The organism is Streptomyces sp. NPDC058880, assembly GCF_042742535.1.
Classification (GTDB): domain Bacteria; phylum Actinomycetota; class Actinomycetes; order Streptomycetales; family Streptomycetaceae; genus Streptomyces.
Window position 1 is genome coordinate 1 of record NZ_JBHYMC010000066.1, and the last position, 40,384, is coordinate 40,384.

Sequence of the window (40,384 nt, forward strand, 5' to 3'; positions counted from 1 at the left end):
ACAGCCTGTCGGGGGCGAAGGCCGCGGACGACGGAGTCGGGAACGACTCCGCCGTCCGCGGCCGGAGCCGCTGGACTGACAGCGGGAACACCGGGACCCCCCGGAGCACAGGTGGCCTGAGGCGCGCCCTCGCCACCCACTGGTACGCCTGGGCCATGGTCGCCCCGGTGGTGCTCGTCCTCGGCGTGATCATCGGGTGGCCGCTGGTGCGCGGCATCTACCTGTCGCTGACCGACGCCAACGAGCGCAATGTCGCCCGTGACATCGGCGCCCGCCACATCGACGCCACGTACGAGTTCATCGGACTCGACAACTACACGGCGGTGCTCGGCGACCCGGTGTTCCTGCAGCGGCTGGTGTGGACGGTGGTCTGGACCGTCGCGTGCGTGTCCATCACGTTCGTGCTCGGACTGACCCTCGCCAACATGCTGAACCGGCAGTTCCGGGGCCGCGCCGCCTACCGGATGGCGCTCATCCTGCCCTGGGCCGTGCCCGGCTTCGTCTCCGTCTTCGCCTGGCGGTTCCTCTTCAACCGCGACAACGGCATCCTCAACAAGGTCCTCGACGGCGGCGGCATCGCCGCCGTGCCGTGGCTCGACGACCCGACCTGGGCCAAGTTCTCGGTCATCGCCGTCAACGTCTGGCTGGGCATCCCCTTCATGATGGTCGCCCTCCTCGGCGGCCTGCAGTCCATCCCCGGCGAGCTCTACGAGGCCGCCGAGATGGACGGCGCCAGCGCCTGGCAGCGCTTCCGCCACATCACCCTGCCCGGACTGCGCACGGTCAGCATGACCGTGATCCTGCTCTCCACCATCTGGACCTTCAACATGTTCCCGGTGATCTTCCTGCTCACCCGGGGCGGACCGGGAGACTCCACCGAGATCCTGGTGACCCAGGCCTTCCGGGAGGCCTTCATCACGAGCCCGCGCGACTTCGCCGTCTCCGCGACGTGGGGCGTACTGATCCTCCTGCTGCTCATGATCTTCGCGCTGGTCTACCGGCGCTCGCTGCGCAAGCAGGGAGAGGTGTGGTGACCATGACCAGCACGCGTACCCGGGGCAGCCGCTCCCCCCTGGCCTCCGTCGGCCTGCACGCGACCCTCGCCGTCGCGTCCGTCATCGCCGTCTTCCCCGTCCTGTGGATCCTGCTGACCTCGCTCAAGCCCGCGCAGCACGCCATCACCACGGACTTCGTCAAGGAACCCACCCTCAGCAACTACACGTACCTGCTGGAGTCGAGCCACTTCCTCGACTGGTTCCTCAACTCCGTCCTGGTCGCCGGCGTCACCACCGTCCTCGGTGTCTTCATCGCCGCCACCACCGGATACGCGGTCAGCCGCTTCAAGTTCCCCGGCATGAAGCCACTGATGTGGACCCTGCTCATCACACAGATGTTCCCGATGGCCATCCTGATCGTCCCGCTCTACAACCTGATGGGGCAGCTCGGGCTGCTCAACCAGCCCGTCGGCCTGATCATCACCTACCTGACCATCGCCGTGCCGTTCTGCGCATGGATGATGAAGGGCTTCTTCGACACCATCCCGGTCGAGATCGACGAATCGGGCCGCGTCGACGGACTGAACCCCTTCGGCACCTTCTGGCGGCTGATCCTCCCGCTCGCCAAGCCCGGCCTCGCCGTCACCGGCTTCTACGCCTTCATCACCGCCTGGGGCGAGGTCGCCTACGCCTCCGCCTTCATGGTCGGCGAGGAGAACCTCACCCTGGCCGGCGGACTGCAGACCTTCGTCACCCAGTACACCTCCAACTGGGGTGCGATGAGCGCCGCCTCGGTCCTCATCGCCATCCCCGCGGCGATCTTCTTCGTATTCGCCCAGCGTCACCTCGTCGCCGGGATGACGGCAGGCGCCACCAAGGGCTGACCACCCGAGCCTGCCCGTTCGCCTTCCCGGCCCGATCTCTCCAAGGACGACATGACCCAGCACCTCGCCGACGCACTTCCCACCACCACCGGCACCACGCCCGGCTGGTGGAGAGACGCGGTGATCTACCAGGTCTATCCGCGCAGCTTCGCCGACTCCAACGGGGACGGCATGGGGGACCTCGAAGGCATCCGCAGCCGCCTGCCCTACCTCAAGGAGCTGGGCGTCGACGCCGTCTGGCTCAGCCCCTTCTACGCCTCCCCGCAGGCCGATGCCGGCTACGACGTCGCCGACTACCGGGCCATCGACCCCATGTTCGGCACCCTGCACGACGCCGACGCCGTGATCCGCGAGGCCCACGGACTGGGACTGCGCATCATCGTCGACCTCGTCCCGAACCACTGCTCCGACCAGCACGAATGGTTCAAGCAGGCGCTGCGCGAAGGCCCCGGGTCCCGGCTGCGGGAGCGGTTCCACTTCCGTCCCGGCCAGGGCGAGGACGGCGAACTGCCCCCCAACGACTGGGAGTCGATCTTCGGCGGGCCCGCCTGGACCCGGGTCGCGGACGGCGAGTGGTACCTGCACCTCTTCGCACCCGAGCAGCCCGACTTCAACTGGGAGCACCCTGCCGTCCAGGACGAGTTCCGCTCCATCCTGCGCTTCTGGCTCGACCTCGGCGCCGACGGCTTCCGCGTCGACGTGGCCCACGGCCTGGTCAAGGCCCCCGGCCTGCCCGACCTCGGCGCCAGGGACCAGCTGAAGCTGCTCGGCAACGACGTCATGCCCTTCTTCGACCAGGACGGCGTCCACGAGATATACCGCTCCTGGCGCCGGATCCTCGACGAGTACGAGGGCGACCGCGTCCTGGTCGCCGAGGCGTGGACCCCCACCGTCGAGCGCACGGCCCGCTACGTCCGCCCCGACGAGATGCAGCAGGCGTTCAACTTCCAGTACCTGACCACCGACTGGGAGGCGACGGCGCTCCGCGAGGTCATCGACGGCTCGCTGGCCGCGATGCGCCCCGTGGGCGCCCCCACCACCTGGGTGCTGTCCAACCACGACGTCACCCGGCACGCCACCCGCTTCGCCAACCCCGCCGGCCTCGGCACCCAGCTGCGCGAGCCCGGGGACCGCGAGCTCGGCCTGCGGCGCGCCCGCGCGGCGAGCCTGCTGATGCTGGCGCTGCCCGGCTCGGCGTACGTCTACCAGGGCGAGGAACTCGGCCTGCCCGACGTCACCGACCTGCCGGACGAGGTCCGCCAGGACCCGTCCTTCTTCCGCGCGGCCGGACAGGACGGTTTCCGGGACGGCTGCCGGGTCCCCCTCCCGTGGTCGGGCACCGAGGCCCCGTACGGCTTCGGCACCGGCGGCAGCTGGCTCCCGCAGCCCGACTCCTGGGCCGGGCTGAGCGTGGAGGCGCAGACCGGCGACCCGTCCTCCACCCTGGAGCTGTACCGAACGGCCCTGCGGCTGCGCCGCGAGCGCCCCGACCTGGGCGCGGGTGACTCGGTGGACTGGCAGGACGCCCCCGAGGGCGTCCTGGCCTTCCGCCGCGGGGACTTCCTCTGCACCGCCAACACCACCGGCACGGCCGTACGCCTCCCCGTCGCCGGCGAGGCCCTGCTGTCCAGCGGCGCGACGGTCGAGGACGGCGTGCTGCCGGCCGACACCACGGTGTGGTGGCAGGTGACGTCGGGGTGACCTCCCCCCTCCGGCTGACGGACATCGCCGCGCAGGCCCAGGTCAGCGAGGCGACGGTCAGCCGTGTGCTCAACGGCAAGGCAGGCGTCGCGGCCGGCACCCGGCACAAGGTGCTGGCCGCGATGGACCTGCTCGGCTACGAGCGGCCCGTGCGGCTCAAGCGGCGCAGTAACGGCCTGGTCGGACTGCTGATCCCGGAGCTCACCAACCCGATCTTCCCGGCGTTCGCGCAGGTGATCGAACAGGCCCTGGCCGGGCACGGGTACACGCCGGTGCTGTGCACGCAGACGCCCGGCGGGGCCACCGAGGACGAGCTGGTGGAGCAGCTGGAGGAGCGGGGGGTCACCGGCATCGTCTTCCTTTCCGGCCTGCACGCCGACTCCCACGCAGATCCCGCCCGCTACCAGCGGCTCGCCTCCCGGGGGCTGCCGTTCGTGATGATCAACGGCTTCAACGAGCACGTGAACGCCCCCTTCATCTCCCCGGACGACCGGGCGGCCGCCGAGATGGCCGTACGGCACCTGCAGGACCTCGGACACGAACGCATCGGGCTGGCCATCGGGCCGACCCGGTACGTGCCCTCGGCCCGCAAGGAGCAGGGTTTCCGGTCCGTCGTACCGGACGCGGAGGCCGAGGGGCGGATCCAGCGCACCCTGTTCACGGTCGAGGGCGGGCACGCCGCCGGCGGCGCCCTCCTCGACCGCGGTTGCACGGGCATCGTCTGCGGCAGCGACCCGATGGCACTCGGGGTGATAAGGGCCGTGCGCGAGCGGGGCCTGCGGGTGCCGCAGGACGTCTCCGTGGTCGGCTTCGACGACTCGCCCCTGATCGCCTTCACGGACCCGCCGCTCACGACGGTCCGCCAGCCGGTACGGGCGATGGCGACGGCGGCGGTCGGCGCCCTCCTGGAGGCGGTGTCCGGGACCCCGGTCCAGCGCACGGAGTACGTCTTCCAGCCCGAACTGGTGGTCCGCGGCTCGACGGGCCAGTCGCCGGAGTAGCGGTACGGGCGCCTGCGGCTGGGCCGGGACCGGCCTGGGCCCGTGCGCGGGGCGGCCGGACGCCGGCGCAAGCCGGTGGGGCGGGGCGGCCGGTCAGGGATGGCCGTTCAGGGGCGGCCGAAGGTCGTCGCGCAGCGGCGCCACGACAAGGCCCCTCGCCGACGGCGCGTGCAGGCCCGAGCGGGCGCGCTTGCGCAACCGGAATCGGTGAGGTCGGCCCTGGCGCCACCGTGCGTGGTCGGTGGTGGGCCACCCGGCCGGGCAACTGGCCATGGAGAGCAGTGGCGGGTGCTCCCGGACCTTGCCGGTCACCTCTTCTGCTTGACCTCCTGCTGGCCGCTCTCCCCGCAGCGGCCCTCCTGCGCTCGAATCCGGACCAGCGCCACGCCGTAGCCGGTGAGCGCGAGAAGGCGGAGCGCCTCCCACCAGACCGGAAGCTCGCCCGGGCTGTTGGAATTGGTCCAGTTGCTCACAGCATGCAGAAGTGCCAGCGGCCAGATCGAGACGGTGTGGAGGCGAAGCGCGGCCAGCACGAATCCGAAGACGGACGCGTGCAGGACCTGGAACACCATGTACTCCGGCGACCGGCCGAAGACAAGTCCGGATATGACGTGTCCCAGACCGAACAGCAGAGCGACCCAGAGGGTGAGCCGCCACGGTGACAGTGCACGCAGAAGTTCCTGCATGACACCGCGTGCGTACAGCTCCTCGCTGATCCCGACCGACAGCATCAGCAGCGCACTCGCCGCCAGGGCGCTTGCCGGGCCGACGACGCCCCGCGTCAGCTCCAGGCAAACCACGAGGTACGCCGGTACCAGTAGCCACGGGCGGCGTGGCCGCAGAGTCGCCAACCACGGGGACCGCCACCATCGAAACAGCGCCACCACCGCCAACGGGACGACGCAGGCGGCCAGATTGACAAGAACCGGCCCGGCGAAACCGATCGAAGGGAGTGCGAACGCGGCGGCGAACAGTGCCAGATGCCATCCGACGTTCACGCCCATGGCGGCCAGAAGAGGAAACCGTACGGGAGAGGCGCTTGACGAGGTCACGATCAGCCAGTGTGCCCCAGCGGTGCGGGGGCCGAGTGAAACCGGAAACCCCAAAGCCGGTTGGCCGGGTGCCCGGTGGTGACCGTTGCGGCCCACGAGCCGGGGCTGCGGACCGGACGGAACAGCCGGCGGGCACCCCGGGGTGCCGTTGACGAGCGGCGAACCAGAGGGCAAGTAGCCCCTCTGTGGGCCTGGTGGGCCCAACCAGGGAGCAACCGGAAGGAATGGGGCGCGAGTTGGGGTGCCGGTGAGGGAGGGGGGACACGCGTCGGAAACAATCCTGCAATCTCTTGCGCAAACTCTTGCAGCGCTTCCACCTGGCACCTACGGTCGCTCCAATCCCCACGTCTTCCGCCAGGAGGCCCCCGCATGCCTGCCAGAGCTGTCAGAGCTGCAACTCTTTTCACCGCCACCGCACTTGCCGCCGCCACGCTCACCGCCACTGCGCCGCAGGCCGCCGCCGCGCCCCCCGGCGAGAAGGACGTGACCGCCGTCCTCTTCGAGTGGCGATTCGACTCCGTCGCCAAGGCCTGCACCGACTCCCTCGGCCCCGCCGGCTACGGGTACGTGCAGGTCTCGCCCCCGCAGGAGCACGTCCAGGGCAGCCAGTGGTGGACCTCGTACCAGCCCGTCAGCTACAAGATCGCCGGGCGGCTCGGCGACCGGGCCGCCTTCCAGGCGATGGTCGGCTCCTGCCACGCCGCGGGCGTGAAGGTCGTCGTCGACTCCGTCATCAACCACATGGCCGGCCCGGCGGACGCGGGCGCGACGCTGACCGGGACGGGCGGTTCTTCGTACACGAAGTACACCTACCCGGGGATCTACTCGGGCGCCGACATGGACGACTGCCGGGCGACGATCTCCACCTACCAGGACCGCGGCAACGTGCAGAACTGCGAGCTCGTCCAGCTCGCGGACCTCGACACGGGCGAGGACTACGTACGGGGCCGGATCGCCGGCTACCTCAACGACCTGCTCTCGCTGGGCGTCGACGGCTTCCGCATCGACGCCGCCAAGCACATGCCGGCAGCCGACCTCGCCGCCATCAAGTCCCGGCTGACGAACCCCTCGGTCTACTGGAAGCAGGAGGCGATCTTCGGGGCCGGGGAGGCCGTCCTGCCGAGCGAGTACCTCGGCAACGGCGACGTCCAGGAGTTCCGGTACGCCCGGGACCTCAAGCGCGTCTTCCAGAACGAGAACCTGGCCTACCTGAAGAACTTCGGCGAGGCGTGGAGCTACATGCCCTCCGGTCAGAGCGGCGTCTTCGTCGACAACCACGACACCGAGCGCGTCGGTGACACGCTCACCTACAAGGACGGGTCCACCTACACCCTGGCCAGTGTGTTCGCCCTGGCCTGGCCGTACGGATCCCCGGACGTGCACTCCGGATACGAGTGGACCGACAAGGACGCCGGCCCGCCGAACGGCGGCACGGTCAACGCCTGTTACTCGGACGGGTGGAAGTGCCAGCACGCCTGGCGGGAGATCTCCTCCATGGTCGGTTTCCGCAACGCGGCCCGCGGCCAGGGCGTCGTGAACTGGTGGGACAACGGCGGCGACCGGATCGCCTTCGGGCGCGGCACCAAGGCCTACGTCGCGATCAACCACGAGGCTTCGGCCCTGACCCGGACATTCCAGACCTCGCTCCCCGCCGGCGACTACTGCGACGTGCAGAGCGGGCGCACCGTCACCGTCGACTCCGGCGGCCGGTTCACCGCGACGCTCGGCGCCGGTACCGCACTCGCCCTGCACGTCAACGCCCGTACCTGCTCGGGCACCCCGGCAGGCTCCGGCGGGGCCGCCTTCGCCGTCAACGCCACCACCGTGCCGGGACAGAACATCTACGTCACCGGTGACCGTGCCGAGCTCGGCAACTGGAACACCGGCGCCGCGCTGAAGCTGGACCCGGCGGCCTATCCCGTCTGGAAGCTCGACGTCACCCTCCCGGCGGGCGCGTCCTTCGCCTACAAGTACATCCGCAAGGACGCCGACGGGAACGTGACCTGGGAAAGCGGCGCCAACCGCACGGCCACCGTACCCGCGAGCGGCAAGGTCACGCTGACCGACACCTGGCGCAGCTGAGCCGCCGCCCCACAGACCAGGGCCGCCCGGCGCTTCCTGCCCCGTCCCCCGGACCCCGTCCGGGGGACCCCAGGCCGGGCGGCCCTCATCCATGCGACACGTACACAAGGAGACCCGCCTTGATACGCCCTGCCGCAGGAGCGCTCGCCGCCGCGCTGGCCGTGACGCTCCTGCCCGCCCTCCCCGCCGCGGCCGCCGAGGCCAAGGCGCCCGCCCCGCCCTCCGACGCGAAACTGGCCGCCGAGCCGGCCCGCCACGACCTGACCCGCGAGCAGTTCTACTTCGTGCTCCCGGACCGGTTCGCGAACGGTGATCCGTCCAACGACCGGGGCGGACTGACCGGCTCCCGCCTGGAGACCGGACTGGACCCCACCGACAAGGGCTTCTACCAGGGCGGCGACCTCAAGGGGCTCACCGACCGGCTCGACTACATCAAGGGGCTCGGCACCACGGCCATCTGGATGGCGCCGATCTTCAAGAACCAGCCGGTGCAGGGCAAGGGGAACGACGTCTCCGCCGGCTACCACGGTTACTGGATCACCGACTTCACCCAGGTCGACCCGCACTTCGGCACCAACGCCGACCTGGAACGGCTGATCGACAAGGCGCACGCGAAGGGGATGAAGGTCTTCTTCGACGTCATCACCAACCACACGGCCGACGTGGTCGACTACCGGGAGGCGTCCTACTCCTACCTGTCGAAGGGGGCGTTTCCGTACCTGACGAAGGACGGTGTGCCGTTCGACGACCAGGACTACGCCGACCGGAAGGGGAAGTTCCCGAAGGTGGACGGGGAGTCCTTCCCGAGGACCCCGTTCGTGCCGGACGCCAAGAAGCACCTCAAGGTCCCGGCCTGGCTCAACGACCCGACGATGTACCACAACCGGGGCGACTCCACCTTCGCCGGAGAGTCCTCCGAGCAGGGGGACTTCTTCGGCCTGGACGACCTGTGGACCGAGCGCCCCGAGGTCGTCAGCGGCATGGAGAAGATCTACGAGAAGTGGGTCAGGGACTTCAAGATCGACGGCTTCCGCATCGACACGGTCAAGCACGTCAACACGGAGTTCTGGACGCAGTGGGCGACCGCCCTCGACGCGTACGCGGCCAAGCACGGACGCGAGGACTTCTTCATGTTCGGCGAGGTCTACTCCGCCGACACCGCCGTCACCTCACCGTACGTGACGCGCGGGCGCCTCGACGCCACCCTCGACTTCCCGCTCCAGGACGCGATCCGCGCGTACGCCTCCCAGGGCGCGGCGGCCTCCCGGCTGGGCTCCGTCCTCGCCGACGACTACCGCTACACCTCGGGCACGGCCAACGCCTACGAGCAGGTGACCTTCCTCGGCAACCACGACATGGGCCGCTTCGGGACCTTCCTCAAGCAGGACCGGCCGGGCGCGACCGAGCAGGAGCTGCTGGGCCGCTACCGGCTCGCCAACGAGCTGATGTTCTTCTCCCGGGGCAATCCGGTGATCTACTCCGGTGACGAGCAGGGCTACACCGGCGCGGGCGGCGACAAGGACGCACGCCAGCCCCTGTTCGCGTCGAAGACCGCCGACTACCTCGACGACGACCAGCTGGGAACGGCGCGCACGCACGCGAGCGACGCCTACGACCCGGAGCACCCTCTCTACCAGGAGATCAGTGCTCTGTCGAAGCTGACCAAGGCCCACCCGGCCCTACGCGACGGCATCCAGAGCGAACGGCTCTCCGACGGCTCCGTGTACGCCTTCGCCCGCACCGACGCCCGCAGCGGCACCGAGTACCTGGTCGCCGCCAACAACGCCGCCGAGTCCCGCACCGTCGAGATCGACGCCCCGGCCGGCAGCCAGTACCGCACCCTGTACGGCGGCTCCGCGCTGATCCGCGCCTCCGCCACGGGCAAGCTGACCGTCGTCGTCCCCGCCCTCGGCTCGGTGGTCCTGCGGGCCGTCGCCCCGCTCGCCGCCCCCACCGCCAAGCCCGCCCTGACGTTGAAGGCCCCGGCCCCCGGCGCCACCGGCACCGTCGAGCTGTCCGCCGACGTCAGCGGCGGCGGCCTCAACCGGGTCGTCTTCGCCGCGCAGACCGGCACCGGCAGGTGGCAGGTACTCGGCTCCGCCGACCACGCCCCCTACAAGGTCACCCAGCACATCGACGCCAAGACCCCCGCCGGGACCGCCCTGCGGTACAAGGCCGTCGTCGTGGACTCCGCCGGCCGCACGGCGAGCGCCCTCGCCGGGTCCGTCACCGGGCAGGCCCCACCCCCCGATGTGCCCACCGCCACCCAGCGCGACTACGCGGTCGTCCACTACAACCGCCCCGACGGCGACTACACCGACTGGCGGCTCTACGCCTGGGGCGACATCGCCGAGGGCGAGGCCACCCCGTGGCCGGCCGGCCACGCCTTCACCGGCCGCGACGCCTACGGCGCCTTCGCCCATGTGAGGCTCAAGCCCGGCGCCTCCTCGGTCGGTTACCTCGTCATCGACAAGGACGGCACCAAGGACGTCGCCGCCGACCGCAGCATCGACGTGACGAAGACCGGCGAGATCTGGCTGGAGCAGGGCAAGGAGCCCGCCCGGACCGACCGCCCCGCGTACCCGCCGCAGGACCAGGGCAAGGCCGTCCTGCACTACCAGCGCCCCGACGGCGCCTACGACGGCTGGGGCCTGCACGTGTGGACCGGGGCCGCGACCCCGACCGACTGGTCCAAGCCGCTGCCGGCAACCCGTACCGACTCCTATGGAGCCGTCTACGAGGTCCCGCTCGTCGCCGGAGCCACCAGCCTCAGCTACATCCTCCACAAGGGCGACGAGAAGGACCTCCCCACCGACCAGTCCCTGGACCTGAAGGCCACCGGCCACGAGGTGTGGATGCTCGGCGGCCGGGAGCAGTACCTCCTGCCGCAGCCCGCCGGCTCTTCGGCCGCCCTGGACCTCACCACGTCCCGGGCGGTGTGGATCGACCGCGACACGGTCGCCTGGAACGCCCCCGCGGCGGCCGCCTCCGTCCAGCTCCTCGCCTCCCGGGAAGGCTCCGTCAAGGCCGAGGACGGCACCCTGACCGGCGCGGCCCGGTGGCTGCGGCTCAGCCGCTCCGAGCTGACCGCCGCCCAGCAGCAGAAGTTCCCGCACCTGGCCGCCTCCAGTGCCTTCACCGTCGACCCGCGCGACCGGGACCGCGTCCGCGAGGCCCTGCGCGGCCAGCTCGTCGCGAGCGCCCGCGCCGCGAACGGGGCCGTCCTCGCCGCCACCGGCGTCCAGCTGGCCGGCGTCCTCGACGACCTGTACGCGACGACCGCCGCCCTGGGCCCGGTCTTCAAGGACGGCCGTCCCACCCTCTCCGTCTGGGCACCCACCGCCCAGCGGGTGGCCCTCGAACTCGACGGCCGCACCGTCGCCATGCGCCGCGACGACGCCACCGGCATCTGGTCGGTGCGCGGCGAGCGCTCCTGGACCGGCAAGCGGTACCGCTACGCGGTGACCGTCTGGGCCCCCAGCACCCGCGAGGTGGTCCGCAACCTCGTCACCGACCCCTACTCCACCGCCCTGACGGCCGACTCCACCCACAGCCTGGTCGTGGACCTGGCCGATCCGAAGCTGGCGCCGCCCGGCTGGAAGCAGCTGCGCAAGCCCGCGGCCGTCCCCTTCACCTCCGCGCAGATCCAGGAGCTGCACATCCGCGACTTCTCCGTCGCGGACCGCACCAGCGGCCACCCCGGCCAGTACCTGGCCTTCACCGACACCGGCTCGGCGGGCATGCGCCACCTGCGCGACCTGGCCGACGCCGGCACCTCCTACGTCCACCTCCTGCCCGCCTTCGACATCGGCACCATCCCGGAGAAGGCGGCGGACCGCACCGAGCCCGCCTGCGACCTCACGGTGTACGCGCCGGACTCGCAGGAGCAGCAGGCGTGCGTGGCGGCGGCCGCCGCGAAGGACTCCTACAACTGGGGCTACGACCCGCTGCACTACACCGTCCCCGAGGGCAGCTACGCCAGCGACCCCAACGGCACCGCCCGCACCGTCGAGTTCCGCAGGATGGTCCAGTCCCTGAACGGGGCCGGGCTGCGCACGGTGATGGACGTCGTCTACAACCACACGGTCGCCGCCGGGCAGGCCGACAAGTCCGTCCTCGACCGCATCGTTCCCGGCTACTACCAGCGTCTGTTGGCCGACGGCAGCGTCGCCACCTCCACCTGCTGCGCCAACACCGCACCCGAGAACGCCATGATGGGCCGCCTCGTCGTGGACTCGGTCGTCACCTGGGCGAAGGAGTACAAGGTCGACGGTTTCCGCTTCGACCTGATGGGCCACCACCCGAAGGCCAACATCCTGGCCGTCAGGGCCGCGCTGGACGCCCTGACGCCCGCCAGGGACGGGGTGGACGGCAAGAAGATCGTCCTGTACGGGGAGGGATGGAACTTCGGCGAGATCGCCGACGACGCCCGCTTCGTCCAGGCCACGCAGAAGAACATGGCCGGGACCGGGATCGCCACCTTCTCCGACCGGGCCCGCGACGCGGTGCGCGGCGGCGGCCCCTTCGACGAGGACCCGCGCGTGCAGGGCTTCGCGTCGGGCCTGTTCACCGAGCCCAACGGGGCGCCCGCCAACGGCACCCCGGCCGAGCAGCGGGCTCGCCTCCTGCACGCCCAGGACCTGATCAAGATCGGCCTCTCCGGCAACCTCGCCTCGTACACCTTCACCGACACCTCCGGCCGCCGCGTCAAGGGCTCCGAAGTGGACTACAACGGCGCCCCGGCCGGTTATGCGGCCGCCCCCGGCGACGCCCTCGCGTACGCGGACGCCCACGACAACGAGACCCTCGCCGACGCCCTGACCTACAAGCTCCCGCCCGCCACCGCCAACCGCGACAAGGCCCGCATGCAGGTCCTGGCCATGGCGACGGCCACCCTGTCCCAGGGCCCGGCCCTCTCCCAGGCCGGCTCCGACCTGCTGCGCTCCAAGTCCCTGGACCGCAACTCCTACGACAGCGGCGACTGGTTCAACGCCATCCAGTGGGACTGTCGCGCGGGCAACGGCTTCGGGCGGGGCCTGCCCCCGGCCGCCGACAATGCCCCGAAGTGGCCCTATGCGAAGCCCCTCCTGACCGGACCGGCGCCCACCTGCACCGACATCAACGCCACCGCGGCGGCCCACCGCGACCTGCTGAAGATCCGCACCACCGAGCCGGACTTCGCCCTCACCACGGCCGGGGCGGTCCAGTCCCGGCTGGGCTTCCCGCTCTCGGGCCGGGAGGAGACCCCGGGCGTGATCACCATGACCCTGGGCGACCTGGTGGTGGTCTTCAACGCCACCCCCACCGCCCAGCGCCAGCGCGTCACCGCCCTCGCGGGCACCGCCTACCGCCTGCACCCGGTGCAGGCGGCCGGATCCGACGCCACGGTCAAGCAGTCCGCCTACGAGGCACGAACAGGAGAGTTCACCGTCCCCGCCCGCACCGTCTCCGTCTTCACACGACGGTGAGCCGGTCGAGCCGCTTCTCCAGCAGGACCACCCCGTAGGTCCTGCCGTCCTGCCCCCGCTTGTCGGGGAGCTCCCCGACCACCCGGTAGCCCGCGTCCAGGTAGTACGCGAGCAGCCGGGGGTTGGTGGAGACGCAGTCCAGCCGAGCCCGCTCCCGCCCGGTCCTGGCCGTCCGCCGCTCGGCGTGTTCGAGCAGGCGGCGTCCGGCCCCGGCGGGGGCGGTCTCGCGCGACACCATCAGCCGGTGCACGTAGCCCGCCACGGGCGGCTGGATCCCCCAGGCCTCCTCGTCGGACCACCACAGCTCGTAGGCACCGCACACCCGGCCGTCCGCGTCGCCGGCGAGCCACACCTCCCCGCCGTGCATCTTCGACCGGAAGTGCGCGGCATCCTTGTCGCCGGGCTTCCACTGTTCGATCCCATGCTTCTGCATCCAGCGGGCGGCCTCGTCGTACAACCGCACCAGCGTGCCGGCGTCCTTCTCCACGGCCGGCCGGAACAGAATCCCCTCGTCAATGATCACGCGGGCATTATCGGTGATCACCGCCGGTCGTGATCACGGGAGGGCGGGGTCGGCGCCCGGTCGGCCGCCGGGAGCCGCCGCGCCGCCCGGGACGAGCCCGACCAGCCGCCCCACCAGCTCTCCGAAGGGCCCGTCGGCCGGTTCGTCGGCCAGGATCCGGACGAGGATGCCCGCCATCTCCGCGTCGTACGCGGCGCTCACCGCGGCCAGCGCCGCGAAGTCGTGGACCAGTTGCAGCTCCAGCTCGCTCCGCGGGATCCTGCGGCCGTCCAGCCAGATCAGGGCCGTGGACTCGGCGAGCGAGACCCAGGAGCGCACCACGAGCTCCAGCCGGGCCGGCACCTCGTCGAGTCCGATCCCCAAGTGCGTGAGGATCTGTTCGTACGCCGCCTGCCGGACCTCGTCGATCATCGCGCTGGCCCGGCTGCTGCCGGCCGCGGGACCCCCGCGCATCAGGGCAGAGAAGCCCGGCCCGTGGTCCTCGACGAAGGCGAAGAAGCGCCCCATCACCCGCAGCAGGCGCGCCCCCAGGGGACCTTCCCGAGGCTCGACGAACCGCTGGGCCAGCTCGTCGGCAGCCCGCCGCAGCGCCGCCTCGTACAGGCTGAGCTTGCCGGGGAAGTAGTGGTAGACCAGGGGCCGGGATATCCCCGCCGCCGCCGCTATCTCGTCGATCGACACGTCGTCGGGGGACCGGTGGCTGAACAGCTCCAGGGCAACCCCGATCAGCTGCTGCCGCCGCTCCTCGACACCCATCCTGCGCCGCACTCCGGTCGTCATGCGGACACCCTACTGGGGAGGGTTCACAGGTCCAGGGCGAGGCGGTCCCCCTTCGCGCGCGAGACGCACAGCAGCATCGACTCCGCGCGCTCCTGGTCGGTGAGCAGGTCGTCGCGGTGGTCCACCTCGCCCGCGAGGACCCGGTGTTGGCAGGTCCCGCAGAAGCCCTGCTCGCACGAGTAAGGGGTGTCGGGCAGCTCCCTGCGCACCGCGGCGAGGGTGCTCTCCTGCGCGCCGACCTCGACGACCCGTCCCGAGCGGCGCAGTTCGACCGTGAAGGCCCGTTCCGGGCCGGGTGCCACGGCGGGCGTGAAGCGCTCCAGGTGCACGGCCGTGGGGTCCTCGGCCGCCGCCGTGACGGCCTGCATCAGGGGTTCCGGGCCGCAGCAGTAGACCAGGGTGCCGGGCGCCGCGGTGGCCAGCCGGGACAGGTCGGGCAGGCCCTCCTCGTCCTCGGGATGGACCGTGACCCGGTCGCCGTAGGCCGCGAGGTCGTCGAGGAAGGGCATCGAGTCGAGGGAGCGGCCCCCGTACAGGAGCGTCCAGTCGGCGCCCGCCGCGGTGGCGGCGCGGAGCATCGGCAGGATGGGGGTGATGCCGATGCCGCCCGCGACGAACGCGTACGAGGGGGCCGGGATCAGCTCGAAGCGGTTGCGCGGCGGACGCAGTTCCAGCTCGGTGCCCTCGACGAGTTGGGCGTGCGCCTCGCGGGAGCCGCCTCGGCCGTCACCGACCAGCCGGATCGCGATCCGGTAGCGGCCCTCGTCCGCCGGGTCGCCGCACAGCGAGTACTGGCGGACCAGCCCGGAGGGCAGGGTGACGTCCACGTGCGCCCCCGGCGTCCACGCGGGCAGCTCCGGGGATTCCAGGACCAGTTCCACAACGTCCTGCGCCGGCTGGATGCGGGAGGTGATCAGCGCGCGCAGCGCTCGGCGCGGGGAGTGGCCGGAGACCGGCACCTCCAGGGCGGGCAGCGGCCACAGCGGGGAGGTCCCGATCCGGCGGTCCAGGGCCCGCCGGGCCGCCCAGGCAACACCCGCGACCGCGGCGGCCGTCGTGACGGCCAGGGCGCGCCTCATGCCCGTACCCCGCCGCCCGCGCCGGGGGAGGAGGCCAGGTAGGCCACCGCCTGGGCCGTCGAGCCCTCCTGCGAGGGGTGGTACGTACGGGAGAGGTACTTCGGTACGGACTTCAGCATGGAGCCGGTGGACGGGAGCACGCCCTGCCGCCCGGCCAGGAAGAACTGTCCGAAGGAGGCCTTGCCGTCCACGAGGTGGGGGTCGTTCTCCATGAAGAAGCGGACCCCTCGCTGCCACAGGAAGACCAGGGCGGTGAAGGCCGTGGCCCACGTCCGGGCCCTGCGGCGGTAGCCGCCGTCGACGTGCATGAAGAGGTCGAAGGCCACGGAGCGGTGCTCGACCTCCTCCGCCCCGTGCCAGCGCAGCAGGTCCAGCATGGTGGGATCGGCGCCGCGCCGGTCGAGTTCGTCGGCGTTCAGCACCCAGTCGCCGAGGAACGCCGTGTAGTGCTCGATGGCCGCGATCATCGCGATGCGCTCCATCAGCCACCAGTGCCGGGCGCGGCCCGGGGGCAGGGTGCGGTCGCCGAGCAGCTTCTCGAACAGCCAGTCCACCTGGGCGGTGTAGGGGGTCGGGTCCAGCCCCAGGCGCTTCAGGTGCGGGAGGACGTCGTCGTGGGCGGCGGCGTGCATGGCCTCCTGGCCGATGAACCCGACGACGTCCTCCCGCAGCCGCTCGTCCTCGATGTGGGGGAGCGCCTGCTTGTAGACGTGCACGAACCAGCGCTCCCCGGCGGGCAGCAGCAGGTGCAGCACATTGATCATGTGTCCGGCGAAAGGTTCGCCGGGCAGCCAGTGGAGCGGGGTGTCCTCCCAGCCGAAGGACACGTTCCGGGGCCTGAGACCCACGTGTTCCGACGCCACGGGGGCGGGCGCGAGCGGCGTATTAGACATGGCGTCAATGTACTGGTGGGTAAACGGGGTGAGAAGACCCCTGCACCGACTTCTCGCGCCCGTGCCCACCCCGTGACGGACGGCCCGGGGGCCGGTCCGGCGGATCGGGGTCTAGCGTGCGGTGTCGCCGCTCGCCAGTGCCCACTCGCGGTTCAGGGTGCCCAGCGGGATTCCGCGCTCGAAGGCGGGCGTGCCGAACAGCGACAACTGCAGCTGGAGCTGCCCGCTCAGGTCGAACCCGCCGTACAGGGCCCACGCGCCGCTGACGGAGGCCTTGCCGTCGCTGGACGCGGTCGCCTTGGCGTCCGCCTCGCCGCGCAGGTACGGGGCGAAGTCGCCGGTGACACCGACGGCGCCGTAGAGGCCGACGGACGCCTCGGCACCGAGCGCGCCCTTGACCTTGCCGGCGGCGGTGACGGTCGCCCGGACCGGCGTGCTCTTCACGTTCGAGGTGCTGACCGGGGTCCAGCCCCGGCCGAAGGCGTAGCTGCCGCCGACCTTGAAGTCGCCCTTGACGTCCTGCTGGACGTCGAGGGTGACCTTGCCGTCGGCCTCCACCTGGATGTAGCAGGTCAGGTCGAGGTTGACGACGACCGGCACCGGGCCGACCTGGATGACGGGGGAGCTGTGCAGCGTGGCGAAGGGGATCCGCTTGGGCGCTCCCGTGCTCGCCGCGGCCCGGCCCTGGAGCTTCCACTGCGAGGACCAGTCGCCGCTCATCCCGAGGAAGGCGCCGCGCGGGCCGGAGCCGCCGCCCCGGGTGCCGTCGTACTGGAACTCCACCTGCGGGGCGAGCTGGACGAAGCCGGAGACGGAGGCGCCGGCCGAGGCGGGGGCGTCCGGGGCGGTGTCGACGGAGGAGTTCACGTCGAGCCGGAGGTTCCCGAGCGGCAGCTTGGCGCCCTCGGGACCGAACTTCAGGCCGTCGCCCTTGGCCCAGGAGAAGGTCACGCCCTTCATCAGTGGCTCGACGACGACCGTCGAGGGGTCCACCGGCACCTTGCCGTCGGCCTTGTCGTCGTTGAGGACGGCGGCCAGTGTCGTGGAGGCGGTCTTGACCTCGGTGCCGCGGTCGGTCGTGCCGACGACCTCGGTGACCTTGGCGAGCAGGCCGTTGGGGGCGCCGGGTGCCGGGGCGCTGGCGATGACGTCACCCGCCGCGACGGGCTTGTCGGCTTCGGCCGGCCGGCCCGGGGAGGGCGCCCGAGAGGGTCCCTCGGGCGGGGCCTTGGCTATGACGGCCCGTCCGGTCGCGGCGTCGTACGAGGCGACCTTCAGCGCGGACTTCTCGGTCCGGCCCTTCGAGCCGCCCCGGGCGACGGCCGCCGGGGTGGGTTCACCCTGGGGGGCGGCGGCCACGTCCAGCTGCTGCGAGCCGCTGTCGGCGGACGGGGAGAGGGGGGCGGGGGCCGCCGGTTCGGCGGCACGGTCGTGGGATGTCGAGGCGCAGCCGGTGGCGGTGAGCGCGAGGGCGGTCAGGCCGGGGAGGAGGAGGCTGCGGGCAAGCGTGCGCACGTGGTGAACCTTCAAGGGGGCAAGGGGTGTGGGGGATTACCGATCGGTAACCGGAATCCGATCATGCCATGTGCCCACTGCGTCCGTCATGCCCGGATCCCGCCAACTCCCTTCAGCCGTCCGGTCGTTGAATTTTCATCCGGCCTCGTGTGCGCCCCACCCGGCCCCGCGGTCAGCGCAGCACCCCGGCCTTCGTGCCGTCCGTCAGCTTCCCCGACAGGTCGACCTGTGCACCGGCCGGCGCCTTGACCGCCAACCGGTTGCCGTTCGCCGAGCCGTTCACCCCACCGCCCGACACCGACAGGGAGGCGAACTGCGCGCTGCCCGCCGCCAGGACGTACCACTGGCCCGCCCGCGACTTCCACAACACGCCCGCCAGCACCCGCGGTTCCCGGGGCCCGCACGCCGCGACCCCCTCCGCGGCCGCCGCCTGCGCCGCAGTGCCCGAGCCCGGCGCCAGGAACTGCGCCTGCACCCGGTCCGCCGCACCCTGCCAGGTCTCGGCCCGCGTGCAGAGCCAGGCCGCCGTCCCGTCGCCCTCCGGCAGCGGCTGCTTCGCGTAGGTCCATGCGTTGACCGTACGGACCCCGTGCGAGCGCACCGAGGGCAGCAGGCAGGCGATCCGCGACCAGTCCGCGAGTTCCGCCGCCTCCGTCACGTTCCGCTCGGCCCCCGGCGCCCCCGAGGTCAGCCGGGCCGGGGTCAGCTCGCCCAGGTCGGTGATCAGGCGGGTGGCTCCGTCGCCGGTCAGGGCCAGGGCGTTCCAGCTCGTGCAGTCGCCCGCCGGAGCCGGGCCCGGCACCGGCGGGGTCACCCCGTCCTGCGTCGCCTTCAGCGCCGTCGGCGGGTCGCCGGGCCCCAGCAGGTCCCGCAGGGCCACCCCCGTCACCCAGGGCGCCGTGAGGTAGCGGACGTTGCCGTCGACCCGGCTGACGACCAGCGCGGTCGCCGTGTCCGCCGAGGCGCCGTCGGTCCGGGCGAAGTCCAGCGCCGCGCCCGCCGACCCGGAGCGCGGCTCGGCGTAGCGGACCACGCGCAGGCCGTCGTGCAGCAGGACCACCACGGCCTGGTCGACGGCGCCGGCGAACAGCAACTGGGCCGGCCCCATCGGCGGCCCCGACGGAGTTCCGGGGGTGGCCGAGACGACCACGGACGAGCCGGGCCGCGCCCACACCGCCAGCGCCCGACGCAGCAGCGCGGTGTCGTCCGTGCGGTCCCCGCGAGCCGGCCAGGTGGAGAAGTCCGTACGGGAGGAGGTGTGCCAGAGCGCGGGCGAGACCCGGACCAGCCTGGCCGGATCCAGAGCCTGTTCCGCCGCGGCGTTGCGCGCGTACGGCGGTGCGGCGGCCCCGTCCGAGCCCCAGCCCCCGCCGGGAAGCGCGAGCAGCGCCCCGCACACGGCGAGCGCGGCCCCGGCGGCCAGCGCGGCCCGCGTGAGGCGGCGGCGGCGCAGCAGGTCGGTGGGCCGTGCCTGGAGCACGCACGGGTCGAACTCGGGGGAGGCGAACAGTGCGTCGTTCGCCGGATCACCGGACTCCCGGGCCGCGGCGGCCGGGTCCGGGACACCGGCCTCGTCCAGCACCCGGAGCACCTCCGGCTCGGGCAGCCGCTCCAGGGCGCGCAGGACGCAGGCGGCCCGGCCGGGGCCGTCCAGGGTGGCCAGCCACTGGTCGAGGGCGAGCTCCTCGGCCCCGCCCGAGCGGGGGAACAGCCGCAGACCCCACACCTGGGGCAGTGCCGGAGGGAGCTGTGCACGCCGCGGCAGGCCCCGGAAGGTCAGCGGCAGACCCGCCTCCAGTGCCGCGCGGAGCACCCGCAGCCGGACGTACGCGTAACCGGAGTCGTCCGGGCCGCCGCGCTGCCCCGGGACCCCGCCCTGTACGGCGCCTCCCGCCTCCCGCCTCCCGCGCGGCAGGGCGCGCTGCACCAGCGAGTGCGCGGTGAGGACCCGCCTGTTGCGCCCGAGCGTGGGGGGCAGCACCAGATAGGCGAGCCGCACCAGCCGCGGGTAGTGCTCGACGATGGCGGCCTCGGCCTGCTCGACGTCGGGCGGCACGGGAGCCACGGGAGGCAGGGGGCGGGTGGCGGTGTCCGGCGCAGTCACGTTCAGCAGAACGAGCGATTCGTCGGATGGTCACCCGTCCGCCCCCGGGCAGGGGCCTCAGCCCACCAGGCGGGCGCGGAGCGACTCGACCGTCTCGTCCGCGACGCCGAGGCCTTCGCGCACGTACTTCTCCATGGAGCCGTAGCGGGTCTCGACCTCGTCCAGCGCCGCCTCCAGGTAGGAGGGGAAGACGCCGATCAGCGCGAGCGCGATGTCGGGATCGCCGCCGGCTGCCGTGAAGCCCTCGATCATCGGGGCGAAGGCCTGCTTCACCGCCGGGTTCACGGAGAGGTATTCGGCCATCAGGGTGTCGCCGTCCGCGCCGAGCAGCGCCAGGATGACGGTCGCGCCCCAGCCGGTGCGGTCCTTGCCCGCGGTGCAGTGGAACAGCAGCGGGCCCGCCTCCGGGGCGGCGGCCTCGGTCAGCAGCAGGCGGTAGGCCGCCTGCGCGGAGCCGGAGTGCACGAAGGACCGGTAGGTGTCGGCGAAGAGGGCCTGCGCCCGGCCGCCGCCCAGGTGCTCCTCGGCCACCGCGGGGTCGGACAGCAGGTCCTTGAGCTGCGCGGCGGCCGGCTTCTTGACGGTCTCCCGCAGCTTGTCCGCGAGGACGTCGGCGACCAGGAGCCGGGCCCCCGCCGGTATCCGGTCGGGGTGGTCGGCGCGCTCCGCGTCGGTGCGGAAGTCGATGACGGTACGCAGGCCCAGTGCCGCCACCACCGGGTCGGCGTCCGGGTCGAGCCGGTCGAGCTGGCCGGAGCGCAGGACCAGGCCCGCCCGGACGGTGCGGCCGCCGGAGAGCGGGGTGCCGCCGAGGTCGCGGAGGTTGGCGACGGTGGTGGAGGGGGTGGCGGTCATCGTGGCGGCTCCAGCGGTGTGCGAGTTACTCGTGTCATACGGGCTGCGTGCGCCCGTCCGGTCGTCCGGTCGTCCGGTCATGCGGGGGTGCTGTGGTGCTGTGCTCAGGTGCTGAGTGCTGAGGTGATTCAGGATATTTTCCAATGCTTCGTACCGGAAAGGCAATCGAGGGCCAGCGAGACCCCCACGCCGATTCCGAGCGCCGCGAGGTGCCCCGCGTCCGTGAAGGTCCGCCCCCGCTTGAGCAACGGGGCCGCCGCGAGGGCCAGCAGCCCCGCCCGGGCGGCCGTGCGGACGGCTCCGCGCGGCAAGGTGGAGGTCAGGGTGCCCAGGACGGCGTTGAATCCATAGCTCGTCCCCACGTCCAGGGCGCGCCGGGTTGCGGAATCGGCCGTCCTGCGCAGTGCGCCGTACACCAGGAGGGTCGCCGAGGCGTGCCCGAACAGGAACACCGCCGCGGTCCACCAGGCCCCGTACGCGTATTCGGCGTAGCCGAGCACCGCGACCAGCAGCAGTGCGTACGCCAGCGGCATCGGCTCCTCGACGACGAGGGCGCTGCTCAGCAGCGTCTCCCAGCGCCCGGCGGCGAGGTTGTCGACGTTCGTCGAGCAGTCCCGCAGCAGCCGCTCCCGGTCGGCGGGCCCGGTGCGCGCCAGCGCGTACGCCCCGAGCTGGACCCCGCCGGCGTACACCGCTCCCCATGGAATTGGATTCACCTGCTCATGATCGGATAAGCCCCTGGTGGATACCAAGGGGCATCGTGCGAACATGGCCCGGCCATGTTCGAATCCTTCGCGCCCTTGCGCGCCACCCGAGCCGCGATGTTCGCGGCGGTGTGCGTCGCTCTGGGCGCGGTGGGACATGCGCACATGTCCGGGACCGACGTTCCCCCCTCCGGTCTCCTGGCCGCTTTCGCGGTGACCGCCGGCCTCGCCTGGCTCCTCGCCGGACGGCGGCGCGGCCCCGTGGGGATCGCGGCCGCCGTCCTCTGCGTGCAGGGTGTGCTGCACCTGGTGTTCTCCGGCAGCCAGGCGGCGAAGTCCGCCGCCGCGACCGCGGCGATGCACGGGCACCCCCACACGGCAGCCGCCGAAGCGGGCGGGACGGCCGCCGAAGCCCCCGCCCTGGCCGACCTGGCCGGCATGGCGGGAGTGGTCGCTCACGGCGGGACCGGGATGATCGCCGCGCACGTGCTCGCCGGGCTGCTCTGCGCCGCCTGGCTGGCACGCGGCGAGGCCGCCGTCTTCCGGCTGGCCCGCGTCCTGGGCGCCGCCGCACTGCTCGCCGCCCGGCCGCTCGCCCGCGCGCTCGACCTGGTGCGCGCCCGCGGCGCCGCCCTACCGGCCCCGCCCGTCCCGCGCGCCCCGCACCCGAGGCCGCGCCGGCTGCGCGGCGCGGTCCACGCCCACGCCGTGGTGCGCCGGGGTCCGCCCGGGAGCGGTCGCACCCATCGCGCCACGGCCCCCGGCCGTCCTGCCCGCGCCTGATCCGGCGCACCTCCACGGCGTCCGTGCGGGGGAGGCGGGGCCCGGGGCCGAGTTCCCCATGCCTTCGCCAACCCCCAGGACCAACATGTCCCTTGAAGCATCCCAGGACGTCCGCACCCCGGACGCCGAACCGCCCGCCCCGCCCAAGAGCCGCAGCGGCGGATGGGCCGCCCTGCGCCCGCTGTTCCTGCGCCTGCACTTCTACGCGGGTCTGCTCATCGCCCCGCTGCTGTTCCTCGCCGCCGCCACCGGGCTGCTCTACGCCGCCTCCTGGCAGGCCGAGAAGATCGCCTACGCCGACGAACTGACCGTCGCACGCGTCGGCGACGCGGCCCTTCCGCTCAGCGCCCAGGTCGAGGCGGCCAGGGGCGCCGCACCCGAGGGCGAGGTCGTGTCCGTATGGCCCGGCCCCGAGGCCGAGGCGACCACCCGCGTGATCATGGAAAGTTCGGGCCTCGCGGAGGGCGAGACCCTCACCGTCTTCGTCGACCCGTACACCGCAGAGGTGCGCGGGCAGCTCACCACCGTCGGCGACGCGCTGCCGCTGCGGGCCTGGCTGAGCACCTTCCACTCCAACCTCCAGCTCGGGGAGTTCGGGCGCAACTACAGCGAACTCGCCGCCAGCTGGATGTGGGTGGTCGCGCTCGGCGGCCTCGCCCTGTGGATCGGCCGCCGCCGGGCGCGCGCCTCGCAGCTGGTCCTCCCCGACCGCAAGGCGACCGGACGGCGCCGGACCCTGTCCTGGCACGCCGTCGTCGGCCTGTGGTCGGTCGCCGGCCTCGTCGTGCTCTCCGCCACCGGCCTGACCTGGTCGAAGTACGCCGGTGAGAACATCGGGCAGCTCCAGGACAGCCTCGGCGGAGCCACTCCGTCCGTCTCCGCCGGGCTGAACCCGGGCGGGGAGGCCGGCGGCGCCGACGAGCACGCGGGCCACACCATGCCCGACGGCACGCAGATGCCCCCGCCGGCGCCCACCGCCGACGTCGGCCTGGACCGGGCCGTGGCCGCCGCCCGGGACGCCGGCGTCACCGAAGCGATCCGCGTGACCCTGCCCGCCCAGGGCAAGGGGTACGTGATCAAGGAGCAGGACAAGCAGGTGCCGGTCCACTTCGACGCCGTCGCCGTCGACCCCGCCGATGCCCGGATCATGGACGAACTGCGCTTCGCCGACTACCCCGTGCTCGCCAAGATGACCCGCTTCGGCATCGACCTGCACATGGGCCAGACCTTCGGGCTGGCCAACCAGATCGTGCTCGCCGCCCTGGCCGTCGCCGTGATGTTCCTCGTCTTCTGGGGCTACCGCATGTGGTGGCTGCGCCGGCCGACCAAGGACCGCAGGCTGTCCGTCGGCCGCGCCCAGCCGCGCGGCGCCTGGCGGAAGCTGCCCGTGGGCGTGGTGCTGCCGCTGGCCGCGGCGACCGCGCTGGTGGGCTGGTTCATCCCGCTGCTGGGCATCAGCCTGGTCGCCTTCCTCGTGGTGGACCTGCTGCTCGGCCTCGCGGCACGCCGCAAGGCGGCGGCCGCGTAGCGTCGCGCCGGTGAGAGTGGGCCCGTGCTCCCGGGGGAGTGCGGGCCCACCGTCGTTCCCGGCCGGCTGCAACCGGGGTGATCCCCCGACCGGTCGGCCGCTCACCGACGACGCCCGCCGTGCCCGGAGAGGCGCGGCGGGCGTCGGTGCCCGGGGGAGGAGGGGCCGTCAGGCCAGGCCGTCCTTCTCCAGGCCGGTGCAGCAGGTGTCCGTGATGAGGCGGGTCACCACGTACGGGTCCACGTTCGCGTTCGGGCGGCGGTCCTCGATGTAGCCCTTGCCGTCCTTCTCCACCTGCCACGGGATGCGGACGGAGGCGCCGCGGTCCGAGACGCCGTAGCTGAACTCGTTCCAGGGGGCCGTCTCGTGCAGGCCCGTCAGACGCTCGTCGATGCCGGCGCCGTAGTTCTTCACGTGGTCGAGCGGCTTGCTGCCCTCGCCCAGCGCCTCGCACGCCGAGATGATCGCGCGGTACTCCTCGCGCATCGACTTCGTGGAGAAGTTGGTGTGCGCGCCCGCGCCGTTCCAGTCGCCCTTGACCGGCTTCGGGTTCAGCGTCGCGGAGACGTTGAAGTCCTCGGCGGTGCGGTAGAGCAGCCAGCGTGCGATCCACAGCTGGTCGGAGACCTCCAGCGGGCCGAGCGGGCCGACCTGGAACTCCCACTGGCCGGGCATGACCTCGGCGTTGATGCCGGAGATCTCCAGGCCCGCCGCCAGGCAGTGGTCCAGGTGCTTCTCGACGATCTCGCGGCCGAAGATCTCGTCCGCGCCGACGCCGCAGTAGTAGCCGCCCTGTGCGGCCGGGAAGCCGCCCACCGGGAAGCCGAGCGGCCGGTCGCCGTCGAAGAAGGTGTACTCCTGCTCGATGCCGAAGATCGGCTCCTGGCCGGCGAACTTCTCGGCCACCGGACGCAGCAGTGCGCGGGTGTTCGACTCGTGCGGGGTCATGTCGATGTTCAGGACCTCGCACAGGACGAGGACGTCGGCCCCACCGCGGATCGGGTCCGGGCAGGAGAACACAGGCTGGAGCACGCGGTCGGAGGCGTGGCCCTCGGCCTGGTTGGTGCTCGATCCGTCAAAGCCCCAGACCGGCAGCTCGGCTCCGTCCGCCAGGATCTTCGTCTTGGAGCGAAGCTTCGCCGTCGGCTCGGTGCCGTCGATCCAGATGTACTCAGCCTTGTAGCTCACGGGCCCCATCCTCAGACTCTGCGGGTGCTGCTGGACGCTGCTTCATCGCTGCGGTGTTGACCGCAGCGTGCCCGCCCGCGATTTCTCTTCCGTTGCCCGTGTGTGAACCCCGTGTTACCGAGGTTTACGCCGCCGGCCGGGCCGCTTGTGCGGGTTGGCGGTCGAGCATCCGTCCGGGTGGGGCAGACTGGCCGCGTGAGCATTTCGTCTGATTTGAGCCCCGCCGGAGACGGCGCCGCGGACCGTGCCGGAGTTTCCGCCGAGACCACCGCCCCCACTGCCGCCGGTCGGACTTCCGTCGGCGCCCGCCCCAGGGTCGGGCTGCTCGGAACCGGCCCCTGGGCGCACCGCACGCACGCCCCCGCCCTCGCCGCGCACACCGGCTCCGAGTTCGCCGGAGTGTGGGGCCGCCGGTCCGAAGCCGCGGCGGAGCTGGCGCGGAAGTACGGCGCGAAGGTGTACGAAGACCCCGACGAGCTGTTCGCCGACTGTGATGTCGCCGCCTTCGCCCTGCCGCCCGACGTGCAGGCCCCGCTCGCCGTGCGCGCGGCCGCCGCCGGTTGCCACCTGCTGCTCGACAAGCCCGTCGCGACGACGCCGCGGGACGCCCGCGCGGTCGCCGATGCGGCCGTCCGCCACCAGGTCGCCTCCGTGGTCTTCCTCACCCTGCGCTTCGCCGAGCCCACCGCGGGCTGGGTCGACGAGCAGGCCGCGCGCACCGGCTGGTTCACCGCGGCCGCGCACTGGCTCGGTGCCGTCTTCCCACCGGACGGCACCCCCAGCGCCTACGCCGACTCCCCCTGGCGCAAGGCCAAGGGCGGGCTGTGGGACGTCGGGCCGCACGCCCTGTCGGTCCTGATCCCGGTCCTCGGGGACGTCACCGGGGTCAGCGCCACCCGCGGCCCCTCCGACGTGGTCCAGTTGGCGCTGCGGCACGCCTCCGGCGCGGCCAGCACCGCCGTGCTCAGCCTGGGCGCCCCGCAGGCGGCCGCCGGGGTGGGGCTGGAACTGCGCGGCACCGCGGGTGTGCACGAACTGCCCGGCTGGAGCGACGTACCGGGCGCCTACGGGCGGGCCCTGGACGCGCTGCTCGCCGCGGCCCGGACGGGCGTGCCCGATCCGCGCGGAGCGGAGTTCGGGGCCCGGCTGACGGAGATCCTGGCGCAGGCGGAGGCGCAGCTGCCTACTTGATGAGGGCGTTGGCCACGATGATGGCGAAACCGATGGCGGCGTCGGCCAGTCCGATCAGCAGGGCCCGGCCCAGCCGGTGGCCGACCCGGAGCGCGGTGAGCGCACCCCAGCCGAACAACAAGGCGGTGTTCAGGCCGAGTCCGCCGGCCGTCACGTCGTGGGCGTCCCAGCCGCCGAGGCCCGCGGCGGTCAGCAGCAGCACGGTGGGAAGGGTGGCCACGATCAGCGGCCACTCGTTCCACAGGGCCCGGGCCAGGACCTGCCAGCGGTGCCCCCCGGGGTCCTCCCGGCGGTCGGCCATCTGGTGCGCGTAGCCGTGCGCGAGACCGGCCGTGGCCGCCGTCACCAGGACCCAGCTGGCGTCGTAGAAGGGGGTGAAGTCCTCGCCCTCCTGGTTCAGTGCGGCCATCAGCGCGCTGGCCAGGACCGTCCCGTACACCCCGCCGAACATCCAGTCCGCGTGCCGGTGGGAGGGGTGGGCCGGGTGGGCCGGGCGGGGGGTCGGGCTCTCTTCCGGTGGCTGCTGCTCGGTCACGACTCGGTCCTTTGAGTGCGGTATGTACCGTTTCGGCGCTCCGGCCACCCTACGAGAAGGGCGCGTGGGGGCGAGGTGAAGGGGACCGCCGCCCGCCCGGTGAAGCGGCCGGCCGTCCGAGCGCCGCCCCGCGGGCCACGTCGGCCAGGGCGTCCAGGGCCTGGGCGAAGGCCGCATCCGGGGGCGCCGCGTAGCCGACGACCAGTCCCTCGCGCGGCGGGGTCCGGTCGGCAGGGTGCCGGTAGGAGGACAGGCCGTCCAGGGCCAGCCCCGCGGCGCGGGCCGCCGCGAGCGCCCGGGCCTCGCATCCGGGCGGGAGTTCCACCACGGCGTGCAGGCCGGCCGAGATGCCGGTGACCCGGACTCCCGGGGCGCGTGCGGCCAGTACCGAGACCAGCTGGTCGCGGCGGCGCCGGTAGCGCAGGCGCATCCGCCGCACGTGCCGGTCGTAGGCCCCGCAGTCGATGAAGTCGGCGAGCGCCAGCTGGTCCAGCGCGCTCGCCCAGGACTCCCGCAGGCCCTTCGCTGCCAGCACCTGCCCCACCAGGGGTTCCGGAAGGACCAGCCAGCCCAGGCGGAGCGCGGGGGAGAGGCTCTTGCTGAGCGAGCCCGCATAGACCACGTGCCCGGGGGCCAGTCCCTGCACCGCGCCGACCGGCTTGCGGTCGTGGCGGAATTCCCCGTCGTAGTCGTCCTCCACGATCACGCCCCCGCTGGTGCGGGCCCACTCCACGGCCGCCGTCCGCCTGGCGGGCAGCAGGGCGCATCCGGTCGGGAACTGGTGCGCCGGGGTGAGCAGCACCGTACGGGCCCGCGAGGGGATCTCCGCGATGCGGGCGCCGTCCTCGTCGACCGCGACGGGATGCGGGCGGACCCCGGCGGCGGCCAGGATGCCGTGATGGAAGGGGAGTCCGTACGACTCGACCGCCCAGTCGCGCGGCCGTACGGACGCCAGGAGCCGCAGCCCGTTGGCGAAACCGGAGCAGACCACGATGTTCTCGGGCGCGGCACGCACGCCCCGGGTCCGGGCCAGGTAGCCGGCCAGCGCGCGCCGCAGCTCGGGGCGGCCCCGCGGATCGCCCGGCCCGAAGGCCTCGGTGGGTGCCCCGGCCAGGGCGCGCCGAGCGCTGGTGGCCCAGGGGCCCCGCGGGAAGGAGGCGGGGTCGGGCTTGCCCTGGAGCAGGTCGTGCCGGGGCCGCTCGGGCGAGGCCCCGGCCACGGAGGTCGGCGCGGGCTCGATCGCCACGCCCTCCGCGACCCGGGTGCCGGATCCCTGCCGGGCCGTCAGCCAGCCCTCGGCGACCAGTTCGGCGTAGGCGTCGGCGACGGCGTTGCGGGCCAGCCCGAGGTCGGCCGCCAGGGCCCGGTACGGCGGCAGCCGCGTCCCGCCGGCCAGCCGGCCGCTGCGCACGGCGCTGCGCAGGGCCTGGGCGAGGGCGGTGCGGCGGCTGCCGCCGGCGGCGAGGTCCAGATGCAGGTCGGACCCCGGGCCGGGGTCCGAGGAGGAGGCGGTCACGGGTGCGGTTCCGACGCGAAGACGGCGTGGGCGGCCGCCAGGAACCGGTGGATGGTCTCCCGCTCGGCGGGGGCGAAGGAGTCCAGCACCCCCAGCAGCCCGTCGATGAGGGGGCCGAAGAACTCCCGGCCCAGCCGGATCGCCGCCGGTTCCACCCGCAGCAGGATCCGGCGCCGGTCCTGCCCGTCGCGGATCCGGGCCACATGGCCGAGCCGCTCCAGCCGGTCGATCACGGCGGTGGTGCCGGCGGAGTTGAGGCCGAGCCGGGCGCCGAGCAGTCCCGCAGTGGCCGGCTCGCCCGCCCGGGCGGCGTCCAGCAGGCAGATCAGGGCCCGTACGTCGGTGGGGTGCATGCCGTTGCGGGCGGCGAACTCGGCTTGGCGCAGGCCGAAGTCGACGGTCACCGCCCGCAACAGGTGCACCAGGTGCAGAGGGTCGGGCTCGTGGTTGTCGTACACATCGCCTCCTGCCTAATATCTCGCTCAGCGAGACTATCGCCTGGCGAGACATTGGAGCAGCCGTGTCCCGGATGCCGTCCCACCGTTCCTCCCCCTCTCCTGCCGGCCCTGCCGCCGCCTCTCCCGCCCCCGCCGCCTTCCGGGCCGCCTACGCCCAGGCGCTCGCCGGATGGCCCGGGACCGTCGAGGCCGTCGACCTGCCCACCCCCTACGGCGTCACCCGCGTCAACAGCTGCGGCCCGGCCGGCGCCCCGCCGCTGGTCCTGCTGCCGGGCGGCGGGGCCACCTCCACGGTGTGGGGCGCCTGCGCCGCCGCCGGTGCGGCCCGTACCCACCGTGTGCACGCCGTCGACCTCGTGGGCGATCCCGGCCTCGGTGTCCCGGAGCCCGGGCGGACCCCGCGGACCCCCGGGGACCTGGCCGACTGGCTCGAAGCGGTGCTCGACGGGCTCGGCCCGCGCGGACCGGTGACCCTCGGCGGGCACTCGTACGGGGCCTGGATCGCCGCCCACCACGCCGCCCTGCAGCCCGGCCGGGTCGGCCGTCTCGTCCTGCTCGACCCGACCGGGGTCTTCGCCGGACTCCGCCCCGGATACGTCCTGCGCGCCCTGCCCATGCTGGTGCGCCCCACCCCGCGGCGGATCCGCTCCTTCCTCGCCTGGGAGACCCACGGGGCCGCCCTCGATCCGGCCTGGCTCCGGCTCCAGGACGAGACCGCCCGCTTCCCCGCCGCCCGGCCGGTCACCGGCCCGCGCCCCGACCTGGCGCGGCTCGCGGGGGCGGACGTCCGGGTGGACGTCCTGTTCGCAGGGCTGGCCCGCTGCCACGCCCCCAGCCGGGCGGCCCGCGCCGCGCGAGCGGCGCTGCCGGACGCCCGGATCGAGGTACTGCCCGGGGTCTCGCACCACGCCCTGCCGCTGACGGCCGCCGCCGAGATCGCCCGCCTGTTCGCCGACCGGGTCGCGCCCCCCGGCCGCGCCCGCTGACCCGGGCCGCGCGGGCCCCGGGGCTCAGGCCGTGCGGGACAGGGCCTCGCGGACGGCCTCCTCGGTGCGGGCGACGACGGCCGTGCCGTCCTCGGCGGTGATGATGGGGCGCTGGATGAGCCTCGGGTGCGCGGCCAGATGGGCGATCCAGCGGGCCCGCGCCGCCTCCGTCTCCTCGCGCGGCAGGTCCCGTACCCCGGTCTCCCGCGCCAGCGGGTCCGACGTACGGGTGATGTCCCACGGCTCCAGCCCGAGGCGACCCACCACCTCGCGGATCTCGTCCTCGGAGGGCACGTCCTCCAGGTAGCGGCGCACGGTGTAGTCGGCGCCCTCCGCGTCCAGCAAGGTGAGCGCGCCGCGGCACTTGGAACACGCGGGATTGATCCAGATCTCCATGCCCCGACCCTATCCGGGGCCCGTCTGGCCAGGGGCTTCTGTCAGTGCTCCCCGGTAAAATCGAGGAAGAACGACAGGAAGCCAACTACCGTTTGGGAGGCTGTAGATGGCCACTGCCAGCACCGTCCGGCCCGTCCAGAAGAAGCCGCTGCCGGCGGGCCTGCCCCGCGAGTGGTACGAGAGCCACAACCGCCGACTGAAGGCCATGCGGCTGGCGATATCCCTGCTCGACTCGGGGACGTACGACGCCAAGCGCGCCACCAACCGGAAGATCCGGACGATGGCCGTCCGGACGGGGATCCACCGGCCGTCCAACGTCACCTGCAAGATGGTGCGGGCGTTCATCAAGGAGTCGTGACGCCGGGGGAGCCGCGACGGCGCCCCACCGCGTGCCGCGGTTCGGGTCGGCCGCCCACGGGCGGCCGACCCGAGCCGCCGGGGGCCACCGGGGCCGCCGGCCGGGCTTGCGGCCCCGCCCACCGGTCACGGTCGCCCGCCCGGCGAGAGCAGCAGGAGCGCCACGTCGTCGCCCGGCCCGCCGTCCGTGAAGTCCGCCAGGTCCTTCCACAGCGCACCGACCAGGTCCACCGGATCCCGCGCCAGGACGGGCACCCGCGCGGCCAGGGGGTAGAAGCGCCCGGTCGCGTCCCGGGCCTCCGTCGCCCCGTCGGTGTGCAGCAGGAAGCGGTCCCCGGGCAGCACCGGCAGCTCCACCACCTTCGGCGGGTCCGGTCCCGCCAGCCCCAGGCCCAGCGGAGGTCCGGGATCCACCGGCACCTCCTCCACCGCCGCCCCGCGCAGCCGCAGCGCCGGCGGATGCCCGCACGACACGAACCGCACGAGATCGAGCCCGGGCGGGAACTCCACCAGCACCGCCGTCGCGAACAGCTCCGGATGGTCCACGTGCGCATCCGCCGCGTCGGCCAGCAGCCGCCGGTCCAGCCGGCTCACGACCGCCGCCAGCTCCGCGTCGTCCAGCACGGCCTCGCGGAAGGCCCCGAGCAGCGCCGCCACCGTGGCCACCGCCGCCAGGCCGTGCCCCTGCACATCCGCGACCAGCGCCCGCACCCCGAACGGCCCGACCCGTACGTCGTACAAGTCGCCGCCCACCAGAGTGCCGCGCTGCGCCGCCCGGTAGAGGCCGGAGCAGCGCACCCCGCCCACCCGTTCGGGCACCGGCGGCAGCACCGCCAGCTGGGCCGCCTCCGCGACCGTCCGCACGCTGACCAGCTGCTCGTCCCGGCGCTGGCGGACCCAGGCGATGACCACGCTCAGCAGTCCGACGACGGCGACCGTGGCCAGGTCGGTGCCCCTGGCCTGCGAGACGCCGATGTCGTGCACCCCCAGCAGCACCAGGACGATCGCCGCGAAGATCGCGGTCCCGGCCGCCCCGTAGGCGAAGGCCGCCACCGGGGGCAGGCCCGCCAGGAAGAAGCCGAGCTCCACGTCGCTCGTCATCGCCTGCGCGAGGACGAGCGCCACCAGTGCCGCCGCGGGCGCGATCCGGGCCCAGCGCGGCGGTGGCTCGCCGCGCAGCCCGCCCGGCTCGGCGCGTCCGCGTTTCACCCCTCCACCCTGGTACGCAGCCCGGGCCCGCGCACCCCGGACCGGTCCGCCGGGTGGCTGTGCGCGCCCCGTACCGCCACAGTGGTGGCGTGACAGCAGACGAAAGCCCGGGAAGAGTGCCCGGCCCGGCCCACGTCGAGGCGCACGGCGCCGGCGGCGGCCCGGCGAGCGCGGAGATGAGCACACGGCTCAACTGGCTGCGTGCGGGGGTGCTCGGTGCCAACGACGGGATCATCTCCACCGCAGGTCTGGTGGTCGGCGTCGCCGGGGCCACCACCTCCCGCCCGGCGATCCTGGCGGCCGGCGTCGCCGGGCTGCTGGCGGGCTCGCTGTCGATGGCGGCGGGGGAGTACGTGTCCGTCAGCTCCCAGCGGGACTCCGAGCGGGCCGCGCTCGACATGGAACGCCGGGAGCTGGCCGAAGAGCCCGAGGCAGAGCTGGACGAGCTCACCGACCTGCTGGCCGAGCGGGGCCTGAGCCGGGACGTGGCCCGGGAGGCCGCCGAGCAGCTCACGGAACGGGACGCCCTGCGGGCCCACGCCCGGGTGGAGCTCGGGATCAACCCGGACGAGCTGGCCAACCCGTGGCACGCGGCCTTCGCGAGCCTCATCGCCTTCACGGTCGGGGCGCTGCTGCCGCTGCTGGCGATCCTCTTGCCGGGGCCCTCGGCGCGGGTGCCGGTGACGGTGGTCGCGGTGCTGGTGGCGCTCACCCTGTGCGGGACGCTCAGCGCACGGCTGGGCGCGGCGCCGGTACCGCGCGCGGTCGTCCGCAACGTGGCCGGCGGCGCCCTGGCCATGGCCGTCACCTACGCCGTCGGCACCTGGCTCGGCACCACGACCGCCTGACGGAGCCGGCCCCGCCCGGCCCCCGGGGTGGGAGCTCCGGGAGGGTCCGGCCCGGCCGCCGCAGGCCGAGAAACCGGCCCCGCCGGCGACTGAGGACGCGCCCGGGGCGCGGGCGCAGGGCGCGGGTGCGGGCGCAGGGCTCGGGCGCGGGTACGGGGCGCCGCGCCGTGACGCCCCGCACGGGCACGGCCGTCCGGCGAAGGACGGCGACGCACCCCTGAATCCGCCGGAGTGCGGGGCAGCGACCCGGCAGGATGGCCCCATGCGCATCGCAGTCACCGGCTCGACCGGCCTCATCGGCAGTGCACTCGTGCGGTCCCTGCGGGCCGACGGCCACGAGGTGGTGCGGTTCGTGCGGCGGGAGCCGGCCGGCGCCGACGAGGCGCGGTGGGATCCGGAGCGCGGCCACGTGGACCCGGCCGGGCTGGCCGGCTGCGGCGCCGTCGTGCACCTGGCCGGGGCCGGGATCGGGGACCACCGGTGGACCGCCGCGTACAAGCGGAAGATCCGAGACAGCCGCGTGCTGGGCACCGCCGCGCTCGCCGCCGCGCTCGCCGGCCTCGACCGGCCGCCCGCCGTCCTGGTCAGCGGCTCCGCCGTCGGCTACTACGGGGACACCGGAGACCGGCCCGTGGACGAGGACAGCCCCGCCGGACAGGGCTTCCTCCCCTCGGTCTGCGTGGAGTGGGAGGCCGCCGCCGCCCCCGCCCAGGAGGCGGGGATCCGCACCGCGTTCGCCCGCACCGGACTGGTCGTCGCCCGGGAAGGCGGAGCCTGGGGGCGGATGTTCCCCCTCTTCCGCGCGGGCCTCGGGGGCCGGCTCGGCGACGGCCGCCAGTACTGGCCGTACATCTCCCTCCACGACGAGGTCGCCGCCCTGCGCCACATCATCGACACCCCCGCCCTCAGCGGCCCGGTCAACCTCACCGCCCCCGAGCCGCTGACCAACCGCCAGGTCACCGCCGCCATGGCCCGGGTGCTGCACCGGCCGGCGGTGCTGCCCGTCCCGGCGGTGGCCCTGCGCCTCGTCCTGGGGGAGTTCTCCCAGGACGTGCTGTGCGGTCAGCGCGCCCGTCCCAGCCGGCTCCTGGGGTCCGGGTTCGTCTTCCGCCACCCCGGTATCGAACAGGCCATCCGCGCGGCGCTCTCCTGAACCGGCGTGCGACCGCGTGCGACCGTTCGTGACCCGGATGCGACCGCCGTGCGACCGGAGTTGTCCGCAATAGCCCGCCGAACTCGGGTTCCCGTTCGACCGGTTGAGGGAAGGAGGATCCCCACACAGCCGCGCCGACCTCGGGGAGGGGCACGTGCTCAGCAGCGCACCCAATGCCGCGCACCATGCGGACGTCGTCATCGTAGGAGCCGGGGTCTCAGGACTCGCGGCCGCGCACCACCTGATCGCAGCCGGGGTCACGGTCACCGTCCTGGAGGCCGCGGACGACCCCGGCGGGCGGATGGCCACCGAGTCCGCCGACGGGTTCCGGCTCGACCGGACCGCCCAGTTGCTCAACACCGCGTACAGCGAACTGGAGCGCACGCCCGCCCTGCGCACCCTGGTCCTGCGCCCCTTCACGCCCGGCGTCCTGGTCCACGCCGACGGCAGGCAGCTGCGGGCCGGGTCGCTGACTCCCGCCCGGGCCCTGGCCAGCGGTTCCCTCGACCAGGCCCGGCTCAGCGCCGCCCTCGGCAGGCTCGCCGCGCTGCCCGAGGACAAGCTGCTCGCCCGGCCCGAACGCACCGCAGCCGCGGCCCTGCGTACCCGCGGCCTGCCCTCGCGCACCCTGAACGGTGTGCTCCGGCCGCTGCTCGCCGCCCTGCTCCGGGATCCTGAACTCACCACCTCCAGCCGGGTCGCCGACCTGGCCCTGCGCACTTTCGCCCGCGGCCGGCTCGCCGTGCCCGAAGGCGGCGCGGCGGCCCTGCCCGACCTGCTCGCCTCGGGACTGCCGCCCGGCACCGTACGCAGCGGCATCCGGGTCCGGTCGGTCGCCACCAACCTGGTGACCACCGAGGACCACGGCGACTTCCGCTGCCGCTCCGTCCTGCTCGCCACCGGCGCCCGCGCCGCCGCCGAGCTGCTGCCCGGCCTGCGCGTTCCCGCGTTCCACGAGGTCACCGTCCTGCACCACGCCACCGCCGGCACCCTGCCCCGGGACGGCTCGCTGATCCTGGACGGGGACCCCGACTGGCCCGTCTCCCACACCACCGTCATGAGCGCGGTCGACCCGACGCGGGCCCCGGCCGGCCGCAGCCTGGTCACCACGACCGTGCTCGGCCCGCCGCCGCCGGTGCGCACCGTCGCCTCGCGACTCGCCCGGCTCTACGACACCAGCACCCGCGAGTGGGAGCTGCTGGCCGTCCGCCACACCCCGGACGCCGTTCCCGCCATGCCCCCGCCGCACGACCGGTGCCGCCCGGTGCGGGTGCTGGCCGGTCTCTACGTGTGCGGCGACCACCGCGACACCAACACGGTCCAGGGCGCCCTGCACTCGGCCCGCCGCGCCGCCGGCGCGATCCTGCGCGACTTCGGCATCCCGCTCCCGGTCGCCCCGGAGCCCGCACTCCCGGTGGCGGCCTGAGAACCACCCACGACACAGGGGTCCGGTCCTTCCGCCTCGGGACCGGGCCCCTGCCGTACGTCAGGGCGGTCCGGACGCGCGGCCACCGGCACGGTCAGGACAGCGCGGCCACCCGGTCCCGGTACGTCCGCACCGCCGACGCGTCGCGGTAGGGCTCCAGCCGCCGCTCGAAGTCCCGTACGTACTCCACCGCCCGCACCGACCGCATCTCCATCGCCTGCTGGGCCGCCTCCGCGCCCAGCGCACACGCCTGGTCCAGCTCGCCCAGCCCCAGCCGGGCCGTGGCCAGCACCACCCGGCAGAACAGCCGCGACCGCGCGAACCCCGGTGCCCGCAACTGCAGGGAGCGCTCCGCGTGCTGTGCCGAGGCCCGGTACTGCTGCAGGTCCCGGTGGCAATGCCCGAACTCGTCCGCGAGCTGCGCCTCGTCATACAGGCGCGCCCAGTGCGGTACGTCGTCCCCCGGCCGGGCCGCGCCCAGCGCGCGCTCGGCCCGTACCAGGGAGGCCGTCGCCGCCCGGACCTCGCCAAGGACCGCGTGCCCGCGCGCCTCCGCCGCGTGCAGCAGGGCCTGCACCACCGGCGGCGGGCCTGAGCCGACGCCCTGCTGGGCCACCCGGGCCAGCTGCACCGCCTCCCGGCCGTGCCCGAGGTAGACCGCCTGCCGGCTCATGGTGACCAGCACGTACGAGCCGTAGGGACGGTCCCCGGCCGCCTGCGCGAGCCGCAGGGCCTGCACGAAGTACCGCTGGGCGAGCCCGTGCGCGGCGATGTCGTACGAGGTCCAGCCCGCGAGCCGGGTGAGGTCGGCGGCGGCCGAGAACAGCCGCCGCCCCGTGGTCTCGCCGTAGGTGCCCCGGAGCATCGGCTCGGCCTCGTGCTCCAGGTACCGCACGAGGGCCTGGCGGGCGTGCCCGCCGCCGTAGGTGTGGTCCAGGGTCCGGAAGAGCTCGCTCACCGATCTCAGGGCGGCGATGTCGCCGGCCGTCACGCGCTGTCCGGGCCCCCGGTCGATCTGCCGCTGCCGAGGGACCGAGGCCCGGCCCTGGAGCGGCACGCGGGCCGCGGCCGGTTCCGCGCCCCGGGCCACGCGCTCGTCGGGCCGTCCGATCAGCCAGTCCCGGCTCGGCACGACCAGCCCGGCCGGGGTGAAGGCGATCTTCCGGAGTTCGGCGTGGGAGCCGGAGTCCTTGCGCCACAGACCGCTCGCGATGTCCACGGCCTCTTCGGGGGTGGCCGCGAACTCCAGGCCCGCGTAGACCGGGGCGCAGGCGTCGAGGCCCAGGTCCTGCGCGGAGAGCCGGCGCCCCAGGCGTCGGGTGAACACCTCGGCGATCAGCGCCGGAGTGGTCCCGCGCGGCTGCTGGCCGCGCAGCCAGCGGGTCACGGAGGTTTTGTCGTACCGCAGGTCGAGACCGTGTTCGAGACCGAGCTGGTCGACGCGGCGGGCGAGCCCGGCGTTGGAGAACCCGGCTTCCGCGATCAGCGCCGCCAGCTGCCGGTTGGGGACGCGCTGGGCAGGTCGTTCCGTCATCGGCTCCACGGTTTCCTGACGTGACGGACCGGAGTCCCGGCCCTTGAACGGCGTGAATGTAGCGGCGAACTTCGCCCGGGCCGCCCTCTCTGCCCCACATTCATCCGATCGTGTGCAGAATCGGTAGGGCTCTTTACGGACTCGCCCCCTCCCTCGGCGTACGCTGCGGGCCATGACCCGCCGGCACCACCCGTCACGCCCGTCCGAGGAGCGCCCCGAATCCACCGCTCCGCTGCCTCCGCCCGAGCTCACCGAGGCCGAGTGCCGGCGCTGTGGCACCTACATCGCGGGGCTCGACGGCCGGTACGCCTGCGGTGTGTGCGGCTGGGTGAACGACCACTCGGAGGGCCACCGGCGGCTGCCGCGCGCGGACGAGGACCCGGACCGCCCGTCGAAGAGGCGGCGGCGGCCGAAGCCACTGCCGTCGCGTCTGCCCGAGCCCGGTCCGGAGCCGGAAGCGGGGCCCTGAGGAGGGCCCTACGGGCGGCCGTACCCTTGCTGGGTGAAGTACGTGCACACAGCAGGTTCGACGAGGAGGCGCTGCGGTGGCTGAGCTTGGGTTTGTCCGTCTGGGCTTCGGAGCGGAATCCGTCGAGTACACCCGGGCCTGGGAAGAGCAGCGCAGGGTGCACGCGGCCCGCTTCGCGGACGAGATCGAGGACACCTGCCTCCTGCTGGAGCACCTGCCCGTCTACACGGCCGGCCGGCGCACCGACCCCAGCGAGCGCCCGCTCGACGGCACCCCCGTCATCGACGTGGACCGCGGCGGGAAGATCACCTGGCACGGCCCCGGCCAGCTCGTCGGCTATCCGATCATGAAGCTGCCCCGGCCGGTGGACGTGGTCGCCCATGTCCGCCGCCTGGAGGAGGCGCTGATCCGTACCGCCGCCGACTTCGGCCTCGAGACCACCCGGGTCGAGGGCCGTTCCGGCGTCTGGGTGCTCGGGGACCCGGTCGAGGAGCGCCCGAAGATCGCCGGACTGTCCCTCGACTTCGACCCGCGGATCGCCGACGAGGAATTCGACCCCCGACTCAACGGCCCCGAGTACGCCCCGTCCAACGCCGGCCAGCGGCGCGAGGACCGCAAGCTCGCCGCCATCGGGATCCGGGTGGCCAAGGGCGTCACCATGCACGGCTTCGCGCTCAACGTGAACCCGGACAGCACCTGGTTCGACCGGATCATCCCCTGCGGGATCCGGGACGCCGGTGTGACCTCGCTCTCGTACGAACTGGGCCGTGACATCACCCTCGCCGAGGTGCTCCCGGTCGTCGAGCGCCACCTGAGGGACGTACTGGAGCACGCCGACGTGCGCCCCCGCGAGATCGAGACCGCATAGAGACCTCCCGGCTACGGGAATGAGTCCGGCCGCTCGCAGGTTGGTCGGCGTAAGAGCGTACGAAATTACGGGCGTACCCTGGTGGACGCCCGAACAATCGAAGTCACAGGGAGCCGGTCGTGTCCGCAGTCGCACCCGACGGACGCAAGATGCTGCGCCTCGAGGTCCGGAATGCCCAGACCCCCATCGAGCGCAAGCCCGAGTGGATCAAGACCCGGGCGAAGATGGGCCCCGAGTACACCAAGATGCAGGCCCTGGTGAAGGGCGAAGGACTGCACACGGTGTGCCAGGAGGCCGGCTGTCCCAACATCTACGAGTGCTGGGAAGACCGCGAGGCCACCTTCCTCATCGGCGGTGACCAGTGCACCCGACGCTGTGACTTCTGCCAGATCGACACGGGCAAGCCCGAGGCGCTGGACCGCGACGAACCGCGCCGCGTCGGCGAGTCCGTCGTCACGATGGACCTGAACTACGCCACGATCACGGGCGTCGCGCGCGACGACCTGGCCGACGGCGGGGCCTGGCTGTACGCGGAGACCGTGCGCCAGATCCACCAGCAGACGGCGGGCCGCGAGGCCGGCCACACCAAGGTCGAGCTGCTGGCCCCCGACTTCAACGCCGTTCCGGAGCTGCTGGAAGAGGTCTTCGCCTCCCGCCCCGAGGTCTTCGCGCACAACGTCGAGACGGTGCCGCGGATCTTCAAGCGGATCCGTCCGGGCTTCCGCTACGAGCGCTCGCTTGAGGTGATCACCAAGGCGCGCGCGTACGGCCTGGTCACCAAGTCGAACCTGATCCTCGGCATGGGCGAGGAGCGCGAGGAGGTCTCGCAGGCCCTGAAGGACCTGCACGAGGCCGGCTGCGAGCTCATCACCATCACCCAGTACCTGCGGCCCTCGCCGCGGCACCACCCCGTCGAGCGCTGGGTGAAGCCGGCCGAGTTCGTCGAGCTGGCGAAGGAGGCCGAGGAGATCGGCTACTCGGGCGTCATGTCCGGCCCGCTCGTCCGGTCCTCGTACCGCGCGGGGCGCCTGTACCAGCAGGCCATGGAGAAGCGCAGCGGGGCCGTGGCGTAGGCGACGGGCGACCACCGCACCGGCGCGGCCCCCGGGCTTCTCCCGCGAGGGGGGAATCCGGCGGGCCGCGTCGGCGTCTGCAACGTGTCCATCACATTTGACCGGCCGGTCATGCCCTGGTAACACCAGTCAGTGACGCTTGGTCCACGCACCGTAGACACCCGCCCACCTCGCGAAGACGTGAGCATCGTGAAAGGGATCGACATCATGCAGGCCGCGCCCGTACGCGCCATCGCCATCCCGACGCTCTCCGACGCCTTCCGGGGCCTTGAGTCCCTCCTGATGAGCGGGGCTCGCCGCAACGCCTGGACGGCCGTCCTGGAGGACCGCAAGAGGGCCCGGGACCGGGTCGAAACCGAACACGTACTTGAGGCCGCGGCTACCCGGACCCCGCAGGCCACGTAAACTTCCCTGTATGGCGAGGAAGTCAAACGCAGAGACTGCTGCGAACCCCGGGCGACTGAAGCAGATCGCCCTGACGTACAAGATGACGCGCAAGGCCGACCCGAAGGTCGGTCTGATCGTCGCGGGCGTGGGAATCGTCACCTTCGGTGTCTTTCTTGCGATCGGCTTCCTGATCGACCACCCGGTCTACCTGGGCATCCTGGGCTTCCTGGTGGCTTTCCTCGCGATGGCGATCGTCTTCGGGCGACGGGCCGAGCGGGCTGCCTTCGGGCAGATGGAGGGACAGCCGGGCGCGGCCGCGGCCGTACTGGACAACGTGGGACGGGGCTGGACGACCACCCCGGCCATCGCGATGACCCGGCAGCAGGACATCGTCCACCGTGCCGTGGGCAAGGCCGGCGTCGTGCTGATCGCCGAGGGCAACCCGAACCGGGTGAAGCCGCTGCTCGCGAACGAGAAGAAGAAGATGGCCCGGATCATGCCGGACGTGCCCGTCCACGACTTCATCGTGGGCACGGGCGAGGGCGAGGTGCCGCTCAAGAAGGTGCGCACCACCCTGCTCAAGCTGCCGCGCGTCCTGACCGGCCCGCAGATCACCACGGTCAACGACAAGCTGCGCGCCATGGGTGACCTCATGAGCAACATGCCGTTGCCGAAGGGCCCCATGCCCAAGGGCATGAAGATGCCGCGCGGCGGGAAGATGCGCTGACCCGCTCAGCCTATTTCCGTATACGACACAGGGGTGCCCCCGAGCCGGTCGGCTCGGGGGCACACCAGAGTCGGGCGGACGTGTTGCTGCCGGCTTCCTTGCCGTAGAGATGCGGA

At 73.2% G+C, this 40,384-nt stretch carries 35 protein-coding genes; 19 read left to right on the plus strand and 16 right to left on the minus strand.

Annotation, left to right across the window (positions count from 1 at the left end):
- The 4 genes from ACFW2G_RS27705 to ACFW2G_RS27720 form a co-directional block, all read left to right on the plus strand.
- Positions 1–1,034, plus strand: a 1,034-nt coding sequence (locus ACFW2G_RS27705; protein WP_384681084.1) for a carbohydrate ABC transporter permease, incomplete at its 5' end; no start/stop codon positions are given.
- A 2-nt stretch (positions 1,035–1,036) separates the two neighbouring features.
- Entirely contained in the window at positions 1,037–1,879 is an 843-nt protein-coding gene (locus ACFW2G_RS27710) for a sugar ABC transporter permease (protein WP_384454570.1), read from the plus strand.
- A gap of 51 nt (positions 1,880–1,930) precedes the next feature.
- Positions 1,931–3,580: a glycoside hydrolase family 13 protein gene (locus ACFW2G_RS27715; protein WP_384454567.1), complete on the plus strand. Its 1,650-nt coding sequence runs from the start codon at positions 1,931–1,933 to the stop codon at positions 3,578–3,580.
- Positions 3,577–4,581: a LacI family DNA-binding transcriptional regulator gene (locus tag ACFW2G_RS27720; RefSeq protein ID WP_236647808.1), complete on the plus strand. Its 1,005-nt coding sequence runs from the start codon at positions 3,577–3,579 to the stop codon at positions 4,579–4,581. The genes ACFW2G_RS27715 and ACFW2G_RS27720 overlap by 4 nt, the downstream gene beginning before the upstream one ends.
- A 308-nt stretch (positions 4,582–4,889) precedes the next feature.
- Here ACFW2G_RS27720 and ACFW2G_RS27725 read toward each other — a convergent pair whose 3' ends face one another.
- Positions 4,890–5,585, minus strand: a complete 696-nt coding sequence (locus tag ACFW2G_RS27725) for a CPBP family intramembrane glutamic endopeptidase (RefSeq protein WP_384454564.1) — start codon at positions 5,583–5,585, stop codon at positions 4,890–4,892.
- Between the two features lie 417 nt (positions 5,586–6,002).
- Here ACFW2G_RS27725 and ACFW2G_RS27730 point away from each other — a divergent pair, with 417 nt between their 5' ends.
- Positions 6,003–7,715, plus strand: a complete 1,713-nt coding sequence (locus ACFW2G_RS27730) for a carbohydrate-binding module family 20 domain-containing protein (RefSeq protein WP_384583224.1) — start codon at positions 6,003–6,005, stop codon at positions 7,713–7,715.
- A gap of 119 nt (positions 7,716–7,834) precedes the next feature.
- Positions 7,835–13,183, plus strand: coding sequence for a pullulanase-type alpha-1,6-glucosidase (gene pulA / locus ACFW2G_RS27735; protein ID WP_384583227.1), 5,349 nt, complete (start codon positions 7,835–7,837; stop codon positions 13,181–13,183).
- Here the strand turns inward: pulA and ACFW2G_RS27740 are convergent.
- The 8 genes from ACFW2G_RS27740 to ACFW2G_RS27775 form a co-directional block, all read right to left on the minus strand.
- Positions 13,170–13,706 (minus strand): GNAT family N-acetyltransferase, encoded by a 537-nt coding sequence (locus ACFW2G_RS27740; protein ID WP_037927184.1) that lies wholly within the window; start codon positions 13,704–13,706, stop codon positions 13,170–13,172. The genes pulA and ACFW2G_RS27740 overlap by 14 nt on opposite strands.
- A 33-nt stretch (positions 13,707–13,739) precedes the next feature.
- A complete protein-coding gene (locus ACFW2G_RS27745) occupies positions 13,740–14,486 on the minus strand; it encodes a TetR/AcrR family transcriptional regulator (RefSeq protein WP_384454555.1) in 747 nt (248 codons plus the stop codon).
- Positions 14,487–14,509: 23 nt separating this feature from the next.
- The gene (locus tag ACFW2G_RS27750; protein WP_384583230.1) at positions 14,510–15,565 is read right to left on the minus strand and encodes a PDR/VanB family oxidoreductase; all 1,056 of its coding nucleotides are present in this window, start codon (positions 15,563–15,565) and stop codon (positions 14,510–14,512) included.
- Positions 15,562–16,458 carry a metal-dependent hydrolase gene (locus ACFW2G_RS27755; protein ID WP_037927178.1) on the minus strand — a complete coding sequence of 299 codons (897 nt, stop codon included), beginning with the start codon at positions 16,456–16,458 and terminating at the stop codon, positions 15,562–15,564. The genes ACFW2G_RS27750 and ACFW2G_RS27755 overlap by 4 nt, the downstream gene beginning before the upstream one ends.
- A gap of 111 nt (positions 16,459–16,569) precedes the next feature.
- The gene (locus ACFW2G_RS27760) at positions 16,570–17,973 is read right to left on the minus strand and encodes a hypothetical protein (protein ID WP_384583233.1); all 1,404 of its coding nucleotides are present in this window, start codon (positions 17,971–17,973) and stop codon (positions 16,570–16,572) included.
- Positions 17,974–18,145: 172 nt separating this feature from the next.
- On the minus strand, positions 18,146–20,077 hold the full coding sequence (locus ACFW2G_RS27765; protein ID WP_384454546.1) for a hypothetical protein: 1,932 nt from the start codon (positions 20,075–20,077) through the stop codon (positions 18,146–18,148).
- Positions 20,078–20,134: 57 nt separating this feature from the next.
- Positions 20,135–20,932 (minus strand): tyrosine-protein phosphatase, encoded by a 798-nt coding sequence (locus tag ACFW2G_RS27770; protein WP_384583236.1) that lies wholly within the window; start codon positions 20,930–20,932, stop codon positions 20,135–20,137.
- 128 nt (positions 20,933–21,060) lie between these two features.
- Complete coding sequence (locus ACFW2G_RS27775; protein WP_236647807.1) at positions 21,061–21,648, minus strand: rhomboid-like protein; 588 nt, start codon at positions 21,646–21,648, stop codon at positions 21,061–21,063.
- Between the two features lie 63 nt (positions 21,649–21,711).
- On the opposite strand from ACFW2G_RS27775, the gene ACFW2G_RS27780 reads away from it, so the two are divergent.
- Together ACFW2G_RS27780 and ACFW2G_RS27785 are read left to right on the plus strand one after the other, a co-directional pair.
- Entirely contained in the window at positions 21,712–22,419 is a 708-nt protein-coding gene (locus ACFW2G_RS27780; protein WP_384583239.1) for a hypothetical protein, read from the plus strand.
- A gap of 85 nt (positions 22,420–22,504) precedes the next feature.
- Complete coding sequence (locus ACFW2G_RS27785) at positions 22,505–23,947, plus strand: PepSY-associated TM helix domain-containing protein (protein WP_384583241.1); 1,443 nt, start codon at positions 22,505–22,507, stop codon at positions 23,945–23,947.
- Between the two features lie 168 nt (positions 23,948–24,115).
- On the opposite strand, the gene glnII is transcribed toward ACFW2G_RS27785, so the two are convergent.
- The gene (glnII, locus tag ACFW2G_RS27790) at positions 24,116–25,135 is read right to left on the minus strand and encodes a glutamine synthetase (RefSeq protein WP_037927161.1); all 1,020 of its coding nucleotides are present in this window, start codon (positions 25,133–25,135) and stop codon (positions 24,116–24,118) included.
- Between the two features lie 321 nt (positions 25,136–25,456).
- Here glnII and ACFW2G_RS27795 point away from each other — a divergent pair, with 321 nt between their 5' ends.
- On the plus strand, positions 25,457–26,326 hold the full coding sequence (locus ACFW2G_RS27795; RefSeq protein ID WP_384454579.1) for a Gfo/Idh/MocA family protein: 870 nt from the start codon (positions 25,457–25,459) through the stop codon (positions 26,324–26,326).
- Here ACFW2G_RS27795 and ACFW2G_RS27800 read toward each other — a convergent pair.
- Genes ACFW2G_RS27800 through ACFW2G_RS27810 form a run of 3 tightly spaced genes read right to left on the minus strand, consistent with a single transcriptional unit; the run spans position 26,319 to position 28,835 of the window.
- Positions 26,319–26,861: a hypothetical protein gene (locus tag ACFW2G_RS27800; RefSeq protein WP_384454536.1), complete on the minus strand. Its 543-nt coding sequence runs from the start codon at positions 26,859–26,861 to the stop codon at positions 26,319–26,321. The genes ACFW2G_RS27795 and ACFW2G_RS27800 overlap by 8 nt on opposite strands.
- 49 nt (positions 26,862–26,910) lie before the next feature.
- Positions 26,911–28,377, minus strand: coding sequence for a PLP-dependent aminotransferase family protein (locus ACFW2G_RS27805; RefSeq protein ID WP_384583244.1), 1,467 nt, complete (start codon positions 28,375–28,377; stop codon positions 26,911–26,913).
- Positions 28,374–28,835: a MarR family winged helix-turn-helix transcriptional regulator gene (locus ACFW2G_RS27810; protein WP_384583247.1), complete on the minus strand. Its 462-nt coding sequence runs from the start codon at positions 28,833–28,835 to the stop codon at positions 28,374–28,376. The genes ACFW2G_RS27805 and ACFW2G_RS27810 overlap by 4 nt, the downstream gene beginning before the upstream one ends.
- A gap of 71 nt (positions 28,836–28,906) precedes the next feature.
- On the opposite strand from ACFW2G_RS27810, the gene ACFW2G_RS27815 reads away from it, so the two are divergent.
- Positions 28,907–29,821 carry an alpha/beta fold hydrolase gene (locus ACFW2G_RS27815; RefSeq protein WP_384454576.1) on the plus strand — a complete coding sequence of 305 codons (915 nt, stop codon included), beginning with the start codon at positions 28,907–28,909 and terminating at the stop codon, positions 29,819–29,821.
- Positions 29,822–29,845: 24 nt separating this feature from the next.
- Here ACFW2G_RS27815 and ACFW2G_RS27820 read toward each other — a convergent pair whose 3' ends face one another.
- Positions 29,846–30,217: an ArsC/Spx/MgsR family protein gene (locus tag ACFW2G_RS27820; protein ID WP_384454529.1), complete on the minus strand. Its 372-nt coding sequence runs from the start codon at positions 30,215–30,217 to the stop codon at positions 29,846–29,848.
- A gap of 106 nt (positions 30,218–30,323) precedes the next feature.
- Between ACFW2G_RS27820 and ACFW2G_RS27825 the strand changes: the two genes are divergently transcribed.
- The gene (locus tag ACFW2G_RS27825; RefSeq protein ID WP_030032818.1) at positions 30,324–30,575 is read left to right on the plus strand and encodes a hypothetical protein; all 252 of its coding nucleotides are present in this window, start codon (positions 30,324–30,326) and stop codon (positions 30,573–30,575) included.
- A gap of 125 nt (positions 30,576–30,700) precedes the next feature.
- Here ACFW2G_RS27825 and ACFW2G_RS27830 read toward each other — a convergent pair whose 3' ends face one another.
- Positions 30,701–31,783, minus strand: coding sequence for a PP2C family protein-serine/threonine phosphatase (locus tag ACFW2G_RS27830; protein ID WP_384454196.1), 1,083 nt, complete (start codon positions 31,781–31,783; stop codon positions 30,701–30,703).
- A gap of 176 nt (positions 31,784–31,959) precedes the next feature.
- Here ACFW2G_RS27830 and ACFW2G_RS27835 point away from each other — a divergent pair, with 176 nt between their 5' ends.
- The 3 genes from ACFW2G_RS27835 (at position 31,960) to ACFW2G_RS27845 (ending at position 35,210) form a co-directional block, all read left to right on the plus strand.
- Positions 31,960–32,631, plus strand: a complete 672-nt coding sequence (locus tag ACFW2G_RS27835; RefSeq protein WP_052031234.1) for a VIT family protein — start codon at positions 31,960–31,962, stop codon at positions 32,629–32,631.
- A 262-nt stretch (positions 32,632–32,893) separates the two neighbouring features.
- Positions 32,894–33,784 (plus strand): TIGR01777 family oxidoreductase, encoded by an 891-nt coding sequence (locus tag ACFW2G_RS27840; RefSeq protein ID WP_037927139.1) that lies wholly within the window; start codon positions 32,894–32,896, stop codon positions 33,782–33,784.
- Between the two features lie 154 nt (positions 33,785–33,938).
- Positions 33,939–35,210, plus strand: coding sequence for an FAD-dependent oxidoreductase (locus tag ACFW2G_RS27845; protein ID WP_384583250.1), 1,272 nt, complete (start codon positions 33,939–33,941; stop codon positions 35,208–35,210).
- Positions 35,211–35,304: 94 nt separating this feature from the next.
- On the opposite strand, the gene ACFW2G_RS27850 is transcribed toward ACFW2G_RS27845, so the two are convergent.
- The gene (locus ACFW2G_RS27850) at positions 35,305–36,744 is read right to left on the minus strand and encodes a hypothetical protein (RefSeq protein WP_037927135.1); all 1,440 of its coding nucleotides are present in this window, start codon (positions 36,742–36,744) and stop codon (positions 35,305–35,307) included.
- A gap of 172 nt (positions 36,745–36,916) precedes the next feature.
- On the opposite strand from ACFW2G_RS27850, the gene ACFW2G_RS27855 reads away from it, so the two are divergent.
- From ACFW2G_RS27855 to ACFW2G_RS27875, 5 genes are all read left to right on the plus strand, one after another.
- Positions 36,917–37,213 (plus strand): hypothetical protein, encoded by a 297-nt coding sequence (locus tag ACFW2G_RS27855; protein ID WP_037927127.1) that lies wholly within the window; start codon positions 36,917–36,919, stop codon positions 37,211–37,213.
- A 76-nt stretch (positions 37,214–37,289) separates the two neighbouring features.
- Positions 37,290–38,081, plus strand: coding sequence for a lipoyl(octanoyl) transferase LipB (gene lipB / locus ACFW2G_RS27860; RefSeq protein WP_037927124.1), 792 nt, complete (start codon positions 37,290–37,292; stop codon positions 38,079–38,081).
- A 119-nt stretch (positions 38,082–38,200) separates the two neighbouring features.
- A complete protein-coding gene (lipA, locus tag ACFW2G_RS27865) occupies positions 38,201–39,154 on the plus strand; it encodes a lipoyl synthase (RefSeq protein ID WP_037927122.1) in 954 nt (317 codons plus the stop codon).
- A 207-nt stretch (positions 39,155–39,361) separates the two neighbouring features.
- Positions 39,362–39,559, plus strand: coding sequence for a hypothetical protein (locus ACFW2G_RS27870; protein ID WP_037927664.1), 198 nt, complete (start codon positions 39,362–39,364; stop codon positions 39,557–39,559).
- Positions 39,560–39,569: 10 nt separating this feature from the next.
- Complete coding sequence (locus tag ACFW2G_RS27875) at positions 39,570–40,268, plus strand: DUF4191 domain-containing protein (protein WP_037927119.1); 699 nt, start codon at positions 39,570–39,572, stop codon at positions 40,266–40,268.
- The last annotated feature ends 116 nt before the right edge of the window (positions 40,269–40,384 follow it).

What these genes read in the sequence shown, in the direction of transcription:
- ACFW2G_RS27855 (WP_037927127.1), top strand. Translation starts at nt 36,917, where the DNA reads ATGACCCGCCGGCACCACCCGTCACGCCCGTCCGAGGAGCGCCCCGAA.
- ACFW2G_RS27725 (WP_384454564.1), bottom strand. Translation starts at nt 5,585, where the DNA reads ATGGGCGTGAACGTCGGATGGCATCTGGCACTGTTCGCCGCCGCGTTC.
- ACFW2G_RS27850 (WP_037927135.1), bottom strand. Translation starts at nt 36,744, where the DNA reads ATGACGGAACGACCTGCCCAGCGCGTCCCCAACCGGCAGCTGGCGGCG.
- ACFW2G_RS27750 (WP_384583230.1), bottom strand. Translation starts at nt 15,565, where the DNA reads ATGAGGCGCGCCCTGGCCGTCACGACGGCCGCCGCGGTCGCGGGTGTT.
- ACFW2G_RS27785 (WP_384583241.1), top strand. Translation starts at nt 22,505, where the DNA reads ATGTCCCTTGAAGCATCCCAGGACGTCCGCACCCCGGACGCCGAACCG.
- ACFW2G_RS27870 (WP_037927664.1), top strand. Translation starts at nt 39,362, where the DNA reads ATGCAGGCCGCGCCCGTACGCGCCATCGCCATCCCGACGCTCTCCGAC.
- ACFW2G_RS27820 (WP_384454529.1), bottom strand. Translation starts at nt 30,217, where the DNA reads ATGGAGATCTGGATCAATCCCGCGTGTTCCAAGTGCCGCGGCGCGCTC.
- ACFW2G_RS27770 (WP_384583236.1), bottom strand. Translation starts at nt 20,932, where the DNA reads ATGACCGCCACCCCCTCCACCACCGTCGCCAACCTCCGCGACCTCGGC.
- ACFW2G_RS27715 (WP_384454567.1), top strand. Translation starts at nt 1,931, where the DNA reads ATGACCCAGCACCTCGCCGACGCACTTCCCACCACCACCGGCACCACG.
- ACFW2G_RS27710 (WP_384454570.1), top strand. Translation starts at nt 1,037, where the DNA reads ATGACCAGCACGCGTACCCGGGGCAGCCGCTCCCCCCTGGCCTCCGTC.
- ACFW2G_RS27780 (WP_384583239.1), top strand. Translation starts at nt 21,712, where the DNA reads ATGTTCGAATCCTTCGCGCCCTTGCGCGCCACCCGAGCCGCGATGTTC.
- ACFW2G_RS27815 (WP_384454576.1), top strand. Translation starts at nt 28,907, where the DNA reads ATGCCGTCCCACCGTTCCTCCCCCTCTCCTGCCGGCCCTGCCGCCGCC.
- ACFW2G_RS27745 (WP_384454555.1), bottom strand. Translation starts at nt 14,486, where the DNA reads ATGACGACCGGAGTGCGGCGCAGGATGGGTGTCGAGGAGCGGCGGCAG.
- ACFW2G_RS27825 (WP_030032818.1), top strand. Translation starts at nt 30,324, where the DNA reads ATGGCCACTGCCAGCACCGTCCGGCCCGTCCAGAAGAAGCCGCTGCCG.
- ACFW2G_RS27840 (WP_037927139.1), top strand. Translation starts at nt 32,894, where the DNA reads ATGCGCATCGCAGTCACCGGCTCGACCGGCCTCATCGGCAGTGCACTC.
- ACFW2G_RS27875 (WP_037927119.1), top strand. Translation starts at nt 39,570, where the DNA reads ATGGCGAGGAAGTCAAACGCAGAGACTGCTGCGAACCCCGGGCGACTG.
- ACFW2G_RS27730 (WP_384583224.1), top strand. Translation starts at nt 6,003, where the DNA reads ATGCCTGCCAGAGCTGTCAGAGCTGCAACTCTTTTCACCGCCACCGCA.
- ACFW2G_RS27755 (WP_037927178.1), bottom strand. Translation starts at nt 16,458, where the DNA reads ATGTCTAATACGCCGCTCGCGCCCGCCCCCGTGGCGTCGGAACACGTG.
- ACFW2G_RS27835 (WP_052031234.1), top strand. Translation starts at nt 31,960, where the DNA reads ATGAGCACACGGCTCAACTGGCTGCGTGCGGGGGTGCTCGGTGCCAAC.